Raw genomic sequence first — 55,905 nt, forward strand, 5'->3', positions numbered from 1 at the left:
GGCCTGAGCTGGCGAAGCAGGTCCATGATTGCCTTGGCCGGGCGTTGGCACAGTTCGTGATTGACGCTGCCCATCTGGAGCCGGCCCAGCAGCAAAATTGAGGTCTAGCGTTAATGAGTTCTCTCCGCCCTTTTTGCCTGACGTCATGGCTGGCCGTGCCTGCAACAGCAGTGCTGTTGTTGCTGACGCCCGCCGCGCATGCGCAGACGCCGGCCGCTCAGCCGGCGACCCCCGCACCCTCCCAGTCGCCTGATCCCGCGCCCGCTGCGCCGTCCCAGACCACCGTCGCCGCGAGGTCGCCCGAGCAGCGCGGCGTCACCTCGCGCGCCATCGACAAGGTGAAGGAGGTCGCGAAGTCCGCCGCCGACATCTTCAGCCGGGTGCCCTGCCTGCCGCCGAAGGGCGGCTCCAAGGCGATGGGCTCGCTGCCGCATGTCGCGAGCAAGCTGGCCGCCGGCCAGCCCGTCGTCATCGTCGCGTTCGGCTCCTCGTCGACTCAAGGGTTCGGCGCGAGCTCGCCGGAGTTCAATTACCCCAATCGTCTCGCCGCGCAGCTGCGCCGGCACTATCCGACTGCCGACATCAGCGTCATCAATGCCGGCGTCGGCGGCGAGGACGCCCCCGAGATGATGAAGCGTCTGCAGACGCAGGTGATCGACAGGCATCCGGATCTCGTGATCTGGCAGGTCGGCACCAACGCGGTGCTGCGCAATCTCGATCCTGCCGATACGGCCAAGCTGGTCGAGGACGGCATCAGCCGCATTCAGGCCGCCGGCGGCACCGACATCGTGCTGGTCGATCCGCAATATTCGCCGGCCGTCAACCAGCGCAAGGAGAGCGCCGGCAAGATGATCAAGCTGCTCGGCAACGTCGCCGAGCTCCGCAAGGTCGGCATTTTCCCGCGCTTCGAGGTGATGCGCGACTGGCACGAGAACCAGTCGATCCCGGTCGAGGGCTTCGTCATCGCCGACGGCCTGCACATGAACGATTGGGGCTATGCCTGCTTCGCCCAGCTGCTCGGCGACGACATCATCCGCTCCGTCGGCCAGATCAAGCTCGGTGTGAGCGTGCCCGCCGACGTGAGAACGTACCGGCCGATGTGAGAGGGTGCGTAGGGTGGGTTAGGCGAAGCCGTAACCCACCACTGTCTATCTCCGCGGATGCAGCAGAGGTGGATTACGCCTTCGGCTAATCCACCCTACGAGACCTCGCTTCCCTCACGCCTTCTCCAGCGCCGCGGTGAGATCCTCGATCAGGTCATCCGCGTGCTCGAGCCCCGCCGAGAAGCGGATAAATCCCTCGCTGATGCCGAGCGCGGCGCGGTCTTCCGGCTTGAGGCGCTGATGCGTCGTGGTCGCCGGATGCGTGACGAGGCTTTTGGCGTCGCCGAGATTGTTGGAGATCTTGGCGAGCTTCAATTCGTTGAGCACACGGAACGCCGCCGCCTTGCCGCCCTTCACCTCGAAGCCGACCAGCGTCGAGCCGCCGCGCATCTGCTTCTTCACCAGCGCCGCCTGCGGATGATCGGCGCGGCCGGGATAAACCAGCCGCGAAATCTTCGGATGGCTCGCCAGCACCTCGGCGACGCGCGCGGCCGTGTCGGTCTGCGCGCGCACGCGCACGCCCAGCGTCTCCAGGCCCTTGAGCAGGACCCAGGCATTGAATGGCGAAATCGACGGGCCGGTCTGGCGCATGAAATTGTGGATGTGCTCGGCGATGAAGGCTTCGGAGGACAGGATGATGCCCCCGAGACAGCGGCCCTGGCCGTCGATGTGCTTGGTTGCGGAGTAGACGACGACGTCGGCGCCGAGCGCGAGCGGGCTCTGCCAGATCGGGGTTGCAAACACGTTGTCGACGACGAGCCGCGCGCCGCCCTTGTGCGCGATCTCGGCAATCGAGGGAATGTCGAGCACGTCCAGCGTCGGGTTGGTCGGGCTCTCCAGGAAGAACGTCTTGGTGTTGGGCCTCAGCGCGCGTTGCCACTGGTCGAGATCGAGCCCGTCGACCAGCGTGGCCTCGATGCCGTAGCGCGGCAACAGGTCCTGGATGACGTAGAGGCAGGAGCCGAACAGCGCACGGGAGGCGACCACGTGATCGCCGGCCTTGAGCGGCGCCAGGATCGCAGTCGTCACCGCCGCCATGCCGGTTGCCGCCGAGCGCGCGGCCTCGGCGCCTTCGAGCTCGATCATGCGGCGCTCGAACATCGCAATCGTCGGGTTGGAATAGCGCGAATAGATGAAGCCGGGATCCTCGCCCTTGAACCGTGCCTCGCACTCCTCCGCGCTGGCGTAGACATAGCCTTGCGTCAGGAATAGCGCCTCCGAGGTCTCGCCATATTGCGAGCGCAGGGTGCCGGAATGGACCAGGCGGGTTTCGGGGCGATAGGCAGCAGACGACTTCGACATAGGACCCTCTCCGACATGACCGTCGAGGCGAAAACGGTCACAAAAAAACCGGCCTGGATATCTCCACGGGCCGGGATCACAGAGGTCCCCGGCCTGTTTAGCGACTTATTTAACGTGGCTGCAAGCCGGCCGGCTCAAATCACCACGGGATAAGTGATGCTCATATTCCGCAATGCCCTTTCCGTCAAGGCGTCCATCGGATAGCCGTAAAAGACTTGTATTTCCGGCATGTCCGGATGCACTCGACCCCTGATGAGGACCCCCGGTTGACGTTCACGGTCGCCGCCGACGCCAATGGTATCCTGCCCGACCGCATGATCGCGGCGATGGCGGAAGAAGGTCTCATCCTGCCCACCTACGACTTCGTCGAGAGCCAGATCCAGCCGGCGAGCCTCGATCTGCGCCTCGGCGACATCGCCTATCGGGTCCGCGCCAGCTTCCTCCCCGGGCCCGGTGCCACCGTGGCAGAGCGCATCGACGAGCTGAAGCTGCACGAGTTCAGCCTCGCCGACGGCGCGGTGCTCGAGACCAACTGCGTCTACATCGTGCCGCTGCTCGAGAGCCTCGCGCTGCCGCCGGAGATCGTCGCTGCCGCCAATCCGAAGAGCTCGACCGGCCGGCTCGACGTCTTCACCCGCGTCATCGCCGACGGCACCCGCCGCTTCGACATGATCGGCGCCGGCTATCACGGCCCGCTCTATGCCGAGATCAGCCCGAAGACGTTTCCTGTGCTGGTGCGCGAGGGCTCGCGTCTCAGCCAGGTGCGCTTCCGCACCGGCGATGCCATCCTCAATGCCGACGAGCTCGATGCGCTGCACGCCAGCGAGCGTCTCGTCGACATCGACGATGCCGATCTCTCGGGCGGCGTTGCCGTCTCGGTCGATCTCTCCGGCGAGAAGGCGAGCGGCTTCGTCGGCTATCGCGCCAAGCGCCACACCGGCGTCGTCGATGTCGACCGCCGCGCCGGCTACGCGGTGGAGGATTTCTGGGAGCCGATCTCGGCGCGCCCCGACGGCAGCCTGATCCTCGACCCCGGCGAGTTCTATATCCTCGCCTCCAAGGAAGCGGTGCAGGTGCCGCCCGACTACGCCGCTGAGATGGTGCCGTTCGATCCCCTGGTCGGCGAATTCCGCGTGCACTATGCCGGCTTTTTCGATCCCGGCTTCGGCTATGCCGGCGCTGGCGGGCTGGGATCGCGCGCCGTGCTGGAGGTGCGCTCGCGCGAGGTGCCGTTCATCCTCGAGCACGGCCAGATCGTCGGCCGCCTCGTCTACGAGAAGATGCTGGCCCGCCCCGACGCGATGTACGGCCAGCGCATCGGCTCGAATTACCAGGCGCAAGGCCTGAAGCTCAGCAAGCATTTCAGGGTGTAGTGCTAACCTCACCCACCGCTGTCATTCCCCGCGGAGGCGGGGAATCCAGTACGCCGCGGCCTCTCGATTCAAGCATGACCATCTCGGAGTACTGGATCGCCCGCCTTCGCGGGCGATAACACCGAGAGCGCGTCCGGTTGCGTCACCCGATCCGCGATGACACACTCCCGCAAAACAACAAGCCGGGAGCGAACATGACTATCGCACCAGACCTCGCGCAGCACGCGCAATGGAAGCGCTGGCGCGCCGTCGCCGATCTCTATCACGCTTACTTCACCGGGCTGATCCTCACCGTCGTCACGCGCCGCGGCACGGCGGATGCCGCAGAGTTCGTCTTCCGCGTGTTTCGTCGCCAGCAGCAGGAGCGTTTCCTGCCGGGGCTCAGCAAGCTCGGGATCGACCATCTGCCGCCGGCGGTCGCGGCTGCGCAATACCACTATCTCTCCAACTGGATCGGCGGCGTTCATGTCGAATACATGTACGAGAGCGACACCAAGGCCTGGATCCGCTATCCGCCGCCGCGCTGGATCTGGAAGGGTACCGCGATCTGTGGCGTGCCGGGCGAAGTCTCACGCGCCATGCTGCGCGGCTGGCACGCCAACAATGGCGCGGCCCTCGGCGACCTCAGGCTCGGCTTCGTCTGCACCAAGCAGAGCGTCGACGCCCAGGACGGGCTCGAAGGCTATTACCATCTCTACGACCATCCGCTCGAGCTCGACCAGCGCCTCGTGTTCGCGCGCCACCTCGAAGCACCTTTGTTCGATGCGAAGACGGCGCCCGCCTTGCCGGTCGCGAGCTGGCCAAGACCGCGGCTGGAAAAGGCCTATCGCAATTACGCGATGGAATATGTCCGCACCGCCGCGCCCGTGATGGTGCAGCTGTTCGGCCCGGAGGATGCCGGCTATCTGCTGCACCTCACCGGCAAGCTGATCGGCATGCAATTTTTCGACGAGGTCGCCGCGGCGCTGGCGACGACCCGCGGCGGAGCGCGAGAATTCGCATCGTTCCTGAACGCGCTGCTCGCCGCGCAGGATGATGCGGCCGAGATGACGCAATCGGAAGGCACGTTCGAGATCCGGCAGCAGAGCTGGAAGCTGATGGACGACGTCGCCGATTATCATCGCGCCTGCGCCAAGGTGCTGGAGGGATTGTTCGAAGGGCTCGCCGCAGGCTGCGGCCGGCACATCGGCGTGCAGATGCGCACCGCGGTAGGCGGGCGCCCACCGCTGGTGTGGACCATCGGTTAGGCGACGGCCGCAGCGGGCCTCACCTCGCCCCGCTTGCGGGGAGAGGTCGGATTGCATCGAAGATGCAATCCGGATGAGGGGGAGTCTCCGCGAGTCCAGCTCTCGCCGTCTTCGCGAATAGAGCCCCTCACCCCGACGCTCTTGGCGCGAGCAAGGCTCGTCGCGGCCCCGTAAGAACGGGGAGAGGGAGAAGAACGAATTCCACCGCTTGAAATGCGCTGCCGCAGGGCACGCCTGCATCGGGCGCAGGCAGAATCGGAGCACGCCGTGCTAACACGCCTCAGCCGCGCCATTCGCGCGAACGACGCCATTGGCACACCAAGTGATTGCTGCGCTGCAAACGGCGCCTGCGCCCGGGAGAGGACATGTCCGACATCGCCGAAATCCCGGTCGATGAGCAAGAGCGCCCACTGCCGCCGCCTTCGCCGCCGATCAGAAGCGCCCTGACCGAGGGGCCGATTCTGCGCACGCTGCTGTCGCTCGCCTGGCCGAACGCGATCGGTCTGTCGGCCGGCATTTGCGTGGTGATCGCCGAGACCTCCTATGTCGGCCGGCTCGGCGTCGAGGCGCTGGCGGCGATGGCGCTGGTGTTTCCGACGATCATTCTGACCATGACGATGTCCGGCGGCGCTATGGGCGGCGCGGTGGCTTCGGCCATTGCGCGTGCGCTCGGCGCCGGGAATCGCGAGCGCGCCGGCATATTGGCCGTGCACGCGATGCTGATCGGCATCAGCTTCGGCCTCGTCTTCATGCTGGGCATGTTGATCTTCGGGCCGAGGCTGCTCGAGATGCTCGGCGGCCGCGGCGATGTGCTGACGCATGCGATCGCCTACACGCAGGTGTTCTTCGGCGGCGCCGTGCTGCCTTGGCTGCTTAACACCATGGCGGGCATCTTGCGCGGTACCGGCAACATGAAGCTGCCGTCGTTCCTGATCCTCAACTCCGCGGCCTGGCAGATCGTGCTCGGCGGCACGCTCGGTCTCGGGCTCGGGCCAGTGCCGCAGTTCGGCATGCGCGGCGTCGCCGCTGGCGCGCTGATCGCCTACACTATGAACATCGGCATCATGAGCTGGTACCTGTTCTCCGGCCGCGCGCGGATCACGCTGAAGCTGCGCGGCCTGCGCATCCAATGGGCGATGTTCTTCGACATCCTCAAGGTCGGCGCCATCGCCTGCTTCTCGCCGCTGCAATCGGTGCTGACGATCTCCATCTTCACGCACATGCTGGCGCAGTTCGGCACTGCGATCCTCGCCGGCTACGGCGTCGGCGCGCGGCTCGAATTCCTGCTGACCTCGATCGCATTCTCGTTCGGCATTGCCTGCGTGCCGATGGTCGGGATGGCGATCGGTGCTGGCCGCATCGCGCGGGCCCGGCGCATCGCCTGGACCGCCAGCGTTGCTGCTTTCGTGGCGGTCGGCGTGCCGGCGTGCCTCGTTGCGATCTTCCCCGATCTCTGGGTCAACATGTTCACCGACAGTGTGGCGGTGCGCGCGGCGAGCCATCAATATCTTTCGACGGTCGGGCCGTTCTACGCCTTCTTCGGCCTGGCAACGACGATGTATTTCTCCTCGCAAGGCGCGGCCAAGGTGATCGGGCCCGTGCTGGCGCAGACCGCGCGGCTGATCTACATCGCCGGAATCGGCTGGTGGCTGTCGAGGCACGGCGCCAGCGCGCAGAGCTTCTTCTGGCTCGCCGCGAGCTCGATGGTCGTGCTCGGCCTCTTGTCGTGCTCCAGCGTCGTGCTGACACGCTGGGGACCGCGCGAGACGAAGCCTGCGATCAAGCCGGCGCTTTCGGCTGCGGACTAGCGACGCTTGTGGCGGCGATGGCCGCCGCCGGTATTGGCGAGACGCATCAATTGCGGGATCATCGCCATCATGTCGCTGCCGCCGCTGCCGCCGAGCATGCCCATGATGTCGCCGCCGCCCATGCTGCCGATCCCGACCGGCATGGTGCCGCCGCCCATCGGCGCGTAACCGCCGTAGCTCGGTGCACCGAATCCGCCGCCGAAATTGTCGCCGCCCATCATGCCGCCGAGCCCGCCGCCGCCGTTCTCCATCATGCGGCTCATCATCGGGCCCATGGTCTGCATCAGCATGGCGAAGCGGCGCTTGCCCATCTTCGCCTTCATCATCTCCAGCATCGGCGCCATCTGGGTCATCATGTCCTCGCCGCCGGCACCGCCGCCGCCGAGGAATTGCGCCTTTGCCGGCACGCTCGAGATCGAAAACAGCAGCAGCATCGCGGCCGCCTGGCAGATCACCTTGTCCGCACCTCTCATGGCATGCTCCTCGCGTGCGTGGCGCCGCCGGGAGAGCAGAGCCGACCGGACGCACGCGGGCATGGTTACGGCCGGCGAGGACGGGCTTCTGTGAGAAAACTCACAGTGAACGATCAGGCTGCCGCGGGCGGAAACGCCTTGTGCATGGCGGCCACCGCCTCCTTGGTTTGCCCCTGAACGTAGGGCGCGAGCTCGTTCGGCAGCATGTCGATGATCCAGACGAGGCGGCAGCTCGCCTCGCCCTCGGCAATGACCTGCACCGAGGCGCTGTAATGCCTCAGCCGCTCGTTGCTGATGGCATAGACGAGGCGCCGCCGCGTATCGTCGCAATCGACCAGCACCTCGCGCGCGACCGAGCCGTTGGCAAAGGTGACGATGCGCGCATCGCCGTCGAGCGTGCACGCGGTGACGAAGCCCGGCACCAGCCGCCGATGCAGCGCGCCGAAATCGCGCACCGCGTCCCAGACGTCGCGCGCGGAGGCGGGGAGGGAGATGTCGTTGTGGATGGAGGCCATGATCTCTCCTGGAATGCGTAGGGTGGGCAAAGGCGCGCTCTTCGCGCGCCGTGCCCACCATTCATCGGGCGTTGTCGCGAGCAATTGGTGGGCACGCTACGCTTTGCCCACCCTACGCGATCTCGCAATGACGGAGCGAGTGGCTAGCGCTCACACACAAACCGCCTCGACATTGTTGCCATCAGGGTCGATCAGGAACGCGGCGTAGTAGGTCGGGCTGTAATCCCTGCGTGGGCCGGCGCCGCCATTGTCGCGACCGCCGCTCTTCAGCCCTTCGCTATGGAACGCCTTGACTGCGTCGTGATCCTTGGCGCGAAACGCGATATGCGCACCATCTGCCTTGCGGCCCTTGTTCAGGTGCAGCCACAGCGCCGGCTCGCCCTTCGGCCCGAAACCGGCATAACCGTCGCCGCTCGAGCACAGGACAAAACCGAGCGGCGCCAGCACCGCGCTGTAGAAGCGCGTGGCGGCGTCGAGGTCGGCAACGCGCAATCCGATGTGGTCGTACATGTTCGTCTCCATTGCGAAGAAGCGTGCCGCGAAGGGCACGCGCCGGAGACGACCCTAGTCAGTTGAGGGCAAGCTGCTCTTGGAGAATCTTGCGCTCCCCCTTCGACGCCTGCCGGAACTTGGTCGGCGACACGCCGGCGGCGCGATGGAAGGTGCGGACGAAATTGGAGAGATCGCCGAAGCCGACGTCATAGGCGATATCGGTGACGGCGATGTCCTCGTCAGCGAGCAGCCGTGCCGCGTGGCGCAGCCGGGAGCGCACCAGATATTGATGCGGGGTGACACCGAGCACGGCCGAGAACAGCCGCAGGAAATGAAACGGGCTCAATCCCGCCTGCTTGGCTGCTTGCTCGAGGTCGAGCTCGGCATGCGAGTTATCGTCGATCCACAGCGCCGCCTCCACCGCGCGGCGGCGGTCGCGTGCGGTGGGAGTGGCCGGCTTGCGCGCTTTGCCCGAGACGGCGTCGACAAAACGGCCGGCCAGGATCTGGCCGATCTCGTCGAGGCCGAGATCGCTGTTGCCTTCTGCTGCCGTCTGGGCCAGCTCGCCCAGCACCATCAGCTCGGGCAGCGGCGGCGTTGCGCCGATCTGCCAGACCTCGCGCCGCCCGCCGAGGGCGTCGACCAGGTCCTCGCTGAAGAAGAAGCCGAGGCAGACGTCGCCGGACACGTGCTCATGCGTGCAGGTGTATTCCTCGCCGGGGGCGCCGATCAGCATCGAGCCCGCCACCAGCTCGAAGAAGCCGGCGCGGCAATGGCAGCCGAAGCTGCCGGAGCGGACATAGGCGATGGAATGGCCTGTGCGGCATTCCGCAAACGGCCTGTCGTCCGGTCCCGCATCGCAGCGAAACTCGGAAGCCGTGATCGAGGGCGTCGTCAGCAACGTGGTGGCGTGCATCCCGCGTATTTAGGTAGGCGCGCGGGGCGGAGCAACCGGCAGCAGCACCTCGAACAGCGTCTTGCTGGCGATGGGATGGGCCCCTTCCAGCGCCAGCAGCCGCCGCTTGGAGATCACGCCGCCATAGGGCGAGAGCCGGTCGGCGTAATTGCCAGCCTCCAGCACCCGGTGGCAGGGCACGATCAGCATGAAGGGATTTTTCGCAATCGCCTGCGCCACGGAATAGGACGCGCCGGAGGCGCCCAGCGCCCGGGCGACCTCGTGATAGGTGCGTGTCTCTCCGCGCGGAATGCTGCAGGTGTACTCGTAGACGCGCCGGTCGAAGCCGGGCACCCCGCCGGCGTCCAGGCTAACCTCGGAGAAGTCGGGATCGTGACCTTGCAGCAGGCCCGTGATGCCCTCGATCGCAAGCTCAGCGTTCTCGGACGGGCGCTGCTCCCGCGCCTCGGGATGGACCTGGAAAATCCGGCGGCGGGTGTCGATCTCCCGCGCCTCCGGCAATTGCAAGGCGACCACGCCGGTGCCGCTCCAGATGATGCCGCAACGGCCGATGGCCGTATCGAATATTGCGTAAGCCCGCCCCACCATGCACACGCCCCACTCAGTGCACGTTTCTCCCCGGAGAAGCGATCATAACACCGCCACAATCCGGCGCACCTGGAATCTTATCAGGACGTTAACAACCGCCCCGCTGGTCGCGCCAAACCGCTTGGCGGCAGGCGCCGTCTCGGCTAATCAAGAGGGGCGCAAAGCGCACATCGCGGGCGTAGTTCAATGGTAGAACGGCAGCTTCCCAAGCTGCATACGAGGGTTCGATTCCCTTCGCCCGCTCCAGCCCTTAGTTAGGCAGGCTTCTCAGAAACTGGACGATCGCCGCGTTCACCTCCGCCGGCCGCTCCTGCTGCGTCCAATGTCCGCAGCCGGGCAGCATCTTGATGTCGCGCAGCTGCGGCACCCATTGCTTCATGTTGGCGAGATGTTCGGCGGCACCGGGGAAGGCGATGACCATGTCATGGTCGCCGGCGATGAAGAGCGAGGGCACCACCACCTGCATGCCCTCGAATGCTGCCATCAGCTCCCAATTGCGATCGATGTTTCGGTAGTAATTGAGCGGCCCGCGAAAGCCGCTGCGCGCAAATTCGGCAGCGTAGTGGTCGAGCTCGGCGGCACTCAGCCACGACGGAAGCGGCACCGGCACCTTCGGCAGCATGCCGTCCTTTCGGGAGACCATGCCGGCGGCGACCGTCCGCCCTTGACGCTCGGCATTGGCGCGGATCGCGGTCGCCCCTTCGCCGGAACCGCCGAAGAGCATGGCGCCGAGCGTTGCGCGAGGATCCCGCTCGAACTCCGCTTCGGCGATACCTGGCTCCTGGAAGTACAGCTGATAGAACTGCGCATCCGCCGTCTGCGGCATGACGCTCGTCGGCCGCACGGGACTGCGCGGCCGATACGGTACGCTGAGGATAGCGGCGGCCCAGAAGCGATCGGGCCGCAGGCGCGCCGTGTGCCAAGCGATTGTCGCGCCCCAGTCATGTCCAACGATGACGGCGTCCTTTGCCTCGAACGCGTCGAGCACGCCGACGAGATCGCCGACCATATGGAGGATCGTGTATTGATCGATCGCTTCGGGCCGGTCGCTCTTTCCGTAGCCGCGCATATCCGGTGCGACCGCGTGGTAGCCAGCCGCCGCCAGCGCCTCGAGTTGATGCCGCCAGGAGTACCAGCCTTCCGGAAAGCCATGGCAGAGCAGCACCATAGGCCCGTCGCCCTGCTCGGCGACATTGAGGCTGATGCCGTTGGCTTTGATCCTCCGCTGCGTCGGGCCATCCATTCGTCGCCTCCGATTTTTTGTGGTTGGGGCGCATCCTAATCGGGCGTACGGCCTGCGCAAAATTTCTAATATATTGGACTGCCGCTCCCGGCGTGTGCCTCCGCGCGCGCTAAGCTTCTCTCACCCCGGCGGATGCGGTCCTCGTATCGGGCGATGTTCGGATGAAACCCATGGACCAGCAAAAACTCGATCGCGCCATCGGTCGGCGCCTGAAGACGCTGCGGACGCAGGCAGGCATGACGTTGAACGAGCTTGCAGGCCGCTCCGGCGTCAGCCGGGCCATGATCGGGCGGGTGGAGCGGGCGCAGAGCAGTGCGACGGCGGCGCTGCTAAACAAGCTCTGCGCGGCGCTCGACGTCACGCTCAGCGATGTCGTCGCGCTCGCCGAGAAGCCGCCGGAGCGCCTGGTGCGGCTGGCGGACCAGCCGCTCTGGCGCGACCCCGACAGCGGCTATCGCCGGCGGCACGCCTCGCCGCCGGATGCGGCCAGCGGCATCGAGATCATCGTGGTCGACCTTCCCGCCGGCGCGCGCGTCTCCTACAGCCCCTGGGGCCGCAACGCCTTCACCCAGCAGCTCCTGATGCTGGAGGGCGCGATCGCCGTGCATATCGACGCCAAGGCGGTGCGGCTGCGCGAGGGCGATTGTCTGGATTTCGACGTGATGCGCGCGGTGATCTTCGAGAACGAAACCAAGCAGGACGCGCGCTACGTCATCATCGTCAGACGCGGCGCGTCCTACGGCAAGATGTGAGGGCAGGACGTGGAGACGAGCACGATGCAGATCCGGACCGGCGACACCTATGATCCGCGCGTCGTCGCGCTGCTCGATCACCACGTTGCTGCTGCGCGGGCGCAGACGGCGCCGGGCAGTGCCCATGCGCTCGATCTCGCGGGCCTGCGTGCACCCGACGTCGCATTCTGGACCGGCTGGGACGGCGAGACGCTGGTCGCGACCGGCGCGCTGAAGACGCTTTCGGCTGGCCATGGCGAGGTCAAGTCGATGCACACGCTGCAGACCGCGCGCCGGCGCGGCTATGGCGGCCAGATGCTGCGCCACATCATCGCGGAAGCCCGCGCGCGCGACATGACGCGGCTCAGCCTCGAGACCGGCTCGTGGGACTATTTCAAGCCGGCACACGCACTCTATCTGGCGCACGGTTTCGTCGCATGCGGCCCGTTCGAAGGTTATGTCGAGGATCCCAACAGCCTGTACCTGACGCTCGACTTGTCGGCGCCAGAGCGCGAATAGCTTAAGAGCGCGTCTCCTCGATCTTGTCGAGCACGCGCTCGGGGGCGATGTCCCGGGCCGCCTCCTGCAGGTCGCGCTCCGCGTCCGGCTTGACGTCGAGCCGCTCGGCGACCTGAGTGAGCAGGCGGGCCACCTTGGTCAGCTCGTGCTCGGCGAGCAGGCTGATCTGGAGATCGAGATCGGCGCGCTTGTCGGCCGCCGCGGTCATGCGGTTCTGCGAGATCAGCACGAAGGTGGAGAGGAAGATCGCCTCCACCGAGGCGATCATCGCCAGCACGACGAAGCTCTCGTCCCAGGCCGGAATTCCCGGAATCCAATGCAGGTTGGCAATGATCCAGAACCCGAACAAGGCGAGGTGCAGGTAGACGAAGATCATGCTGCCGGTGAAGGCCGTGATCGCGTCCGCGACCTTGTCCTGCCCGCTTGCCGCCTGCTGCTCGCGGCGCCGCCGCGCCACCAGCGCCTGGATGTTGCGCTCGAGCGTCGGGCTCAGCCCCTCGCCGGAATCATGGGTGATGTCGTTACGCACGCCCCGGCAACGGCCCGCCGGGGAAGCCGTTCCTGGAAGGGGAAGCAAAAAGACCGATCCCCTCATCAAATGAGTTGCGTACCTCAAAACACCTCTGCTAGCCTTCAGCCATGGCCGAGACCCTCGCCCCGACTGTGCTGACGCTGAAGGACATCGCCCGCGAGGCCGGTGTCAGCCTCGCCACGGTCGATCGCGTGCTGCACAACCGGCCGGGGGTCCGCCCGGATACGGTCCGGCGCGTCAAGGACGCCATCGCGCGCAATTCGTTCCAGCCGCATGTGGCCGCCGCCGAGCTCGCGCGCGGCCGGGCCCGCCGCTTCGCCTTCGTGATGCCGTCGGGCTCGAACCCGTTCATGCAGCAGATCGAGGCCTATCTCGGCGAGATGGCGGGCTGGCTGTCGGCCCGCCGCCTCAATGTCGAGATGATCGCAACCGACGTGTTCGAGCCCGCCGCGCTCGCGGCCTCGCTCGAGGCGCTGTCCGGCGACTATGACGGCGTCGCCGTGGTGGCGCTGGACCATCCGAGCGTCCGCGCCGCCATCAATGACCTCGTCGATGCCGGCGCCAAGGTCGTGACGCTGGTCTCGGATGTGCCGTCCTCGCGCCGCCACCATTATGTCGGCATCGACAACATCGCCGCGGGCCGCACCGCCGGCGCGCTGGTCGGGCGCCTGGTCGGCCAGAGGTCCGGCAAGGTCGCGATCATCGCGGGCTCGCAGGGCCTGCGCGACCATGCCGAGCGCATCTTCGGCTTCAACCAGGTGATGGCGACGGAATTCCCCGATCTCAGCGTGCTGCCGGTGCTGGAAGGGCGCGATGAAGATGATCGTTCGGAGCAGCTGCTGGCGCGGCTGCTCGGCAAGCATGGCGACATCGTCGGTCTCTACAACGTCGGCGCCGGCACGCAGGGCGTCGCCAAAGCGCTGAACAGCAAGGCGTTGAACGACAAGGCCTCTGGCGCGGCCGGGCGTGACAAGCAGGTGGTGTTCGTCGGACACGACGTCACCGCGCTGACGCGCCGCTTGCTACTGCAGGGCGTGATGGATGCCGCGATCTCGCAGAACCCCGGACATGAAGCGCGCGCGGCCGTCCGCGTGCTGCTCGCGCTTGCCCGCGGCGAGCCGATCTTGAGTGAACAGGAGAAGATCCGGATCGACATCGTGATGCGGGACAATCTGCCCTAGCGGCAGCTGAACTTGGAAACGGGACCGCCAGCGGGGAAAAGCGACGCAAGATCGCTCTCCCGCGGCAGGCGAAAGGGAGGACGATTTGTATCTCGGGATCGACATCGGCACGTCCGGTGTGAAAGCGGTGCTCGTGAGCGAAGCCGGCGCGGTTGTCGCGACGGCGGCGCGCGAGCTTGCGCTGTCGCACCCGGCGCCGCTGTGGTCCGAGCAGGATCCCGACGCCTGGGTCGATGCGGCCGTCGGCGCCGTCGACGATCTCGCCGCGCGCCATCCGCGCGAGGTTGCGCAGGTGCGCGGCATCGGGCTGTCGGGTCAGATGCACGGTGCGACGCTGCTTGGCGAGGACGGCCGGCCGCTGCGTCCGGCCATCCTCTGGAACGACGGCCGCTCGCAGGCCGAATGCGCCGCGCTGGAGCGGCGCTGTCCCTCGCTGCACGCGATTGCCGGCAATCTCGCGATGCCGGGCTTCACCGCGCCGAAGCTACTCTGGGTGGCACGGCACGAGCCGAAGATCTTCGACCGCGTGGCAAAGGTGCTGCTGCCGAAAGCCTATGTCCGCTATCGCCTCACCGGCGAGATGGTCGAGGACATGTCGGACGCGTCAGGCACGCTGTGGCTCGACGTCGGCCTGCGGCGCTGGTCCGCGCTGCTGCTGCATGCCACCGGGCTCGATCTGCACCACATGCCGCGCCTCGTCGAGGGCAGTGCGGTGAGCGCGGTGCTCGCGCCTGAATACGCGCAGCGCTGGGGCATGGCGAAAAATGTCGTGGTCGCGGGCGGCGCCGGCGACAATGCGGCCAGCGCGATCGGGCTCGGCGCCATCGCGCCGGGCGATGCCTTCCTGTCGCTGGGAACGTCGGGTGTCCTGTTCCGCGTCACCGATCGCTTCGCCCCCGCGCCGGCTTCAGCGGTGCATGCCTTCTGCCACGCGCTGCCCGGCCTCTGGCACCAGATGGGCGTGATGCTGTCGGCCGCAGCTTCGCTCGCCTGGCTGGCCGGCGTGATGGAGACGCCGGCCGCAGCGCTCCTGGCGCCGCTCGGCGAGCGCGTCGATGCACCTGGCACGGTCCAGTTCCTGCCTTATCTCGACGGCGAGCGCACGCCGCACAACGATGCCGCGGCCAGCGGCGCTTTCGTCGGTCTGCGCGGCGCGACCGGGCGTTCAGAGATCGTGCAGGCCGTGCTCGAAGGCGTCGCCTTTGCCGCGCGCGACAATCTGGCGGCGCTGAGCGCAGCCAGCGGGCCGATCGCCGAGGTCGATCTCGTCGGCGGCGGCTCGCGCTCGCCGCTATGGGCGCAGATCTGCGCCGACGTGCTCGGCATGCCCGTCCACCGCGTCGAGGAAGGCGAGGTCGGCGCCGCGCTCGGCGCTGCGCGGCTCGGCCGGCTCGCCGCGACCGGCGAGAACCCCGCGGACGTCTGCACGCGCCCGCGCAGGCTCGCAAGCTTCACACCCCGCCCGTCCGTCGCTGCGGCCTATGACGAGGCCTATCGGCGATGGCGCGCGCTTTATCCCGCATTGAAGGAGCCTTAAGTGAACGCGCCAGCCAAATTCTTCGATGCAAGTGCACCCGTCGCCTTCGGCGGCAAGGAGGCCGAAGGTGCGCCCGCCTTCCGCTGGTACGACAAGGACCGCCTGGTGCATGGCCGCCGGCTCGAGGATCACTTGCGCTTTGCGGTCTGCTATTGGCATTCGTTCTGCTGGCCGGGTGGCGATCCCTTCGGCGGCGAGACCTTCCTGCGGCCTTGGCACCACGGCACCGACGCGATGACGATGGCGCGCGCCAAGGCCGATGCCGCCTTCGAGCTGTTCCGCCTGCTGGACGTCCCCTTCTTCACCTTCCACGACGTCGATGCGGCGCCGGAGGGCGCTTCGCTCGCCGAGTCCGTCGCCAACCTCAACGCCATCGCCGATCTGTTCGAGCAGAAGATGGCATCGAGCAAGGTCCGCCTGCTCTGGGGCACTGCGAACCTGTTCACGCACCGCCGCTACATGGCGGGCGCCGCGACCAATCCGGATCCCGACATCTTCACCTATGCCGCCGGCCAGGTCCGTGCCGCACTGGAGGTGACGCACCGGCTCGGTGGGCAGAACTACGTGCTGTGGGGCGGACGCGAGGGCTACGAGACGCTGCTCAACACCGATCTCAAGCGCGAGCTCGACCAGCTCGGCCGCTTCGTCTCGCTCGTCGTCGAGCACAAGCACAAAATAGGCTTCAAGGGCCCGCTGCTGATCGAGCCGAAGCCGAAGGAGCCGACCAAGCATCAATATGATTTCGACGTCGCCACCTGCTACGGCTTCCTCGAACGCTACGACCTGCTCAAGGACGTCAAGCTCAACATCGAGCAGAACCACGCCATCCTCGCCGGTCACTCCTTCCATCACGAGGTCGCGCTGGCCGAGGCGCTCGGCGTGTTCGGCTCGCTCGACATCAACCGGGGCGACGATCTGCTCGGCTGGGACACCGACCAGTTCGCGATGAACGTGCCGGAGCTGGCGCTGGTGTTCCACGAGATCCTGAACCGCGGCGGCTTCACCACGGGTGGACTCAATTTCGATGCCAAGATCCGCCGCCAGTCGATCGATCCCGATGATCTCATCCATGCCCATGTCGGCTCGATGGATGCCTGTGCGCGGGCCTTCCTCGCCGCCGCCGACATGCTCGACGCCGGCACGCTGAGTGCGCCGCTCGCAAAGCGCTACGAGGGCTGGGCCAGCCCGGAGGGCCGCGCCATTCTCGGCGGCCAGCGTTCGCTCGCCGATCTCGCCGACCGTGCGATGTCTCCCGGCTTCGATCCGCAGCCGCGCTCGGGCCGGCAGGAATATCTGGAAACCCTGGTCAACCGCTATGTCTGAGGAAACGCCGCTGATGACGAAGACTGACGCGACGCCGGTGCTCGAGCTCACCGGCATCGGCAAGGAGTTCGGCGCGATCCGCGCGCTGCACGACGTCGATATGCAGGTCTGGCCCGGCGAGGTGGTCGGCCTGATGGGCGACAACGGCGCCGGCAAGTCGACGCTGGTGAAGATCATCGCCGGCAATTTCCGTCCCACGCATGGCGAGATGCGCTTTGCCGGCAGCGCGGTGCATTTCAACCGGCCGGTCGATGCCCGCGCCGTAGGCATCGAGGTCGTCTACCAGGACCTCGCGCTGGCGGATAATCTCACGGCCGCCGCCAACGTCTTCCTCGGCCGCGAGTTGAAGCGCAGGTTCGGACCGATTGCCTTGCTCGACCACAAGGCGATGGCATCGCGCGCGCTGGAGCTGTTCGGCGAGCTGCGTTCGGAGACGCGCCCGGACGATCTCGTCAGACAGATGTCGGGCGGCCAGCGCCAGGCGGTCGCGATCGCGCGTACCCGGCTCTCCAATGCGCGGCTGGTAATGATGGATGAGCCGACCGCCGCGATCTCGGTGCGCCAGGTCGAGCAGGTGCTCGGCCTGATCCACCGGCTCAAGGAGCAGGGCGTCGCCGTGATGCTGATCTCGCACCGCATGCCCGACGTGTTCGCCGTATGCGACCGCGTCGTCGTCATGCGACGCGGCGAGAAGCGCGCCGACAAGTCGATTCACCAGACCTCCCCCGAGGAGGTCACCGCCCTCATCACCGGTGCGAAGGAGGCGGCGTGATGGCCATGCCCTTGGAATCCCCGATCAGCTTCACCAATGTCGGCAAGATCAGGTGGTGGCAGCGCGGCATCTTCGCCTCGCAGACCGGCTACGTCCTGCTCGCGCTGGCGGTGCTGCTGGTGATCATGCATTTCGCCAGCCCCTACTTCTTCACCCAGGGCAACATGCAGAACGTGGCGAAGAACTTTTCCTTCATCGCCATTGCGACGCTCGGCGTCACCTTCGTGATCATCACCGGCGGTATCGACCTGTCGGTGGGATCGATGATGTGCTTTTCCGCCATGATCACATCGATGGTGATGACCGAGCTGTCGGCGCCCGGATCGCCGCTGGTGCACATGGCCGCCGACGGCAAGACCGTGCTCGCCAATGTTCCGGGGCTGATCCTGCTTGTCTCGATCCTCGCCGGCCTCGGCGCCGCGCTGATTGCCGGCCTCGTCAACGGCTTCTGCATCGCCGTGCTCGGCCTGTCACCCTTCGTCACCACGCTCGGCATGCTCTCGATCGTGCGCGGGCTCGGCTATGTCGTCTCCAACGGACGCGGCAGCTTCCCGGGTGGGCCCGACGCCGATTATTTCTATGCGCTCACGTCCGGTGACGTGCTCGGCGTGCCGGCGCCGTTCATCTATCTCGTGATCCTGGCGCTGACCATGGCGGTGGTGCTGCACCACACCTCGTTCGGCCGCCACGTCTTTGCGCTCGGCGGCAACGAGAAGGCGGCCGAGCTCACCGGCATTCCGGTGGTGCGGGTGAAGATCGAGGTCTACGTGATCTGCGCGCTCGCCGCGGGCCTGCAGGGCATCATCATCTCCGGCTGGCTCGGATCGGCGCCGGCCAACATGGCGATGTCCTACGAGCTCAACGTGATCGCGGCGGCCGTGATCGGTGGTGCCAATCTCGCCGGCGGCATCGGCGGTCCGCTCGGGGCCATCGTCGGCTGCGTGCTGCTGGAGGTGATCCGCAACGGCCTCGTGCTGGCCCAGGTCTCCTCGTACTGGCAGCAGACGTTGGTCGGCGTGATCATCATTCTGGCTGTGCTGGTCGACCGCGTCCGCTCGCGGATGACCTGACATGACGACATCTCGGGAAGGCAAGGAAAACGTCGCCTATCCGCTTCCCGGGGGCTTTCGAGGGGATAGGCACCAACAAGAGTGGAGGAGACAATGAGGAAACTGCTTCTTGCCGGCATCGCGGTTGCGATGATGGCGACGCCGGCGTTTGCTGCGAACTACCGCTTCGTCATCGTGCCGAAGGCGATGAACAATCCGTTCTTCGATTTTTCGCGCGACGGCTGCCTGAAGCGCGCCAAGGAGCTCGGCAACATCGAGTGCATCTACAAGGGACCGGTCGAGCATGAGCCGGCGAACCAGGCCCAGATCATCCAGGACTTCATCACGCAGAAGGTCGACGGTCTCGCCATCTCGGTCGCGGACGTCGCGGCCATGACCAAGTCGATCGAGGCGGCGACCGCCGCCGGCATTCCGGTCATCACCTTCGATGCCGACGCGCCGGGCTCCAAGCGCATCGCCTATATCGGCACCAACAACAAGGAGTTCGGCCTGGCCCTGGGCAAGGAATTGCTGAAATTGCGGCCTGACGGCGGCAAATACGCGATGGTCTCCGGCGGTCCCGGCGCAAAGAACCTGGCCGAGCGTGTCGACGGCGTGCGCGAGGCGCTGAAGGGCTCGAAATGGACCGAGGTCGCGGGTTCGCCGAGCTTCTGCAACGACGATCCCGCGCTCGCGGTCCAGCAGATGACGGACATGCGCACCGCAACGCCGGATCTCGCCGCCATCGTTCCGATCGGCGGCTGGCCGATGTTCGCGCCCGAAGGTTTCAAGGCCTTCGCCAGCAGGAACAAGAAGGACATCGATTCCGGCAAGTTCACGCTGGTCGTCGCCGATACGCTGAAGATGCAGCTCGAGCTGCTGCGTGACGGCTATGCCAATGCGCTGGTCGGCCAGCGTCCGTTCGAGATGGGCGAGAAGGCGATGGACACGCTGCTCGCCATCAAGAAGGGCGAGAAGGTGCCGGAGATCGTCTACACCGGCCTCGATCTCGTCACCAAGGACAACGTCGCGAAGATGTTGAAGTAGGAGCGCTGCCCAGCCCCGCGCTTCTGCATGCCTCTCCCGCTTGCGGTTTCCGCAAGCGGGAGAGATGATTTGGAATGGACGACGACTGCTGGAAGGCGATGGGAATGAAAAGGTCGCGGCTCGGCGCTCTCGATGTCACCTCGATCGGCCTCGGTTCAGCCCCGCTCGGCGGATTGTTCTCGCCCGTCAGCGATGCCGATGCGCAAGCGACGATTGAACGCGCCTGGTCGCTCGGTGTCCGATTCTTCGACACCGCCCCGCTTTACGGCTTCGGCCTCGCGGAGCGGCGGCTGGGCGCCTTCCTGCGGCAACAGAGGCGCGACTCCTACGCCATCTCGACCAAGGTCGGCCGCCTGCTGCGCGCACCGGACAATGCTGCGCCGGAGGACGAGCACTACAAGGGCACGCCGCGCGAGCGGCCGGTGTTCGATTTCAGCTATGACGGCGTGATGCGGTCGGTGGAGGAGAGCCTGCAGCGCCTCGGCCTCGACCGCGTCGACGTCCTGCTCGTGCATGATCCCGACGATCACTATGACGATGCCGTCACCGGCGCCTTCCGCGCGCTCCAGCGCCTGCGCGAGGACGGCACGGTGAAGGCGATCGGCGCCGGCATGAACCAGTCGGGGATGCTGGCTCGCTTCGCCGAGGCCGTGCCGGTCGACTGCTTCCTGCTCGCCGGCCGCTACACGCTGCTCGACCAGGGCGCACTGGATGCGCTGTTTCCGCTGTGCCAGGCCAGCAATATCGGCATCCTGCTCGGCGGCATCTACAACAGCGGCATCCTGGCCAATCCGCGGGCCAGCGCGAAATTCAACTATCAGGATGCTGATGCTGCGCTCGTGGCACGCGCGCTGGAGCTCGACGAACTTTGCCGCGGGCACGGCACCGAGCTGAAAGCCGCCGCGCTGCAATTCTGCATGGCCCATCCGGCGGTGACGGTCGCCGTGATGGGCGCGCGCAATGCCGCCGAGGTCGCCGACAACATCGCGATGTCCGAGAAGGCGGTGCCGCCGGCATTCTGGCAGGAGCTGCGGGCACGAAAGCTGGTCGATACGCGCGCGCCGCTTCCTGGCGGAGGTTGAGGCATGATCGTCGATGCACACCAGCATTTCTGGGATCCGGCGCGCGCCGATTATCCCTGGATGGAAGGGGACGAGCTGGCGCCGATCCGCCGTGCCTTCGGCCCGGCCGATCTCGCGCCGCTGCTACAGGCGAACGGCATCGAGGCCAGTATCGTGGTGCAATGCCGCTCCGCGCTGGAGGAGACCGAGGAGTTTCTGCGTATCGCGGCTGCAACGCCCTCGGTGGTCGGCGTGGTCGGCTGGGCCGATCTCACCGATGCGGCGCTCGGCGAGACGCTCGACCGGCTGCGCGCTCTGCCTGGTGGCGACAAGCTGGTCGGCATCCGCCACCAGGTCCACGACGAGCTCGATGCGGATTGGCTGCTGCGCGAGGACGTCCAGCGCGGACTCACGGCCGTGTTCGCCCACGATCTCGCTTACGATTTCCTTGTCCGCAGCCGCGAGCTGCCCGCGGCGGTCGCAACCGCGCAGGCCTTTCCGCACGCGCGTTTCGTGCTGGATCACGCCGCCAAGCCGCCGATTGCCGCCGGCGGGAGCGCGGAATGGACCGAGCGCATCGCAGCGCTGGCTGCCTGCGGCAATGTCTGGTGCAAGATCTCGGGATTGGCGACCGAGGCGGTCTGGGACGACTGGAATGCAGAACGGCTGTTTCCGTTCGTGGAGCACGCCGCGAAATGTTTCGGCGAAGACCGGCTGATCTTCGGATCGGATTGGCCCGTATGCCTGCTCGCGGGAAGCTACGGCGAGATCAAGACCGCGCTGGAGACCTGCCTGGCGAGGCTCGGCCCGCGCGTGCGGGGCAAGGCTTTCGGCGTGAATGCCAAGGCTGTGTATCGCTTGGATTAATCTGCAGTGGATGTGCGCTCTTACCCTCTCCCCTTGTGGGAGAGGGTGGCTCGCCGCGAAGGGGCGAGACGGGTGAGGGGTCTCTCTCCGCGAGCTCGCGTGTGGATAGATACCCCTCATCCGGCGCTTCGCGCCACCTTCTCCCACAAGGGGAGAAGGAAAAGGCGACGGGGCCCGCCTCGCTACTCCGACATCGGCTTGTCGGAGATGTCCCAGTCTTTCCCGGTGAAGGTGGAGATGAACAGCGTCTTCATCGGTGTGTAGTCCTCGGGCGTGTAGCTGTAGGTGACGCCATCGAGGAAATACGGCGAGTGGAAACCTTGCAAGTTCGATGCCTGCTTCAGCACGTTGGCGCGGGTGAGCTCGTTGCCGCAGCGGCGCAGGATCTCGGCCATGGTGGCGGCCTGCCCATAGCCGGCGAAGGCGATGGTGTTGTCGGGATCGATCGCCGGCGTGTACTTCTTGCGCAGCTCCTCGAACGCCATCACGTCCGGGTCCTTCTCCCATTTCGGCAGGCCGACCTCCTTGTTGTAGCGGATCGCGACGATGCCGGTGGCGTTCTCGAGCCCCGCGGCATTGAGGATCGAGCGGCCCGTGGAGCCGGCGGACAGGAGGTGCAGCGGCTTCCAGCCGAGCTCGGCCACTTTCCGGATCGACTGCGACGAGGCCTTGCCGGTCGAGATGTTGTAGAAGACGTCGGCTCCGGACTTGGAGAGATTGATGAGCTGCGAATCGACGGTCGGCTCGGTGAGATCGTAGGTCTGCTCCATGATCACTTGCGCGGTGCCGCCGGCGTCAGCCAGCACCTTCTTGAAGGGACCGAGGAAGTCGCGGCCGAAATCGTCGTTCTGGTAGAGGATGCCGATCTTCGCGTTCGGCTTCACGCTGACGACGTGCCGCGCGAGGATGCGCGCCTCGGTCGGATAGAGCGGCAGGCCCGCCATCGTCCACTTGAACTCTTTCGGATTATTCCACTTCGACGCGCCGGTGTTCAGCAGGAGCTGCGGCACGCCCTTGGAGTTCAGGTATTTGTGCACGGCGGTCTGCGGCGCGGTGCCGAGCGAGCCGTACAATGCGAGCACTTCCTCCTGCTCGACCAGCCGGCGCGTGGCCTCGACGCATTTCGGCGCGCTGTAGGCGTCGTCCATGGTGAGGAACTTGACCTTGCGCCCGTTGATGCCGCCCTTCTCGTTCAGCATCTGGAAATAGGCTTCGCCGACGCGGCCGAGCACGCCGTAGAGCGAGCCGGGGCCGGAATGCGGCACGGTCTGACCGATCTTGATCTCGGTGTCGCTGGCACCCGCATCGTATTTCTTCTCCGCGGCCCAGACGTAGGGCGCGGGCAATGTCGATGCGGCGATGGTGGCGAGCGCGCCGGCGCTGAAATCGCGCCGCGATGGATTCTTGGTCATTGTTGTTTTCTCCCTGATGCGCGCATTGTGCTGACATCGCAGCTCGGCTCGCAAGTGGGAAGTCGCAGCTTTGCGACGCAATGACGCTCAAATCGCAAGGTGTTAGCGCCTAGACTCAAGTTTTCTCGGCGACGACGACGAGGCCACGCACCGGCTCGTTGTTCTCGGTGCGTGGCGAGGCCGGCTCCAGCGTCAGCAGCTTCATCCCCGCCTTCGCGATGGCGCTGCGCACATATTCCGCGGAATGGGCATAACGCAGGCCATCGCCGAGCACGATGCCGTCGCCCGCATGCGTCTCCAGCGTGAAGGCGAGCACGCCGCCTGAGACGAGCACGCGCCTTACTTCGCTCAGCACCGGCGCGAGATCGGAGAGATAGACGAACGCATCCGCGGCCACGATGAGGTTCGCGCTCGCGTCGGCCTTGCCGCGCAGGCCCTCGATCATGTCGGCGACTTCGAGTTCGGCATAGAGGTTCGTCGCCCGCGCCTCCTTGATCATGCCGGGCGACAGATCGATGCCGGTGAAATGATCGACCTGCTTGGCGAAGGCAGCTGCCGCGAGCCCGGTGCCGCAGCCGAGATCGATGGTGCGCTTGAAGTAGGCGGGCTTCTTGGCGGCGACGCGCGCCGCCAGCACCGCCTTGAAGATCAGCGTGGGCGCGCGATAGCCGAGATCGTTGATCAGCGCGTGCTCGAACCGCGGCGCGTACTGGTCGAACAGCGCCTGCACGTAGGCCTTGGGCATCTCCGCCATTTCGGTATCGCCGAGCCGCATCAGGTGCAGGCCGGCGCCGTGCTGATCCCCGGGGTCGCATCGCCGCGCTTCACGAAAGGCCGCGATGGCCTTGTCGCGCTGGCCGAGCTGCTGACGGATCTCGCCGAGCGTGAACCAGGCCGAGGTGAAGTTGGGCGCGAGCTCGATCGCCTGCTCCAGGAGGTCGGCCGCGGCGGGAAGGTCGCCCTTGAGCTGGAGATCGCGCGCGAACTCGAAACGGCGGTCGGCCATGAGATCGCCGGAGGTCAGGAACAGGCGGAGCGGCATTGAGGAACCGATTGTCATTGCCGGGCTTGACCCGGCAATCCATCAAAAAAGCAACCTTCTAAGGGGATGGATGCGCGGGTCAAGCCCGCGCATGACAGCTTAATTTGAAGCGCCCACTTCCTATATCATCACCATGCGCCCGCAAGACATCCTGCTGCCAAATGCTGCCGGCCTGTGCTGCAAGCCCGGCGGCTTCCATATCGACCCCGTCCGCCCCGTGGAGCGGGCCGTGATCACCCACGGCCATTCTGACCATGCCCGTGCGGGCCATGGCGCGGTGCTGGCGACGCAGGAAACGCTGGACATGATGCGGCTGCGTTACGGCGAGAACTTCGCCGGTTCGACCCAGGCCATCCGCTATGGCGAGGAGATCCGGCTCGGCGACGTCAAGATCAAGTTTCACCCGGCCGGCCACGTGCTGGGCTCCGCGCAGATCGCCGTCTCGTGCAAGGACACCTGCATCGTCGCCTCCGGCGACTACAAGGACGCGCCGGACCCGACCTGCACGCCGTTCGAGCTGGTGCCCTGCGACGTCTTCATCACCGAGGCGACGTTCGGCCTGCCGGTCTTCAGGCATGGCGATGCGAGCGACGAGGTCAAGAAGCTGCTGGCTTCGGTCGCGCTGTTTCCGGAGCGCGCGCATCTCGTCGGCGCCTACTCGCTCGGCAAGGCGCAGCGCGTGATCAAGCTGCTGCGTCTGGCCGGCTATGACGCGCCGATCTACCTGCATGGCGCGATGGAGACGATCACGCATTACTATCAGAGCCGCGGGATCGACCTCGGCGAGCTCAAACCAGTGAAGGGCATGAAGAAGGCGGCGCTCGCCGGCACCATCACGCTGGCGCCGCCCTCGGCCACCTCCGATCTCTGGACGCGGCGCTTTCCCGATCCGGTCACCGCCTTCGCCTCGGGCTGGATGCGCGTGCGCGCCCGGGCGCGGCAGCGCGGCGTCGAGCTGCCGCTGGTGATCTCCGATCACGCCGATTGGGATGGCCTCACCGCAACCATCGCGGCGACCGGCGCCGGCGAGATCTGGGTCACCCACGGCCAGGAAGATGCGCTGGTGCATTGGTGCCGGAGCAAAGGCCTGAAGGCACGGCCGCTCGACCTCGTCGGCTATGGCGACGAGGAGGAGAGCGAGACGCCGATTCAAGCCGAGGCCGAAGCATGAACCGCTTCGCCGAGCTGCTCGACCGCCTCGCCTATGAGCCCGGCCGCAACAACAAGCTGCGGCTGATCACCGGCTATTTTCGCGAGGTTGGCGACCCCGACCGCGGCTATGCGCTGGCTGCGCTGACCGGCGCGCTCAGCTTCAAGCACGCCAAGCCGGCGCTGATCCGCGACCTCATCGCGGCACGCACCGATGAGGTGCTGTTCGGGCTGAGCTACGACTATGTCGGCGATCTCTCGGAGACGGTTGCGCTGATGTGGCCGAAAGCCGCGCTCGCCGCCCACAACAACCCGCCGCCACCGAGCCTCACCGAGGTCGTCACCACGCTGCGCACGCTGGGCAAGACCGAGCTGCCCAAGCAGCTCGAGCGCTGGCTCGACGAGTTAGATGAGACCGGGCGCTGGGCGCTGCTGAAGCTCGTCACCGGGAGCTTGCGCATCGGCATCTCCGCGCGTCTTGCCAAGACTGCGGCGGCAGCGCTCGGCGACAAGGACCCGCACGAGATCGAGCTGATCTGGCCGGGGCTCGTCCCGCCCTATCTCGACCTGTTCGCCTGGCTGGAAGGCCGCGGCGACAAGCCCGTCAACCGCGATCCCGCGCCGTTCCGGCCGGTGATGCTGGCGCATGCCATCGAGGATGCGGATTTCGCCGCGCTCGATCCCGCCGACTACATCGCCGAATGGAAATGGGACGGCATCCGCGTGCAGGCGGTGGCCGGGCGCGACGAGCGCGGCCATATCACCGCGCGGCTCTATTCGCGCACCGGCGAGGACATCACGGGAAGCTTTCCGGATCTCGTGCCGTCGCTGCGCCTGCCGGGCGCGATCGACGGCGAGCTCCTGATCCTGCGCGAAGGCCGCGTCCAGAGCTTCAACGTGTTGCAGCAGCGCCTCAACCGCAAGGTCGTCTCGCCGAAGCTGATCAAGGAGTTTCCGATTCACCTGCGCGCCTACGATCTGCTCGGCGACGACGAGAACGATCTGCGCGAGCTGCCTTTTGCCGAGCGGCGCGAGCGGCTGGAGCGATTCATCGCAAAGCTCGACGATCCCCGCATCGATCTCTCGCCCACCGTGCCCTTCGATAGCTGGGAAGCACTGACCGCCGCGCGGGCCGATCCCGCGAGCGCCGGCGCCGGCGAGGATGCGGACGCCGTCGAAGGCGTCATGCTGAAGCGGCGCGATGCGCCCTACTTGCCGGGGCGGCCGAAGGGGCAATGGTGGAAGTGGAAGCGCGACCCGCACATCATCGACGCCGTCCTGATGTATGCGCAGCGCGGCCACGGCAAGCGCTCGTCCTATTATTCCGACTACACCTTCGGCGTCTGGACCGAGACCGAGAATGGCGAGGAGCTGGTGCCGGTCGGGAAAGCCTATTTCGGCTTCACCGACGAGGAGCTCTTGCAGATCGACCGCTTCGTCCGCCGCAACACCACGGAGAAATTCGGCCCCGTCCGCCACGTCGTGCACGAAGCGGACAAGGGGCTGGTGCTGGAGGTCGCTTTCGAAGGATTGCAGCGCTCGCCCCGGCACAAATCCGGCGTCGCCATGCGTTTCCCCCGCATCAGCCGCCTGCGCTGGGACAAGCCGCCGCGAGAGGCCGACCGGCTGGAGACGCTGGAGAAGATGCTGAAGGCCGAGGCGGCGGAGATCGAGGTGTGAACTGTTGCCACGAGGACGGTGCGCTCCCTCTTCCGCCCGAATTAAACTCCCGTAACCCGATTGACGGCCCCTTGCGGGTTCCCCATGTCCCCCGCCGTGCCTATAATGGGTTCGAATCCGCTTCAGGAGTTTGCGATGGTCCAAGACGTCAGAGATTTGCCGGCCGGCCGCAGCGACGGCCTGCACCGCTTTCTCGGCGGCTCGCCGCTGGCGGTCGCGTTCCGCCTGGTGCTGCTCTCGATCCTGGTCGGCGTCGTGCTGGCGACGATCGGCTTCGATCCCTGGAACATCATCCACAGCATTCGCCTGTTGTTCCAGCGGCTGTGGGACCTCGGCTTCGATGCGGTGAACTGGCTGTGGCGCTACTTCCTGCTCGGTGCGGTCATCGTGATTCCGATCTGGCTGCTGTCGCGCGTGTTCGGCGCGCCGCGCGGCAGGTAAGTCATATTTTTGAGCATGATCTTGTCGGAAAACCGCTTCACACTTTTCCGGATCATGCTCTGAGGGAGTGCGCAGCCGATGCAATTGCGGTTCGTCGGCTGCGGTGATGCCTTCGGCTCCGGCGGCAGGCTCAACACCTGCTTCCACGTCTCGGGGCGCAAAGCGAACTTCCTGATCGACTGCGGTGCGTCGGCGCTGCCGGCGCTGAAGCGGCTCGAGATCGATCGGGGCGACATCGACCTGATCCTGATCACGCATTTCCACGGCGACCATTTTGCCGGTCTGCCGTTCTTTCTGCTCGACGCGCAATTCTCGCGGCGAACGCGGCCGCTGACGATCGCGGGCCCGCAAGGCATCGAGAGGCGGCTGCGCGAGGTGATGGAGGCGCTGTTCGAGCATTCCTCGAACACCAAGCCGCGCTTCGAGCTGAACGTGGTCGAGCTCGCGCCCGGGCAAAGCCAGCGCTTCGGCGCGGTGAATGTGACGCCCTATCCGGTCGTGCACGGCGAATCAGGCGGACCGTTCCTCGCCTATCGCATCGCGGCCGAGGGCCGCACGCTCGCCTACACCGCCGATACCGAATGGACGGAGACGCTCATTCCGCTGGCGCATGGCGCGGACCTTTTCATCGCCGAAGCCTATATGTACGAGAAGGTGGTCAAGAATCACCTCAGCCTGAAGACCTTGGAACAGCATCTGCCCGACATCGGCGCCAAGCGGCTCGTCCTCACCCATATGAGCGACGACATGCTGTCGCGCCTGGGCGAGGTCGAGCACCTCGCCGCCGAAGACGGCATGGTGCTCGTGTTCTGAAAGATGCACGCACCCGTCCATCACCGCGTCGGTAGCCGGCAGGTCTTCGCCATTGCAGGTCCCGCGATGGTCGCGAACCTCACGACGCCGCTGATCGGCGTGGTCTCGACCACCGCGATCGGGCGGCTCGACGATGCCGCGCTGCTCGGCGGCGTCGCGATGGCCTCCGTCATCTTCGACTGCCTGTTCTGGTTGTTCGGCTTCCTGCGCATGAGCACGCTCGCCTTCACCGCGCAGGCGCTCGGCGCGGGCGAGACGCGCGAGCAGACCGTGATCCTGGTGCGCGGTTTCATCGTCGCCGGCCTGATCGGTGCGGCGCTGATCGTGCTGCAGCTGCCGCTGGCAGGCGCACTGTTCGACCTGATGGGCGGCAGCGAGGGCGTGACGCAGGCCGCAAAGACCTATTTCATGATCAGGATCTGGTCCTCGCCCTTCGCCTTCGCCAATTACGTCATCCTCGGCTGGCTGGTGGGGCAGGCCCGCGCCAATCCGGCCCTTGCGCTCCAGGTCGTCATCAACCTCATCAATATGGTGGCGACCATCCTGCTGGTGCTGGTCTACGACACCGGCATTGCCGGCGCGGCGATCGCCGCGCTTCTGTCCGAGACGATCGGCTTCATGCTCGGCGTGATCGTGTGCAGGCGCCATGCGCTCGGCGGTTTTGCCATACCTCGCGCAACGCTGTTCGATCGCGACAAGCTGATGCGGCTCCTGGCGGTGAATACCGACATCCTGATCCGCACCGCGGCGCTGATCGCCGTGTTCCTGTTCTTCACCGCCAAGGGCGCGCGGGCCGGCGACGTCACGCTGGCCGCGAACTCCGTGCTCAACAATTTCCTCCTGGTCAGCGCCTTCTTCCTCGACGGCCTTGCCAATGCGGCCCAGCAGCTCTGCGGCCGCGCCTTTGGCGGCCGCGACGCCAAGGGATTTGCGGATTCGACCAGGCTGGTGCTGCTCTGGGGGCTCGGCTTCGCAATTGTCGTCGCCGTGCTGTTCGCAGCCTTCGGCCCTGACATCATCAACGTCATGACGGCGAGCGAGGACGTCCGCCGCGCGGCGCGCGAGTTCCTGCCCTTCATCGTGCTGGCGCCGCTCCCCGGCGTGTTCGCCTTCGGTTTCGACGGCATCTATGTCGGCGCGACCTGGGCGCGGGAGATGCGCAATCTGATGCTGCTCTCGCTCGCGATCTTCTTCGCCGCCTGGCTGGCGCTGCAATCGTTCGGCAATGCCGGCCTGTGGAGTGCGCTGATCGCGTTCTACGTCGCGCGCGGCGGCTTGCAGGGCGCGAGGTATCCGGCGCTGTATCGCGCGACGTTCGTGAAGCCGTAGAAGAACCGTAGCCCGGATGGGGCGCAGCGTAATCCGGGGGCTTTGTCCATGCCGATAGCTTCCCGGATTGCGCTGCGCTCCATCCGGGCTACGAAGTCTGCGCAGGCGGGGAGAGGCGAAGGACGCCTCACATCCCCGGCCAGTCTTCCGCCGTCAGCGTCGCCGCGTCGGCGCCGACGATCTCCGACAGCGAATCCCGCCCTGTCCGCAGCAATGTCGACGTCAGGTCGCGCTTGATCTCGTCGACCAGGCCGAGGCCCTTGTAGACCAGCGACGAATAGAGTTGGATCAAGCTGGCGCCGGCGCGGATCTTGGTCAGCGCGGCGCCGCCCGAATCCACGCCGCCGACGCCGATCAGCGGGAATGCGCCCTCGACGCGCACATAGGTTTCCGCGACCATGCGCGTCGACAGACGGAACAGCGGCCGGCCGGACAGGCCGCCTTGTTCCTTCGCCCGCGTCTCTTCACGCAACGTGCTCGGCCGCGCGACCGTGGTGTTCGACACGATCATGCCGTCGACCCGGCGCGAGCGCGCGACCTGCACGACGTCGTCGAGCTGAGCGAGGCTCAAATCCGGCGCGATCTTGAGCAGCACCGGCGTGTCGCCGGCCTTCTGCCTGACACGCTCGCGGGCCTCGATCACGCGCGCGAGCAGATCGTCGAGCAGCGCGCCTTCCTGAAGGTTGCGCAGGCCCGGCGTGTTCGGCGAGGAGACGTTGACGGTGAAATAGCTCGCCACCGGCGCGAAGGTCTCGATCAGCTTGACGTAGTCGCCGACGCGGTCCGGCGAATCCTTGTTGGCGCCGACATTGACGCCGACGATGCCGCCGTGCTGCGCGCGCGCGGCAAGCCGGCGCAGAGCCGCCTCCGCGCCGTCATTGTTGAAGCCCATGCGGTTGATGATCGCCTCGTCGCGCTCGAGACGGAAGAGCCGCGGCCGCGGATTGCCGGCTTGCGGCTTCGGCGTCACCGAGCCGATCTCTACGAAACCGAAGCCGAGCCGCAGCAGCGCGTCCGGCACCTCGGCGCTCTTGTCGAAGCCCGCAGCCATGCCGATCGGATTGGGAAAGTTCAGCCCGAAGGCGCGCACCGCGAGCTTGGGATCATCGGCGCGCGGCTTGACCGGCGGCAGGAAGCGCAGGCCTTGGATCGCGAGGCGATGCGCGTCCTCGGGATCGAGCCAGCGCAGCACCGGCAGCGAAAAGGCGTCGAACGCGCGGATCACGGCAACAGCTCCGGAACATCGTGACTGCCGTCGGAGCGCATGTTGAGGTTCATCACCGCAAGGACCGCGCCGAGATCGAGCTCGCCATAGAGATGCGGGAAGAGCTCGTCATTGCGCGAGCGTTCCCAGCGCAACTCGCTGCCGAGCGCGTCGCCGTCGACCTCGACCAGGAACAGCGCGCGCTGCCCGAAATAGTGCTTGCGCAGGGTCTCGGGAACCTGGGCCGCGGTCGAGAAATGGATGAAGCCGTCGCGCGCGTCATCTGCGCTGCCCCGGTAGACACCCTGCCGTTCCGCCTCGCGCCAGGCCGAGGCCGGACAGATTTTGTAGATCTTGACCACCGCTACCGCAGCCTTGTTTGTTCTTTGAGTCTCTTGAGTTTTTTCGCTTTTCGCGGGTCCTCGAAACCCGGGCGCGACCGTAAAGGCCGCCCCTTCCGAACTCAAGGCTTAGAGCCTTTTCCGCGCCGATGAAATCGGCACGGGGCTCCGGATTTCCGTTTTGCGCGCTTTCCTGACGCGAACGGGTACCCGTTTCGTTTGAAAGCACCGCCCTCCGCGCCTCTTGCGTGAAAAACGGAAAACCTGTTGATTTGAGGACAGTTTTCCTGAGTTGCGACGGGCTGGACCTTCCATGGTCAGACAGGCCAAAGCGCAGAGGATGCTGACTCACGACCAGATCTGGGCCGCGCTGGACCGGCTGGCGGCGCGCGCCGGATTGTCGCCGTCCGGCCTTGCCAAGCGTGCCGGGCTCGACCCCACGACGTTCAACAGGTCCAAGCGCGTCACCGCCGACGGCCGCGAGCGCTGGCCCTCGACCGAATCGATCGCAAAGGCGCTGGCCGCGGCCGACGCCTCGATCGACAGCTTTGCGAAGCTGATTGATGACGACGGTGGAAGCGGCCGCGGCTCGGTGCCGCTGCTCGGCTTTGCACAGGCCGGAATGAGCGGCGCCTTCGATGAAGCCGGTCTTCCAACCGGCAGGGGCTGGACCGAGATCGCGCTTCCGATCGGAGAGGACGGTCAAGTCTTTGCGCTGGAGATTTCCGGCGCTGCGCTACTGCCTGCCTATCGCGACGGTGACATCATCCTGGTCTCGCCTGCGGCGCCGATCCGCAAGGGTGATCGCGTGGTGGTCAAGATCAAGACGGACGAGATCACGATTGCGACCCTGAAGCGCCGCACGGCAAAGACCCTGGACTTGGCGCCCCTCGATGCGTCACAGGAGGCGCGAACGGTCGCGGCGAGCGATGTCGCCTGGGTTGCGCGGATCCTCTGGGCGAGCCAGTGATGGCGCCGCTCACGCACTCCTCGCCAGGGCGCCGTCGATCATGTTGACCGCGTTCTGCACGCCGTAGACCGCGACGAAGGAGCCGAAGCGCGGGCCCTTCTCCTGGCCGAGCAGGACCTGGTAGAGCATGTTGAACCAGTCCAGCGTCACGCCGGGGCGGCCGTCCTTGCCCTTCTTGACCTGGTCGAGGAACGGCTCGCGGCGGCCGATCTCGTAGACGACGTTCTGGATGTCCTCGGCGGATGCGTCCTGCGCCAGCTGCGACAGCGCATCGCGCAAATCCTGCAGCGCGGCGCGCTCGCTGTCCGTGGGTACGCGGAACTGCTTCGTCGGCGCGACGAAGTCGCGATAATAGTTGATGGCATAGCCGACCATCGCATCCAGCTTCGGATGCGTCTGCGGACTCACGCCGGGCCGATAGCGGCCGATGAAGCCCCACAGCGTCTCGGCGTTCTCCGCGTTCGACGACGACACCAGCGTCAGGAGCAGCTGGAAGGTGACGGGCATGTCGCCCGTCGGCGGCTTGCCGTTGTGGATGTGCCAGACCGGATTGCCGAGCTGCTGCTTGCCGTCCTGCTTCGGAAAGCCGTCGAGGAATTGCTGGTAGTCGTCGACGTTACGCGGGATGACGTCGAAATACAGCCGCTTGGCCGCCTTCGGCTCGCGGTACATGAACAACGAGAGCGATTCCGGTGAGGCGTAGCGCAGCCATTCGTCGATGGTCAGGCCGTTGCCCTTCGACTTCGAGATCTTCTGGCCCTTCTCGTCGAGGAAGAGCTCGTAGTTGAAGCCTTCGGGCGGCGTGGCGCCGAGCGCTCTGGCGATCGCGCCGGACAGCTTCACGGAATCGATCAGGTCCTTGCCCGCCATCTCGTAGTCGACGCCGAGCGCGACCCAGCGCATCGCCCAGTCGGCCTTCCACTGGCACTTGACGTTGCCGCCGGTGACGGGCGTTTCAACTTCCTGGTTGGTATCGGGATCGACGTAGGTCACCGTGCCCGCCGCGACGTCGCGGCGGATCATCGGCACCTGCAGCACGACGCCCGTGGTCTTGCTGATGGGCAGGAACGGCGAATAGGTCGCGCGGCGATCCGGGCCCAGCGTCGGCAGGATGATCGCCATGATCTTGTCGTAGGCGGCGAGCATCTTCAGCAGCGTCGCATCGAAGCGGCCCGACGTATAATAGTCCGTCGAGCTCGCGAACTCGTAGTCGAAGCCGAAATGATCCAGAAACGCGCGCAAGCGCGCGTTATTGTGCGCGCCGAACGACGGGTACTCGTTGGAGAACGGATCCGGCACCCGCGTCAGCGGCTTGCCGATATGAGCGGCCAGCATCTCCTTGTTCGGAACGTTGTCGGGCACCTTGCGGAAGCCGTCCATATCGTCGGAGAACGCCAAAAGGCGCGTCTTGACCTTGTCCTGGGTGAGCACGCGGAAGGCGTGGCGCACCATCGAGGTGCGCGCCACCTCGCCGAACGTGCCGATATGCGGCAGGCCGGACGGACCATAGCCGGTCTCGAACAGCACCTCGTCCTTCGGGCTTTTCTTCAGCCGCGCGACAATGGCCTTCGCCTGCTCGAACGGCCAGGCGTTGGATTGTTCGGCGAGCGCACGCAACTCGCTCGGGTTTGCGGCTAGATCAATAACGGACATCAGGGGCCTCCGGGCCGCGGAAAATAGCGATTTCCCGGCAGAATGCAAAAGCTGCGAGGTAATACCCCCAGCCGTCTCCCGGTTGCGCAGGGCTATCGCATTTGGGAGCTTTTTCCTGCGGCCATCCTTCGAGACGCCCGCTTTGGGCGGGCTCCTCAGGATGAGGGCGGAGTGCGCGGCAGCGGTTTCAACGAGCACTGATGCTGATTAGCCTCATCCTGAGGAGGCGCGTCAGCGCCGTCTCGAAGGACGAGGCGTGCGCGCAGCCCGCCGCCACAAGTCATATGCGCTAGCCATGCGCTTGCGGGGGAGGGTTGGGAGTGTCTCCGCGTCGGATCGAATGCGATGCGGCTCAATGCGCCGCTGAGGCCGAGCGTTTCGTCGCCACTTGCTTGGGGGCCGGCTTCGCGCTGGCCTGCGGTGCGCTGTCCCAGCCGCCGTTCGGGGTCGCAACGTTGACGGCATCGTCGGGCTGCGGCTCGGCGCTGAAGGTCTGGATCGCGAGCTTGGCGGCCGCCAGCGATTGCGGGTCGAGGCGCTTGGCGACATCGTCGCGCTTGCCGGCGGCATCCGCATCGCCCTGGGCGGCAGCTAAGCTGAACCATTTGTAGGATTCGGCGAGGTTCTGCTCGACGCCGATGCCGCGGGCATAGAGGATGCCGAGGTTGAACTGGCTGTCGGCGACGCCGCGATCGGCCGCTTTCCGGAACCACTGCGCCGCGCTCTTGTAATTGGCGCCGCGACCGCCGCCGTCGGCATCGAGCACGGCGAGATTGTGCATCGCCTTGGCGTTGCCGCGCTCGGCGGCCTGGGTGTAGTAGCGGCGCGCGATGTCGGCGTCCTTCTTCACCCCTAGGCCCTTTTCGTAGAGCGTGCCGAGGCGGAAGATTGCGGGCACGCCCCCGGCCTGCGCCGCGCGGTCGTACCACTTCGCCGCTTCGTCGTAATTGGTGGCGACGCCCTTGCCTTCGGCAAAGCGCACGCCGATCTCGTAGGCCGCGGTGGCATCGCCCTTCATCGCCGCGGTGCGCAAGGCCGGGCCGCCGATGCCGTCAGGCAGCTTCTCGCTCGGCGGCACCTGGACAGTGCCGAGCCTGGCGCGGCTCGTGCCCGACAGCGCGCCGGTGACGTCGCTTGAGGCCGGCGGCATCGCCGCGGCGGGCGCTTGCGGGATTTCAACCGAGGCCGAGCTGCCGGAACCGGGAGCGGACGCCGGCGCGGCATTGTTCTGCGATTGTCGTCCGATCGGTGTCGGCGACGTCATCGACGGGGTGATCTGCTCGGGCGCGGCTGGCTTGGTCTCGACCGGCGGCGCCGCTGGCTGCGGCGCCGGCTCGCTCGGGATGTTTTGCATCGCCTGCGGCGTCGGTGACGAGCTGCCGCCTTCGAGCAGGTTCATCGCCATCTTGAAGGTGCCGAGCACGATCACGACCACGCTCGCGCCGACCAGCAGCGAGCGGATTTTTGAGGTGATGGTCGAGCCGCCCTCTTGGCCCTTCTCCTTGGCGCGGGCGATCGCGGCCTTGGCGCCGCGGGCCGGCTTCTCGGGCGGCTGTGCGGCGGCAGCTTGCGCCGCGCGGCGGGCGGCCGCGATGAAGCTCGACGACGACACCGGCTCCTTCGGTGCGGCGGCAATTCCGCTGATCGCGCTTTCGGAGGCGGCGATGCGTTCCGACGGCGTGGCGACGCGCCCGCCCGGCCGTGTGCCCGGCTCGAGCGGGTGATCCGGCGGCAGTTCCGGCGCGAGTGCAGCGCGCGCCGTGTGCGGCTCCAGGATCTCGCTGACCGCGCGCGGCGGGACCGGCGGCGCCGCCGGCACGGGCGGCGGCGCGGCGGGGGTGGCGGCGTGGAACTCGCGCGGTGCGGCGACGAAGGCAGCCGGCGGCGCCTGCGCGGCAGCTGGATTGGGCAGCTCGGGCTTCGGATCGTATTTCGGCGGCTGTGCTGGCGGTTGCGGCCGCGGCTCGCGCGCCATCGGCGCCGGCTCCATCGCCGCCGCCATCGGCATCGACATCGTCTGTGGGGCGGGGGGAGGCGGCGCGGTGCGCACCGCGCGCAGATCGCCCTCGATCATCGAGAGGCGATCGACGACGTGACCGAGCGCGCTGTGGACGGCCTCGAGCGAGTCCTGGGTGTGCCGGTTGGTCTCGGCCTGACTGAAGCGGATGTCGGAGAGCTCGCGCTTGACGAGGTCGACCATGCCGGAATCGGGCGGCGGCGCGGAGCTGCGGCTCTCGGCGAGGGCCGCATAGGTCGCCTGCTGCCGTTCCAGGTGCCTGAGGATGTCGTGCAGCCCGTCCTCGACGCGGCTCAAATTGCCGTTGCGCGGATCGGCGGCGGCCTCGATCCGCTCCAGGAGATAGGAAACACGCTGCTCGAGATGGGCGAAGGTCGAGGCGGAATCGTTGCCGACCTGCATGCGGTCGAAACGGTCCGACAGCGCGCGGATCGCAGCTTCGAGATGCTCGGTGCTCTCGGACGGCTGCGGCCGCTCGCGGGTTTCCAGCGCCGCCGTGAGCGCCGCGATGCGCTGCTCCAGCGCCGCGAAGCTGTCGCCATGGCCGGAGGCGCGGGTGATCTGGTCGACCTTGGACGACAGCAGCTGTACGTCTTCGGATAGCCGTGCCAGCGCCTCGTTGGAGGCGACGTTGGAGACGATGGCGCGCAGCGCCGCGATCGCGCCTTCGAGCTGCTGCACGGTTGAGGGATCGTCATTGGCGCGCAGGATCAGGTCGAGCTTGGCGCCGAGATTGCGGATCGCCTCGTCGTAGCCGGTGAGCTGCTCGGCCGGCGTCAGTGTGCGCAGCACCTGCTTGATGTCGGACAGTGCGCGCTCGATGCCGGCAAGAACCTGCCCGTCGGTGCCGTTGGAGCGGGTCTCGTCGATCCGGCGATGCAGCGAGCGGATCTCGTTCTCGATCGATTCGATCGCGCGCCGCGGCATCGCCTCGGTGATGGCGGCGCGGATTTCGGCCAGCTCGCTGCGGAAGGCGTTGATGGCCTGCTCGGTATTGTCAGGCCGCTGCAGCGATTCGATCTGGCTCGTGATCTTGAGCAGATGGCGCTCGAGCGCGGAGAAATCCGGCCCCGGCTGCGGTGGCGGCGGCGCATAGTTAGGGGCGGGCGGCGCCATCGGCGGCGCGCAAGGAGCCGTTGGCGCAAGCGGCGGCGCGGCACGCGGCGGCATCTGCCGCGGCGCAAAGCCGTCGAGCTCGCTCTGGCGCGCGGTGATCTCGGCGACCGCGACGTCGAACGAAGCCGGGCTCAGGGGTGGTGAGCCGCGATAGACCTGCGCGGCGGCGCGCTCGACGGCATCGGCCTGGCGCTGGCGCGTCTCGGCCGGGGTGGGGCGAGGGGCCTGCGGCTGCGGCGCTTGCCGCTGTGGACGGGAGATCTGCGACAGGCGCGCGTCGAGCCGCGAGATCGCATCGTTGAGCTGGCGCGCGACGCCCTGCTCACGCGAGACGTCTGGTCGTGAGGAGTCTTGTCTTGAGACGTCTTGTCTTGAGGAGTCTTGGCGCGGCGCGGGTTTCGAGATCCGCTCGATCTGCTGGGTGATCGCGTCGAGCCGCTGGTGGATGTCGGCGACTTCGCGGCTCTCCTGACTCGGTCCTTGGCTCGGCACGTGCTGCGGACGCTGATCGTAGGATCCGCGGAAGTTGGGCGGGGCAGTATCGCCGAGCGTGGAGTTCAGCCAATCGTTGAGCGACATGCCGGCACGGCGCGCAGCAGCCTCGGCCCGCTCCCGGACGGATGGATCGATGCCGTCGACACTCCACGATACGCGCGAATTCATGACTCTGTCCGGTTCCGACTTCGGCACCCCACCCCGGCGCCTCCAGCTTCCCCACGCGTGCCGGTTGCAAAGACAATCGAATTTGGCGCGGGTCGTCTGCCTCGAAAACCGACTTTTTCCTGTTACGGTAAATAACGAGTTAAGGAATGCGGAGCCGCTGTCTTAAAGTTGGGCGGCGGGAACTGGGGGGCGGTGTTGTGTCGCTCATCCGGTCCCGAAACAAACCGGTGTCATGCCCCGCGAAGGCGGGGCATCCAGTACGCAGCGGCTCCTCGGCTCTAGCCGCGCCGTCTCTGGAATACTGGATCGCCCGCCTTCGCGGGCGATGACAGCGAGGAGGCGGAAAGGGCTCGCGTAACGTCGGCGCCCTCAGCCCTTCTCGCGCTTGCCATCCTCCAGCGGTACCACCGTCGCCTTGCCGCTCATCGCCGACAGCGCTTCCAGCGCCTCCTCGCAGAAGTCGGCCACCATCTGCTCGTGGCGGGCGCCGAGCTGGAGCAGCAGCAGATTGCCGAGATCGAGCCGTCCCTCCGCCGTGCCGTCGGGAAAGCGCTTCTTCAGGATGCGCTCGTAATTGGCGTGGCGGTCGCGGTGGTGCTCCAGGCGGGCCATCAGGTCGGTGCGCATGGGCTCGATGTCGATGCTGTCGAGCGCATGCAGCCGCACCAGGAGGTCGTCCTTGATCGAGGGCGGCGTGCTTGGCCGCGCGGCCCAGTGCCGCAGTGCTGTTCGGCCCTCGGGAGTCAGCGTATAGATCAGTTTATTGGGCTTGCCCGACTGCACCACCTCGCGGCCCTGGATGTAGCCGCGGTCGCGCAGCTTGGAGAGCTCGCGGTAGATCTGCTGATGGTCGGCCTTCCAGAAGAAGCCGATCGAGGAATCGAACGTCTTGGCGAGTTCGTAGCCCGTCATCGGGCGTTCCGTCAGGCATGCGAGGATTGCGTCGCCCAGTGCCATGACTGGCCCCCTTCTTTAGGTTTGACCAAGCTGCTTGACTTTATGCGCATCGGCGCATATGCGTCAATGTGCATATGAGGCAGCGTGCAGGCGGGCCAGAGGCCCGACTGAATAATCAAGTGAAATCAATCTCCTCGCTACTGTGCATGGGGTTGTTTTCGCACTTTTGCCCTGGCCTTGAGGGAGGCACCCGACAATGACCGGCCTCGATTCCTGGTACGCCTACATGAAGTCTCACGACCGCGCCGCGCTCTGGGACCTCCTGCATCCCGACGCCGTGTTCGAAAGCCCGGTCGTGCATACGCCGCAGCGCGGCCGCGACATCACCTTCAAATACCTCTCCAGCGCCGAGAAAGTGCTCGGCGGCCCCGGCTTCACCTATGTCGGCGAGTGGCGCAGCGACAATGGCGCGGTGCTCGAATTCAAGAATGTCATCGACGGCATCGAGATCAATGGCGTCGACATCATCAGCTTCGATAGCGAGGGGCGCATCACCCACTTCAAGGTGATGGTGCGTCCGCTCAAGGCGATCAACATGCTGCACCGCCTGATGGCGGAGCAGCTTGCCGCCGCCCAATCATAAGCCCAACATCCTCCTCAAGCCCCATGCCGGGAGACCACCATGCCGATCTATAAAGCCCCCGTCGAAGACGTGAACTTCCTGCTCAACGACGTCTTCCAGATCGATCGCTACGACAATCTCGCCGGCTTCTCCGATGCGTCCAGCGACGTGCGCGAGGCCATCCTCGGCGAAGCCGCCAAGCTCGCCGAAGAGGTGCTGCAGCCGCTCAACCGCGTCGGCGATCTCGAAGGCTGCAAGCGCGCGGATGATGGCAGCGTCGCCACGCCGAAGGGGTTCAAGGAGGCGTTCAAGCAGGTCGCCGAGGGCGGCTGGCTCGGCCTGTCGGCGCCGACCGAATATGGCGGCCAGGGCCTGCCGGTGACGCTGAGCCAGGCGGTCAATGAATTCCAGATCTCCGCCAACATGGCGTTCTCGATGTATGGCGGCCTCACCATGGGCGCGACCGCGGCGCTCTTGGTGCACGGCACGCCCGAGCAGAAGAAGACCTACGTGCCGAAGATGGTGGCCGGCGAATGGACCGGCACCATGAACCTCACCGAGCCGCATTGCGGCACCGATCTCGGCATGCTCCGCACCAAGGCAGTGCGGCAGGCGGATGGCAGCTTCAAGATCACGGGCACCAAGATCTTCATCTCGGCCGGTGAGCATGATCTCGCCGACAACATCATCCACCTCGTGCTCGCCCGCATCGAGGGCGCGCCAGCCGGCATCAAGGGCGTGTCGCTGTTCGTGGTGCCGAAGTTCCTCGTCAACGCCGACGGTTCGGTGGGCGCGCGCAACGGCGTCGTCTGCGGCTCGATCGAGCACAAGATGGGCATCCACGGCAATTCGACCTGCGTGATGAACTACGACAACGCCGCCGGCTGGCTGATCGGCGAAGAGAACAAGGGCATGCAGGGCATGTTCGTGATGATGAACGAGGCCCGGCTCGGCGTCGCCGTGCAGGGCCTCGCGCAGTCCGAGGTCGCCTATCAGAACGCGGTCGCCTATGCCCGCGAGCGCATCCAGGGCCGCGCGCTGTCAGGCGTCAAGGCGCCGGACAAGCCGGCCGACCCGATCATCGTGCATCCCGACGTGCGCCGCACGCTGCTCTCGATCCGCGCGTTCAACGAGGCCGCGCGCGCTTTCGTGATGTGGACCGCGCTGAAGAGCGACGTCGCCCACCGCTCCGAAGACCCCAAGGACCGCCAGGCCGCCGACGACCACATGGGCCTGATGACCCCGGTGCTGAAGGGCTTCCTCACTGACTATGGCTTCGCCAACGCGGTGCAGGCGCAGCAGATGTATGGCGGCCACGGCTACATCGCCGAGCAGGGCATGGAGCAGTTCGTGCGCGATGCGCGCATCGCCATGATCTATGAAGGCGCCAACGGCATCCAGGCGCTCGACCTCGTCGGCCGCAAGCTGCCGCGCGACGGCGGCCGCGCCATCATGGCCTTCTTCGGCGAGGTCATGGCGTTCGCCAAGGAGAACGGCGGCGACGAGGCGCTGAAGCCCTTCATCACGCCGCTCTCGACCTCGCTCGGCCATCTGCAGCAGGCGACGACCTGGCTGATGCAGAACGCGATGGCTAAGCCCGACAATGCCGGTGCCGCCGCAACCGATTACCTGCATCTCTTCGGCTTCGTCGCGCTCGGCTACATGTGGGCGCGGATGGCCAAGGTGACGAATGCCAAGATTGCCGAGAGCGGGGCGACGCCCTATCTCTCCACAAAACTCGTCACCGGCCGCTTCTTCATGGAGCGGATGCTGCCGGAGACCGCCGCCAATCTCGCGCGCATCCAGGCCGGCTGCGCCACCATCATGGAACTGCCGGCGGAAGCTTTCTGAGCCTGCTTCCGCTGCCTGCTCCCAATCGTACCGAACATCACATCAGGAGGGCGTCATGCCTGAGGCATTCATCTACGACCACGTTCGCACCCCGCGCGGCCGCGGCAAGGCGGACGGCGCGCTGCACGAAGTCACCGCGCTCGCGCTTGCGACCGTGCCGCTGAAGGCGCTGAAGGACCGCAACAACCTGCCCGAGGATTCGGTCGATGACGTCGTGCTCGGCGTGGTCGATCCGGTTGGCGAAGCCGGCTCCGACATCGCGCGCTTCGCGGCGCTGAAGGCCGGTCTCGGCGAAGCCGTGCCCGGCGTGCAGATCAGCCGCTTCTGCGCTTCCGGCCTCGATGCCGTGAACTTCGCAGCGGCGCAGATCATGAGCGGCCAGCATGAGCTCGTGATCGGCGGCGGCGCCGAGTCGATGAGCCGCGTCGGCATCGGCGCCTCCGGCGGGGCCTGGCCGATGGATCCTTCGATGGCGGTGCCGGCCTACTTCATGCCGCAGGGCGTGTCGGCCGACCTGATCGCCACCAAGTACGGCTTCTCGCGCGACGACGTCGACGCCTACGCCGTGCAGAGCCAGCAGCGCGCCGGCAAGGCCTGGGACGAAGGCCGCTTCAACAAATCCGTGGTGCCGGTGAAGGACATCAACGGCCTCACCATTCTCGCCAAGGACGAGCACATGCGCCCCTCGACCACGATGCAGTCGCTGGCGCAGCTGCAGCCGTCGTTCACGATGATGGCGCAGATGGGCGGCTTCGACGGCGTCGCGATCCAGTCGCACCCGGAGATCGAGCGCGTCAACTACGTGCACCATGCCGGCAATTCCTCGGGCATCGTCGACGGCGCCGGCGCCGTGCTGCTCGGCAGCAAGGAAGCTGGCAGCAAGTACGGCCTGAAGCCGCGCGCCAAGATCCGCGCATTCGCCAACATCGGCTCGGAGCCGGCGATGATGCTGACCGGTCCGGTCGACGTCACCGAGAAGCTGTTCGCGCGCTCCGGCATGAAGAAGTCGGACATCGACCTGTTCGAACTCAACGAGGCTTTCGCCTCGGTCGTGCTGCGCTACATCCAGGCCTTCGACATCGACAATGCCAAGATCAACGTAAATGGCGGCGCGATCGCGCTCGGTCACCCGCTGGGGGCCACCGGCGCAATGATCCTCGGCACCGTGCTCGACGAGCTCGAGCGCACCAACAAGTCCACCGCCCTGGTCACGCTGTGCATTGGCGGCGGCATGGGCACCGCGACCATCATCGAGCGCGTCTAAGGGTTGAGGAGCAACCAACATGTCGTACAAGAACTTCAAGGTTGAGACCGATTCCGACGGTATTGCGCTCGTCACCTGGGACATCCCAGGCCGCTCCATGAACGTGCTCGACGAGACCTCGACCAACGAGCTCGAGGCGATCGTCAAGGCGACCACGGCGGATGCCGCGGTGAAGGGCGTCGTCATCACCTCGGCCAAGGAAGCGTTCTGCGCCGGCGCCGACCTGTCCATGCTCGAAGGCATGAACCAGGCCTATGCGAAGGTTTTCAAGGAGCAGGGCGAGACCGCGGCGAACCAGATGCTGTTCGACCAGAGCCGCCGCTTCTCGCAGGTGCTGCGCGGAATCGAAACCTCCGGCAAGCCGTGGGCGGCGGCGATCAACGGGCTCGCGCTCGGCGGCGGCTTCGAGATCACGCTGTGCTGCCATTATCGCGTCGCGGCGGAGAATCCCAAGACGCGCCTCGGCCTGCCCGAGGTCAAGGTCGGCCTATTCCCCGGCGCCGGCGGCACGCAGCGCGTGCCGCGCCTGGTGCCGCCGCAGGACGCCATGACCATCCTGCTCAAGGGCGACCCCGTCACCGTCGACAAGGCCAAGGCGCTGAATTTGATTCACGCCATCGTGCCCGCAGCCGACCTCATCAAAGCCGCCAAGGACTGGATCAAGGGCGGCGGCAAGGCCGTCGCGCCGTGGGACGAGAAGGGCTTCAAGCTGCCCGGCGGCCCGGTGTTCTCCAAGGCCGGCATGATGATGTTCCCGGCCGGCAACGCGATCTATCGCCGCGAGACCTACGACAATTACCCGGCCGCACGGGCGATCATGAGCTGCGTCTATGAGGGCCTGCAGCTGCCGATCGACGCCGCGCTGCGGGTGGAGTCGCGCTACTTCACCTCGGTGCTGCGCTCCAAGGAAGCGGCTGCGATGATCCGCAGCCTGTTCCTGTCGATGCAGGAGCTCAACAAGGGCGCGCGCCGTCCCAAGGATGTGCCCGCGACCAAGGTGAAGAAGATCGCCGTGATCGGCGCCGGCTTCATGGGCGCGAGCGTCGGCTATGTCTCGGCCCGCGCCGGCCTCGACGTCGTCCTGATCGATCGCGACCAGGAGAGCGCGGACAAGGGCAAGGCGCATGCCCAGAAGGTGATCGAGGAGCAGATCAAGAAGGGCCGCGCCAAGCCTGCGGACGCCGAAGCGCTGCTCGCGCGCATCACGCCGACCGCAGACTACGCCGCGCTGAAGGACGTCGACCTCGTCATCGAGGCCGTGTTCGAGGACCGCAAGGTCAAGGCGGAGACCTTTGACAAGGCGCAGCAATATCTGAAGCCTGATGTGATCTTCGCCTCGAACACTTCGACGCTGCCGATCACCTCGCTGGCCGAGAGTTTTAAAGATCAGGGCAAGTTCATCGGCATTCACTTCTTCTCGCCGGTCGAGAAGATGATGCTGGTCGAGATCATCCTCGGCAAGAACACCGGCGACGTCGCGCTCGCGACCGCGCTCGACTACGTCCGCCAGATCGGCAAGACGCCGATCGTGGTCAACGACTCCAGAGGCTTCTTCGCCAATCGCTGCGTCGGCCGCTACGTCGCCGAAGGCAACGAGATGTTCCTGGAGGGCGTGCCGCCCGCCATGATTGAGAACTGCGCCAAGATGGCCGGCATGCCGGTCGGCCCGCTCTCGCTCTCGGACGAGGTCGCGCTCGATCTCGGTCTCAAGATCATGAAGGCGACCGAAGCCGATCTCGGCCCCAACGCGATCAATCCCGAGCAGAAGAAGCTGATGGTGGAGATGGTCGAGAAGCAGGGCCGGCTCGGCCGCAAGAACAGCAAGGGCTTCTACGACTACCCCGAGAAAGGCAAGGGCCAGAAGAGCCTGTGGCCGGGCCTCTCCGCGTTGCAGCCGAAGCAGCTCGACCCCGACACGCTCGATATCGAGGAGCTGAAGCAGCGCTTCCTGGTGGTGCAGGCGGTGGAAGCCGCGCGCACGGTCGAGGACCACGTCATCACCGATCCGCGCGAAGCGGACGTCGGCTCGATCCTCGGCTTCGGCTTCGCGCCGTTCACCGGCGGCACCCTGTCCTACATCGACTTCATGGGCACGAAGAAGTTCGTCGAGCTCTGCCACAAGCTGGAGGCCAAGTACGGCTCGCGCTTCACCCCGCCGAAGCTCTTGGAAGAGATGGCCGCGAAGGGCGAGACCTTCTACGGCCGCTTCGCGCCGAAGAAGGCGGCGGCCTGACGGAAGAGGTTACGCAGAAACAAAGGGCCGGATCATCGATCCGGCCTTTTTCATTTTCCGTCGCCGAACGGCGAGAAGGCGCGCCCTCCGACGACATCGTCGTCGAGACGGGCCTTCCAGCTGCCCTCGTCGCCGCGGCCGATGCGCACCTTGAAACGCCAACCACTCTGGTTGGTAAAGGCGACGTCCGCGCCGCTCTTCGTCCTGGCGTAGCGGCAGGGATATTCGGTCGGCCGGTCCGGAAAGACGATCTTGCCTTCCTTGCTCTCGAACACAGCCGAGGTGATCTGCGGATGGATCATGAAGATGCAATTGCGCTGCGACGCGACTGGCGTCGAGAGCCCGAGCATCGCGAGCGGCGCGCCGGCGGCGGTCATGAGGACGATCATGTTCATGGAGGCAATTGTCTCCTGGAGATGCTCCTTCGACGTCGCCGCGGATCAGATGGTTCACAAAAGGAAGGGCTGGATCATCGCTTGGGCGCTCTGCCTTGAGCCTTGTCACATCGATTGATGCGCTTTCGTCTCACCCCAGCACCCAATCCTCCACCCCGGCCACGCTCGCTTCGCCCTGGCACCGCTCTTGCTGATGATCCGCCGGATGGCCCATCGACATTGAAGGTGTCCCGCAATGATCCCCACGGTGTCTCAAGACAGCGCAGCCGGCGTTGCGGTAAGATACGCCCCCTTGTTGCTGCTGGATCGGCCGTGGCGCCGCCGCAGGCTCCTCCGGTGGCGCAGAAAAATTCCTTCGTGGTTTGGCCTGGTCTTACTCGTCCTCGTCTTTGATGTTGCGCTGGCCGTGCTTGCCTGGTTCGCCGTCGATCTCGTCCTGCACTGAAAGCTCACCTCTGTGCACGTAGAACGTCGCCGCCAAATAGGCGACCTGGCCGGCGATCAGGCAGCCGACGACGATTGGAACGCCCGTCCAGAATCCAAAGCCCGAGGTCTGAAGCACCGTCGCGGCAAGGATCGCAGTCGCCGGCGAGACCAGCAATAGAGTCCAGACTCGGAAGAATAGACCCGTCGCCAAGCCGGTGATTGCGCTCGCGAGCAGGAGGAGGATTACAGTCGTCACAATAGCTTTCCGGTCCGACGGTTAGCGTCCTGTCCCGCGCTGAAGTTGAGGCACAGGAGGATTGCTCTCACAAGGATGGCGACGTCCGCGGAGCGCAAAAGGCGGAGTTATTGTTAACCCGGACAATGCTCGTAAAATCCCCGTCAGCGCATCGCGAATCATCGGATTAGCGAATGACGCAAGCAAAGAGCCGAATCATCGGTTCGGCTCTTCGTCGACCCCGCCCGTTACGCTTCGCGAACGGCGGACCAGAGCTGATCGGAGATCATCTGGACAATCACTTGGCCTTCAGTCACGATCTGATTGCCGTCGAGGCCCAGCGCAGGGACTTGGCCCGAAGGAGGCCCCACCTTCAGATAATCCTCACCATTTCGGGCTTCTTTGCGCCGCTACCGACCTCGACCAGGCCACAGAGCGGGCTGGCCTCCAGGAGCACGAGGCGGGGACGGCGGGCACACACCGGGGAAACCATCCGGTTTCGAGGAATTTCCTTCCCCTGACGCTTGGCTCGGCCGAAAGAACGACTACATGCACCTGCTTGAAATAGTCAAGATTGATGCAGGTGCATCGAATGGAGTAAGAGACGGGCGACGAGCTTGAGCGGGACCATGAAACGCAAACCATCGACCGAGGCAACCGCCGCCTGGATCCGCCTGATGCGGGTGCAGAGCCGCGTGCTCGATTGCGTCGAGCAGGACTTGAAGAAGGCCGGCTTCCCACCGCTGGCCTGGTATGACGCGCTGCTCGAACTGTCGCGGGCGCCCTCGGGCGAGCTGCGGCCGGTCGAGCTCGAGCGGCAGATGCTGATCCCGCAATATTCGACCTCACGCCTGATCGACCGCCTGGTCGACGAGGGCCTCGCCTCGCGGCGCGAATGCAAGATCGACAAGCGCGGCCAGTTCGTCGAGATCACCGAAGCCGGCCGCGAGCTGCAGAAGCGAATGTGGGGCGCCTATTCGGCCGCGATCGAGAAATATGTCGGCTCGAAACTGTCGGACGCCGACGCCGTCAAGCTCAGCAATCTGCTCGATCGCCTGGGCTGCTCGTGCGGCGAGATGAAACTGCCGCCCGCGGCCGCCAACGAAACCATGCCATCGCGATGATCGCGCGGCAAACCCGCTCGCCCGTGCAACCGGTGGGTTGGCGGGCCGTCCCTGTCACCCGCGCGCGTTCGGTCGAAGCGCTTTTGATTAGAGTTTGATATGGCGCGAGACCAGATCGACATGACGCCGCTGCAATCACGCGACGAGCTCGTCGCGTGGTTCGAGGCCGGCTGCAAGGACCCGTCCGAGTTCCGCATGGGCACCGAGCACGAGAAAACGCCGTTCACGCTCGACGACCATCGTCCGGTGCCTTACGAGGGCGCGCGCGGCATCGGCGCGCTGCTCGAAGGCATGAAGCTCCTGCTCGGCTGGGAGCCGATCATGGAGCAGGGCAACATCATCGGCCTCTACGACGTCACCGGCGGCGGCGCGATCTCGCTCGAGCCCGGCGGACAGTTCGAGCTGTCCGGCGCGCCGGTCGAGAACGTGCACCAGACCCAGAGCGAGCTGATGGCGCACTTGGCGCAGGTGCGCGAGATCGCAACGCCGCTCGGCATCGGCTTCCTCGGCCTCGGCATGACGCCGTCCTGGTCGCGCGCCGATATCCCGGTGATGCCCAAGGGCCGCTACAAGATCATGACCAATTACATGCCGAAGGTCGGTCAATACGGCCTCGACATGATGTACCGGACCTGCACGGTGCAGACCAATCTCGACTTCTCCTCCGAAGCCGACATGGTCAAGAAGCTGCGCGTCTCGCTCGCGCTTCAGCCGGTCGCAACTGCACTGTTCGCTAATTCACCGTTCACCGAGGGCAGGCCGAACGGCTTCCTCTCGTTCCGGTCCGAGATCTGGCGCGACACCGACAATGCGCGCGCGGGCATGATGCCGTGGGCGTTCGAGGACGGCATGGGGTTCGAGCGCTATGTCGATTATGCGCTGGACGTGCCCATGTATTTCGTCAAGCGCGGCGAGGAGTACATTGACGTCTCGGGCTCCTCGTTCCGCGCCTTCTTCGACGGCCGCAACAACAACCTTCCCGGCGAGCGTCCGACCTTGTCGGACTGGGCCAACCACCTCTCGACGATCTTCCCGGAAGTGCGGCTCAAGCGCTATCTCGAGATGCGCGGCTCGGACGGCGGCCCGTGGGGCCGCTTGCCGGCGCTGCCGGCGTTCTGGGTCGGGCTGCTCTACGACGATGCCTCGCTCGATGCCGCCTGGGAGATCGTCAAGCACTGGAGCGCGCATGAACGCCAGGCCCTGCGCGACGACGTGCCGCGCATGGGCTTCAAGGCGCGGATCAAGGACCGCTATCTGTTCGAGATCGCCAAGGAATGCCTCGTTCTTGCCCATGCCGGCCTGCGCCGGCGCGGCCGGATCGACCAGCTCGGCCGCGACGAAACCCGGCATCTCGAGCCGCTCGATCGCATCGTCGATTCCGGCCGGACGCCGGCCGAGGAGATGCTGGATAAATTCAACGGACCCTGGAAGGGTTCGGTGGAACCGGCCTACGCGGAATACGCGTTCTAGACCTCTGAAGCCGGGCACCCAGGATTCAGTCGTTCATCGCCCATACAGGTTTGCGGCCATCAAATGACCGGCTGAAAAACCTGAGCGTCGTCAATAACTCGAAAGCTGTTCCGATGTGGAAGGGCCGCCTGTCCGGGGCCATCATGGCCAGCGCCGCGGCATGTGTCACGCTGCTTTCGCTTGCGTTTGCGAGCGCGCCGGCGCTTGCCCAGACGGCGTTCGACCGGCCCGGCGGCGACTATTTCAGTACGCCCGTCACCTCCGGCGATCCCGAGGATTGCGCGCTGCTGTGCGAGCGCGATCGCCGTTGCCGCTCCTGGAGCTTCAACTATCCCGATGTCGAAGGCGGCTCGGCCGTGTGCTGGCTGAAGAACACCGTGCCGGCCCGCGTGCCGGGTAGCTGCTGTATCTCCGGGGTGCGCGGCGCCGGCGTGATCGAGCCGCGCGTCGAAGGCGTCGAGACGTCGATCGACCGTCCCGGCGGCGACTTGCGCAATTTCGAGCTCAAGGACGGCGAAAGCGTCGAGGCCTGCAAGGCCGCCTGCACCGCCGACAACAAATGCCGCGCCTTCACCTATGCCCGCCCCGGCTACACCGGGCGCGAGGCGCGCTGCTTCCTGAAGAAGGAAATCAAGCCGCCGCGAAGGAAGGCGGGGTTCACGTCGGGCGTGGTGCGGTAGCATCCATACTCGTGCCCCGGACGCCATCAGCGCGTTTACGCGCGTCTTCGACGCGCTATGGCGGCGCTTCTTCAGCGCCGCACTGCAGAGACGGGACACGTGAGGCACCTCACTCCGCCGCGATCACCGTGATCTCCGGCCACAGCGCTTTCCAGCGCTTAGCCTTCGCTTCGTAGTTCGCCGCGGAAAAATTCGGTCCTGGATTTGGCCGCGCGATCAGTGCCGCAATGTCGTCAAACCCGCGCGGTGCGTAGACTTCGTGGCCATCGCTTGCGCGCCTGACGCCGACCTGCGTGTTCTGCGTGAGGAAGCGGTCGATGCCTTCCCTCGAGCTTCTCAGCGGCGGATACGGCAGGCCGTGCTTGGCCGGGTACCACATGTGCACGCGGGCCTGGTTGCGGACCTCGATCTTGGCGCCGAGATGCGCGAGGCGCGCATGGAGGGTGCGGATCACCGCGTCCTCGGCCTCCCACGATGTGTCGGCGCCGAAATAGAACACGTCGTAATCGGCGATGCCGTGGTCGATCGGGCGCCCCGTGAGCACGTTCCATACCGTCTGCACCAGGCATCCCGACACCAGCCATGCATCCGGTAATGCAAGTCGATGCAGCTCGTCGGCGATCGCGGCGTTGACCGGATTGCGTAAGGCGAGCGCGAGGAATTCGTCCTTGCTCACCTGCGACCGGTCAGTGCACGGCGGTGAAGAACCGCGACAGCCTGAATCCGGACAGCCAGGTCCATACCGGCTGGCTGCGCATGCCGAGGTCCCAGGAGCCGACCACGGCGTCCGCACGGCCGATCAGATTGTCGATCGGCAGCAGGCCGACGCCGCCGGAGCGCAGCGGCACGCGGCTGTCGGCGGAATTGTCGCGGTTGTCGCCGAGCACGAACAGATGCCCGGTCGGGACCGTCACCTCGGGCGTGTTGTCGAGCGGACCGCTGTCGCGCATCTTGAAGATCAGATGCGAGACGCCGTTCGGCAGCGTCTCGACATAGCGATAGGCGGGCTCGCTGCCGCCGCTGTCGTTCTCGGCGGCGCCGACGCCGTCCGGCTTCAGCTCGGCCGGACGGTCGTTGATGAAGAGCTGGCCCTGCCGCATCTGGATGCGGTCGCCGGGCAGGCCCACGACGCGCTTGACCCAGGCCTGCGAACGATCGCCGGGCCAGCGGAAGACGACGACGTCGCCGAGCTTCGGCGTCTCCGCGAACACGCGGCCGCTTTCCGGCAGGCTGATCTGGATCGGCAGCGACGAGGTGCCGTAGCCATAGGGGAATTTCGAGGCGAGCAGCGCATCACCGATCAGGAGCGTCGGCTCCATCGAGCCCGACGGCACGTAGAACGGCTCGGCGAGCGCACCCTTGGCGATGAAGACCGCGGCGACGATGCCGGCGAGCTGAGCGATCTGTCCGCCCCAGCCGCTGCTTTTGCGCTTGGGGCTGACCGTGACCTTGTCTTCAACGCTCATGCGCCGGTTCCACCCACGGTGATGCGTTCCATCAGCAGCGACGGCTGGCCGACGCCGACAGGCACGCCCTGGCCGTTCTTGCCGCAGGTGCCGATGCCGGTGTCGAGTGCGAGGTCGTTGCCGATCATGCGGATGCGATGCAGGTCGGTCGGTCCGTTGCCGATCAGCATGGCGCCCTTGAGCGGCGCCCCGATCTTGCCGTTCTCGATCTTGTAGGCCTCGGTGCACTGGAACACGTATTTGCCCGAGGTGATGTCGACCTGTCCGCCGCCGAAATTCGCGGCGAACACGCCGTTCTTCACCGAGGCGATGATCTCGGCCGGATCGCGGTCGCCGGCGAGCATGTAGGTGTTGGTCATGCGCGGCATCGGCACATGGGCATAACCCTGGCGACGGCCGTTGCCGGTCGGCTTCATGTTCATAAGCCGTGCGTTCTGGCGGTCCTGCATGTAGCCGACCAGGATGCCGTCCTCGATCAGCACGGTGCGATTGGTCGGCGTGCCCTCGTCGTCGATCGACAGCGAGCCGCGGCGCGAGGCGATGGTGCCGTCGTCGACCACGGTGACGCCCTTGGCCGCGACCTGCTGGCCCATCAGGCCCGCAAAAGCAGATGTCTTCTTGCGATTGAAGTCGCCCTCGAGGCCGTGGCCGACCGCTTCATGCAGCATCACGCCGGGCCAGCCGGCGCCGAGCACGACGTCCATCTCGCCGGCGGGCGCCGGAATCGACTCCAGATTGACCAGCGCCTCGCGCAGCGCGCCGTCGGCGGCCTCGCGCCAATTCCTGCTCTCGATGAACTCGGCATAGCCGGCGCGGCCGCCATAGCCCTTGCTGCCGCTCTCCTGGCGGTCGCCCTGGCCGGCGACGACGGAGATGTTGACGCGCACCAGCGGACGGATGTCGCGATAGCTCTCACCGTCGGGCCGCAGGATCTCGACGACCTGCCAGGTCGCGCCGAGACTCACGCTGACCTGCCGCACCCGCGGATCCTTGTCGCGCAGGTAAGCGTCGATCTCGGCGAGCAGCTTGACCTTGGTCTCGAAGCCCGGCGCATCCAGCGGATTGTCGTCGCCATAGAGGCGGACATTGGTATGCGGGGGCGGCGCCGAGAAGCTGCCGGAATAGCCGCCGCGCACGGCAGCAACCGCGTCCGCCGCGCGAATCAGCGCCGGCAGCGACACGTCGGAGGAATGCGCATAGCCGACCGCATCATCCTTGACGGCGCGCAAACCAAAACCCTGCGAGGTGTCGTAGGTCGCCTGCTTGAGCCGCCCATTGTCGAACATGAGAGCTTCGGTCTGGCTGTATTCCAGGAACAGCTCGCCGTCGTCAGCGCCGGAAAGCCCGCGCGCGACCTCGCTGCGAACCTGGTCGCGGTCGAGATTGGCACGGTCGAGCAGGGAGGTCGTGGCAGGATTGGTCATGCGTCCGTCCATTAGCCGGGGATGTGGGGCAAGATAATGGTTTCGGACCAGTTCCGCGAGAGCGCGAAGCCTCACATTACGGAAACAAAAGGATTGCCAAGGTTAGCCGCTGCTACGGCAGCTTGTCATAGCCCTCGCCGAGCCCGTTCAGGCTGAGCGGGAAGCCGATGCCTTCTTCCGGGGTCTCGAAGATGATGAAGGTCGCGGTCTTGGCGCTGCGGAGCTGACCGAGCAGCTTGTCCTCCAGGACGACCTCGGCGACGCAGCCGTTGGGCAGGCAGCGGACGAAGCCGGCGCGGCCGACGTCCTGGTTGTCGAGCTTGAGCCCGAGGCCGGAGGGCAACAGGACCCCGAGCGGAGCGACCACGCGCATCAGCCGGCTCTTCTGGTCGGCGGTCTTGAGCACGATCACGGTCAGGCCGGCATTGGAGCGGTCTTCCGCCACCACGCTCTGGATCAGGGCGCATTGCTCGGTCTGGGCGCCCGGCGGGGTGTCGCAGCGGATCTGCCAGTCGCCATGGACGGAGCGCACCGCGCCCTGCGCATGGGCGAGCCCCGGCAGCGCCAGCAGGACCATCGCAGCCACGAGGCCGGCGAGCGCCGGGAGGCCGTTCGCCGGCCTTGCCATCGATCTCGAAAGCCCCATCGGGTCGGTCCCTCTGCTCGCCTGGGTTGCTCGCGCTTGGCGGACTGATCTGGCGGACTGATACGGAATGACGGCGTCTTGAAGGCGATTCCCAAGCAAATTCCGCGCCGCCCACACCGCCATTGCCCGCACGAATCAGGCTGCCGCGTGGCAGTCTTCCAGTGCCTACCGCGGGCAATTCCGCTGTCAAGCCGCAGCGTCCCGGGAAACGGTATTTTTGTCTGATCTTGCTGGGAGATATCTTGCCGGTGATGGCTGGCAGGCGGGGCTCAAGACTGCATTGCGATAGATCAAGAATTATGGTTTGAGAGGCTTGATTTCGCGTTCTAGCGATCTGGCCCCAATTCCTCTTAGAGGTATTCTTGCGTGGCGGTTTGTCGGACTGGCGGATCGAATAAGCGTTTCCCGCAAGCAGGGGAATGCACGTGGGGTGATCTCGGAAGGGGAGCGCGAACGACATGAGGATGTCGATGGGTCGGGTGGGCCGGCAATTGCTGGGATTGGCCACCATCGCCTTGGTGGCGACTGGAGTCACGCTGGCGACGGGTGGTGCGGCCTTGGCCGAGCTCGGGCAGCCGGCGCCGTGGGAGTGGACGCTTCAGCAGTCCGGTTCCCCGGTGATGGACAACATCGTCTGGTTCCATAACTTCCTCTTCGTGCTGATCACTCTGATCACGCTGTTCGTCCTGGCGCTGCTCGTGATCGTGGTCGTCAAGTTCAACGCGAAGGCCAATCCGGTGCCGTCGCGGACCACCCACAACACGCTGATCGAGGTGGCTTGGACGCTCGTCCCGGTGCTGATCCTGGTCGGCATTTCGGTGCCGTCGTTCCGGCTGCTGTTCCTGGAGCTCGACATTCCGAAAGCGGACCTGACCGTGAAGGCGACCGGCAAGCAGTGGTACTGGTCCTATGCCTATCCGGATAACGGCAAGTTCGAATTCGATTCGCTGATGGCGCAGGACAAGCAGCCCCGTCTGCTCGGCGTCGACAACGAGATGGTGGTGCCGGTCAACAAGGTGATTCGCGTCCAGACCACGGGTGCGGACGTCATCCATGCGTTCGCGCTGCCGGCTTTCGGCGTCAAGATCGACGCCATTCCCGGCCGTCTGAACGAGACCTGGTTCAAGGCTACCAAGACCGGCATGTACTACGGTCAGTGCTCGGAACTGTGCGGCAAGGATCACGCCTTCATGCCGATTGCGATCCGCGTGGTGAGCGACCAGGAGTTCGCCTCCTGGGTCGAGACGGCGAAGAAGAAATTTGCGAGCGGCGGCACCAGCACCTACGCCTCCGCGGCCGGCCCGACGCAGTAAGCGCCGGGGGCGGCCTGAGGGACTGAAAGCGATAAGGGTGGGACCTCCAAAGGTCCGAATGGGACGCAAGGCAGGATTTGAAAATGGCAACGAGCGCAGCGGCACACGGCGATCACGCGCATCATGACGAGCATGCCCATCCGACCGGATGGCGGCGCTACGTCTATTCGACCAATCACAAGGACATCGGCACGATGTACCTGATCTTCGCGGTCGTCGCCGGCATCATCGGTGCGGCGATGTCGATCGCGATCCGGGCCGAGTTGATGTATCCGGGCGTGCAGGTCTTCCACGAGGCCCATACCTACAACGTGTTCGTGACCTCGCACGGCCTAATCATGATCTTCTTCATGGTCATGCCCGCGATGATCGGCGGCTTCGGCAACTGGTTCGTGCCGCTGATGATCGGCGCGCCAGACATGGCGTTCCCGCGCATGAACAACATCTCGTTCTGGCTGCTGCCGGCATCGTTCGCGCTGCTCTTGATGTCGACCTTCGTCGAGGGCGAGCCGGGCTCCAACGGCGTCGGGGCGGGTTGGACCATCTACGCGCCGCTGTCGACCTCGGGCCATCCCGGCCCGGCGGTTGACTTCGCGATCCTGTCGCTGCACCTCGCCGGTGCTTCCTCGATCCTGGGCGCGATCAACTTCATCACCACCATCTTCAACATGCGCGCGCCGGGCATGACCCTGCACAAGATGCCGCTGTTCGTGTGGTCGATCCTGGTGACGGTGTTCCTGCTGCTGTTGTCACTGCCGGTGCTCGCCGGTGCGATCACCATGCTGCTCACCGACCGCAATTTCGGCACGACGTTCTTCGCCCCCGACGGCGGCGGCGACCCCGTGCTGTTCCAGCATCTGTTCTGGTTCTTCGGTCACCCCGAGGTCTACATCCTGATCCTGCCCGGCTTCGGCATGATCAGCCAGATCGTCTCGACCTTCTCGCGCAAGCCCGTGTTCGGCTATCTCGGCATGGCCTATGCCATGGTCGCGATCGGCGGCATCGGCTTCGTGGTGTGGGCGCACCACATGTACACGGTCGGCATGTCCTCGGCGACGCAGGCCTATTTCGTCGCCGCCACGATGGTCATCGCGGTTCCGACCGGCGTGAAGATCTTCTCCTGGATCGCCACGATGTGGGGCGGCTCGATCGAATTCCGCGCGCCGATGATCTGGGCGGTGGGCTTCATCTTCCTGTTCACGGTCGGCGGCGTGACCGGCGTCGTGCTGGCGAACGCGGGTGTCGATCGGGTGCTCCAGGAGACGTACTACGTCGTCGCCCACTTCCACTACGTGCTGTCGCTCGGCGCGGTATTCGCGATCTTCGCCGGCTGGTACTACTGGTTCCCGAAGATGTCGGGCTACATGTACAATGAGGGCCTTGCCAAGCTGCACTTCTGGGTCACCTTCGTCGGCGTCAACCTGGTGTTCTTCCCGCAGCACTTCCTCGGCCTGTCCGGCATGCCGCGCCGCTACATCGACTATCCCGATGCGTTCGCGGGCTGGAACCTGGTCTCGTCGGTCGGCTCATACATCTCCGGCTTCGGCGTGCTGATCTTCCTCTACTGCGTGCTGGACGCCTTCATGAAGAGGGTGCCGGCAGGCGACAATCCCTGGGGTGCCGGCGCGACCACGCTGGAGTGGACGCTGTCCTCGCCGCCGCCCTTCCACCAGTTCGAAGTGCTGCCCCGCGTGCAGTAACCAATCCCCCGCGGCGCCCGTGACGGGCGCCGCGGCGCTGTAACGAAGCGAGTAGATCTAAGTGTCCGTCCTCGACCACAACGCCATCGACATCAATCCCCACATCTCCGAAGCGGAGGTTGGCGATTATCTCGCATTGCTCAAGCCGCGGGTGATGTCGTTGGTGATCTTCACTGCGCTGGTCGGGATGGCGATGGCCCCGGGGCATTTCCACCCGGTGCTGGCGATCACCTCGCTGCTCTGCATTGCCGTCGGCGCCGGTGCCTCCGGGGCGCTCAACATGGCGCTCGAAGGCGACATCGACGCCAAGATGTCGCGCACGGCGAACCGGCCGATCCCGCGCGGCCGCATCACCCGCCCCGAGGCGATGGCGTTCGGCATGACGCTCGCCTTCTTCTCGGTGATGACGCTCGGCATCCTCGTCAACTGGATCGCGGGTGCGCTGCTCGCCTTCACCATCTTCTTCTACGTCGTGATCTACACGATGTGGCTGAAGCGCTGGACCGCGCAGAACATCGTGATCGGCGGCGCCGCCGGTGCGCTGCCGCCGGTGGTGGCCTGGGCCTCGGTGACGGGCACGATCGATGTTGAGCCGCTGCTGCTGTTCGCCATCATCTTCTTCTGGACCCCGCCGCATTTCTGGGCGCTGG

52 protein-coding genes, 1 tRNA gene and 1 riboswitch (2 of these 54 cut by a window edge) are annotated in these 55,905 nt (G+C 66.0%); of the genes, 32 read left to right on the top strand and 21 right to left on the bottom strand.

All coding sequences use genetic code 11. The features are described from left to right. Nucleotides 1–101: the final stretch of an SGNH/GDSL hydrolase family protein gene (locus I6F20_RS26180; RefSeq protein ID WP_036020422.1), read on the top strand. Its footprint begins 679 nt before the window's first position; only the last 101 of its 780 coding nucleotides appear in the window; the start codon falls outside the window, past its left edge; its stop codon occupies nucleotides 99–101. A gap of 12 nt (nucleotides 102–113) precedes the next feature. Continuing rightward, nucleotides 114–1,103, top strand: coding sequence for an SGNH/GDSL hydrolase family protein (locus I6F20_RS26185; protein WP_225128477.1), 990 nt, complete (start codon nucleotides 114–116; stop codon nucleotides 1,101–1,103). Nucleotides 1,104–1,217: 114 nt separating this feature from the next. Here I6F20_RS26185 and I6F20_RS26190 read toward each other — a convergent pair whose 3' ends face one another. Then, the gene (locus tag I6F20_RS26190) at nucleotides 1,218–2,405 is read right to left on the bottom strand and encodes an O-succinylhomoserine sulfhydrylase (protein ID WP_225128479.1); all 1,188 of its coding nucleotides are present in this window, start codon (nucleotides 2,403–2,405) and stop codon (nucleotides 1,218–1,220) included. A gap of 76 nt (nucleotides 2,406–2,481) precedes the next feature. Then, a riboswitch (SAM riboswitch) is annotated at nucleotides 2,482–2,561 on the bottom strand. 80 nt (nucleotides 2,562–2,641) lie between these two features. Here I6F20_RS26190 and I6F20_RS26195 point away from each other — a divergent pair. The 3 genes from I6F20_RS26195 to I6F20_RS26205 all read left to right on the top strand — a co-directional run bounded on the left by I6F20_RS26195 (nucleotide 2,642) and on the right by I6F20_RS26205 (nucleotide 6,833). Next, complete coding sequence (locus tag I6F20_RS26195) at nucleotides 2,642–3,778, top strand: 2'-deoxycytidine 5'-triphosphate deaminase (RefSeq protein WP_518513071.1); 1,137 nt, start codon at nucleotides 2,642–2,644, stop codon at nucleotides 3,776–3,778. Between the two features lie 194 nt (nucleotides 3,779–3,972). Further along, the gene (locus I6F20_RS26200; RefSeq protein ID WP_225128483.1) at nucleotides 3,973–5,025 is read left to right on the top strand and encodes a hypothetical protein; all 1,053 of its coding nucleotides are present in this window, start codon (nucleotides 3,973–3,975) and stop codon (nucleotides 5,023–5,025) included. A 365-nt stretch (nucleotides 5,026–5,390) separates the two neighbouring features. After that, nucleotides 5,391–6,833, top strand: coding sequence for an MATE family efflux transporter (locus I6F20_RS26205; RefSeq protein ID WP_225128484.1), 1,443 nt, complete (start codon nucleotides 5,391–5,393; stop codon nucleotides 6,831–6,833). Here the strand turns inward: I6F20_RS26205 and I6F20_RS26210 are convergent. The 5 genes from I6F20_RS26210 to I6F20_RS26230 all read right to left on the bottom strand — a co-directional run bounded on the left by I6F20_RS26210 (nucleotide 6,830) and on the right by I6F20_RS26230 (nucleotide 9,817). Continuing rightward, entirely contained in the window at nucleotides 6,830–7,306 is a 477-nt protein-coding gene (locus tag I6F20_RS26210; protein ID WP_225128486.1) for a hypothetical protein, read from the bottom strand. The genes I6F20_RS26205 and I6F20_RS26210 overlap by 4 nt on opposite strands. A 113-nt stretch (nucleotides 7,307–7,419) precedes the next feature. Then, nucleotides 7,420–7,821, bottom strand: coding sequence for an SRPBCC family protein (locus I6F20_RS26215; RefSeq protein ID WP_225128488.1), 402 nt, complete (start codon nucleotides 7,819–7,821; stop codon nucleotides 7,420–7,422). A gap of 150 nt (nucleotides 7,822–7,971) precedes the next feature. Beyond that, a complete protein-coding gene (locus I6F20_RS26220; protein WP_035996395.1) occupies nucleotides 7,972–8,331 on the bottom strand; it encodes a VOC family protein in 360 nt (119 codons plus the stop codon). 58 nt (nucleotides 8,332–8,389) lie between these two features. Beyond that, nucleotides 8,390–9,229 (bottom strand): helix-turn-helix domain-containing protein, encoded by an 840-nt coding sequence (locus I6F20_RS26225; protein WP_036020435.1) that lies wholly within the window; start codon nucleotides 9,227–9,229, stop codon nucleotides 8,390–8,392. 9 nt (nucleotides 9,230–9,238) lie between these two features. Continuing rightward, a complete protein-coding gene (locus I6F20_RS26230) occupies nucleotides 9,239–9,817 on the bottom strand; it encodes a methylated-DNA--[protein]-cysteine S-methyltransferase (protein WP_225128491.1) in 579 nt (192 codons plus the stop codon). 172 nt (nucleotides 9,818–9,989) lie between these two features. On the opposite strand from I6F20_RS26230, the gene I6F20_RS26235 reads away from it, so the two are divergent. Next, nucleotides 9,990–10,063, top strand: a tRNA-Gly gene (locus tag I6F20_RS26235). 4 nt (nucleotides 10,064–10,067) lie between these two features. Here the strand turns inward: I6F20_RS26235 and I6F20_RS26240 are convergent. Then, nucleotides 10,068–11,060 (bottom strand): alpha/beta fold hydrolase, encoded by a 993-nt coding sequence (locus I6F20_RS26240; protein ID WP_225128492.1) that lies wholly within the window; start codon nucleotides 11,058–11,060, stop codon nucleotides 10,068–10,070. A gap of 170 nt (nucleotides 11,061–11,230) precedes the next feature. On the opposite strand from I6F20_RS26240, the gene I6F20_RS26245 reads away from it, so the two are divergent. Together I6F20_RS26245 and I6F20_RS26250 are read left to right on the top strand one after the other, a co-directional pair. Then, nucleotides 11,231–11,812 carry a helix-turn-helix domain-containing protein gene (locus I6F20_RS26245; RefSeq protein ID WP_074447667.1) on the top strand — a complete coding sequence of 194 codons (582 nt, stop codon included), beginning with the start codon at nucleotides 11,231–11,233 and terminating at the stop codon, nucleotides 11,810–11,812. A gap of 24 nt (nucleotides 11,813–11,836) precedes the next feature. Next, a complete protein-coding gene (locus I6F20_RS26250) occupies nucleotides 11,837–12,310 on the top strand; it encodes a GNAT family N-acetyltransferase (protein WP_225128494.1) in 474 nt (157 codons plus the stop codon). Between the two features lies 1 nt (nucleotide 12,311). Here I6F20_RS26250 and I6F20_RS26255 read toward each other — a convergent pair whose 3' ends face one another. Next, on the bottom strand, nucleotides 12,312–12,839 hold the full coding sequence (locus I6F20_RS26255) for a DUF1003 domain-containing protein (RefSeq protein ID WP_225128496.1): 528 nt from the start codon (nucleotides 12,837–12,839) through the stop codon (nucleotides 12,312–12,314). A gap of 110 nt (nucleotides 12,840–12,949) precedes the next feature. Here I6F20_RS26255 and I6F20_RS26260 point away from each other — a divergent pair, with 110 nt between their 5' ends. The 8 genes from I6F20_RS26260 (at nucleotide 12,950) to I6F20_RS26295 (ending at nucleotide 21,679) form a co-directional block, all read left to right on the top strand. Beyond that, on the top strand, nucleotides 12,950–14,023 hold the full coding sequence (locus tag I6F20_RS26260) for a LacI family DNA-binding transcriptional regulator (protein ID WP_225128498.1): 1,074 nt from the start codon (nucleotides 12,950–12,952) through the stop codon (nucleotides 14,021–14,023). A gap of 85 nt (nucleotides 14,024–14,108) precedes the next feature. Next, on the top strand, nucleotides 14,109–15,560 hold the full coding sequence (xylB, locus tag I6F20_RS26265) for a xylulokinase (protein WP_225128500.1): 1,452 nt from the start codon (nucleotides 14,109–14,111) through the stop codon (nucleotides 15,558–15,560). Next, nucleotides 15,561–16,883 (top strand): xylose isomerase, encoded by a 1,323-nt coding sequence (gene xylA, locus I6F20_RS26270; protein WP_225128501.1) that lies wholly within the window; start codon nucleotides 15,561–15,563, stop codon nucleotides 16,881–16,883. Nucleotides 16,884–16,896: 13 nt separating this feature from the next. Next, a complete protein-coding gene (locus tag I6F20_RS26275) occupies nucleotides 16,897–17,655 on the top strand; it encodes an ATP-binding cassette domain-containing protein (protein ID WP_109145592.1) in 759 nt (252 codons plus the stop codon). Continuing rightward, entirely contained in the window at nucleotides 17,655–18,725 is a 1,071-nt protein-coding gene (locus tag I6F20_RS26280; RefSeq protein ID WP_192893049.1) for an ABC transporter permease, read from the top strand. Before I6F20_RS26275 ends, I6F20_RS26280 begins: the two co-directional genes overlap by 1 nt. 93 nt (nucleotides 18,726–18,818) lie before the next feature. Next, nucleotides 18,819–19,751 carry a sugar-binding protein gene (locus tag I6F20_RS26285; RefSeq protein WP_057028437.1) on the top strand — a complete coding sequence of 311 codons (933 nt, stop codon included), beginning with the start codon at nucleotides 18,819–18,821 and terminating at the stop codon, nucleotides 19,749–19,751. 104 nt (nucleotides 19,752–19,855) lie between these two features. Next, nucleotides 19,856–20,833 carry an aldo/keto reductase gene (locus I6F20_RS26290; RefSeq protein ID WP_225113049.1) on the top strand — a complete coding sequence of 326 codons (978 nt, stop codon included), beginning with the start codon at nucleotides 19,856–19,858 and terminating at the stop codon, nucleotides 20,831–20,833. Between the two features lie 3 nt (nucleotides 20,834–20,836). Continuing rightward, nucleotides 20,837–21,679 (top strand): amidohydrolase family protein, encoded by an 843-nt coding sequence (locus I6F20_RS26295; protein ID WP_225128503.1) that lies wholly within the window; start codon nucleotides 20,837–20,839, stop codon nucleotides 21,677–21,679. Between the two features lie 182 nt (nucleotides 21,680–21,861). Here the strand turns inward: I6F20_RS26295 and I6F20_RS26300 are convergent, their stop codons facing one another. Together I6F20_RS26300 and I6F20_RS26305 are read right to left on the bottom strand one after the other, a co-directional pair. Next, complete coding sequence (locus I6F20_RS26300) at nucleotides 21,862–23,091, bottom strand: ABC transporter substrate-binding protein (RefSeq protein WP_109142196.1); 1,230 nt, start codon at nucleotides 23,089–23,091, stop codon at nucleotides 21,862–21,864. A 115-nt stretch (nucleotides 23,092–23,206) separates the two neighbouring features. Then, entirely contained in the window at nucleotides 23,207–24,133 is a 927-nt protein-coding gene (locus tag I6F20_RS26305; protein ID WP_225128590.1) for a class I SAM-dependent DNA methyltransferase, read from the bottom strand. A gap of 133 nt (nucleotides 24,134–24,266) precedes the next feature. Between I6F20_RS26305 and I6F20_RS26310 the strand changes: the two genes are divergently transcribed. The 5 genes from I6F20_RS26310 (at nucleotide 24,267) to I6F20_RS26330 (ending at nucleotide 29,545) form a co-directional block, all read left to right on the top strand. Further along, nucleotides 24,267–25,304, top strand: a complete 1,038-nt coding sequence (locus I6F20_RS26310; protein ID WP_225128505.1) for a ligase-associated DNA damage response exonuclease — start codon at nucleotides 24,267–24,269, stop codon at nucleotides 25,302–25,304. Next, nucleotides 25,301–26,962: an ATP-dependent DNA ligase gene (locus tag I6F20_RS26315; RefSeq protein WP_035996466.1), complete on the top strand. Its 1,662-nt coding sequence runs from the start codon at nucleotides 25,301–25,303 to the stop codon at nucleotides 26,960–26,962. Before I6F20_RS26310 ends, I6F20_RS26315 begins: the two co-directional genes overlap by 4 nt. Before the next feature lie 135 nt (nucleotides 26,963–27,097). Beyond that, nucleotides 27,098–27,403, top strand: coding sequence for a DUF6460 domain-containing protein (locus I6F20_RS26320; RefSeq protein ID WP_035996474.1), 306 nt, complete (start codon nucleotides 27,098–27,100; stop codon nucleotides 27,401–27,403). 78 nt (nucleotides 27,404–27,481) lie between these two features. Further along, entirely contained in the window at nucleotides 27,482–28,216 is a 735-nt protein-coding gene (locus tag I6F20_RS26325) for an MBL fold metallo-hydrolase (RefSeq protein ID WP_035996469.1), read from the top strand. 3 nt (nucleotides 28,217–28,219) lie between these two features. Next, nucleotides 28,220–29,545, top strand: a complete 1,326-nt coding sequence (locus I6F20_RS26330; protein ID WP_074447647.1) for an MATE family efflux transporter — start codon at nucleotides 28,220–28,222, stop codon at nucleotides 29,543–29,545. Between the two features lie 127 nt (nucleotides 29,546–29,672). Here the strand turns inward: I6F20_RS26330 and I6F20_RS26335 are convergent, their stop codons facing one another. Both I6F20_RS26335 and I6F20_RS26340 read right to left on the bottom strand, forming a co-directional pair. Further along, complete coding sequence (locus tag I6F20_RS26335) at nucleotides 29,673–30,770, bottom strand: quinone-dependent dihydroorotate dehydrogenase (RefSeq protein ID WP_035996478.1); 1,098 nt, start codon at nucleotides 30,768–30,770, stop codon at nucleotides 29,673–29,675. After that, a complete protein-coding gene (locus I6F20_RS26340) occupies nucleotides 30,767–31,111 on the bottom strand; it encodes a DUF952 domain-containing protein (RefSeq protein ID WP_035996479.1) in 345 nt (114 codons plus the stop codon). The genes I6F20_RS26335 and I6F20_RS26340 overlap by 4 nt, the downstream gene beginning before the upstream one ends. 292 nt (nucleotides 31,112–31,403) lie before the next feature. Between I6F20_RS26340 and I6F20_RS26345 the strand changes: the two genes are divergently transcribed. Further along, on the top strand, nucleotides 31,404–32,060 hold the full coding sequence (locus tag I6F20_RS26345; protein ID WP_081492859.1) for a S24 family peptidase: 657 nt from the start codon (nucleotides 31,404–31,406) through the stop codon (nucleotides 32,058–32,060). Between the two features lie 9 nt (nucleotides 32,061–32,069). On the opposite strand, the gene I6F20_RS26350 is transcribed toward I6F20_RS26345, so the two are convergent. From I6F20_RS26350 to I6F20_RS26360, 3 genes are all read right to left on the bottom strand, one after another. After that, on the bottom strand, nucleotides 32,070–33,713 hold the full coding sequence (locus tag I6F20_RS26350; protein ID WP_035996480.1) for a lysine--tRNA ligase: 1,644 nt from the start codon (nucleotides 33,711–33,713) through the stop codon (nucleotides 32,070–32,072). Between the two features lie 352 nt (nucleotides 33,714–34,065). Then, complete coding sequence (locus tag I6F20_RS26355; RefSeq protein ID WP_225128507.1) at nucleotides 34,066–37,509, bottom strand: tetratricopeptide repeat protein; 3,444 nt, start codon at nucleotides 37,507–37,509, stop codon at nucleotides 34,066–34,068. A gap of 369 nt (nucleotides 37,510–37,878) precedes the next feature. Further along, entirely contained in the window at nucleotides 37,879–38,466 is a 588-nt protein-coding gene (locus I6F20_RS26360; RefSeq protein ID WP_035996500.1) for a PadR family transcriptional regulator, read from the bottom strand. A gap of 196 nt (nucleotides 38,467–38,662) precedes the next feature. Here I6F20_RS26360 and I6F20_RS26365 point away from each other — a divergent pair, with 196 nt between their 5' ends. From I6F20_RS26365 to I6F20_RS26380, 4 genes are read left to right on the top strand one after another with little or no spacing between them, the layout of a single operon-like run. After that, nucleotides 38,663–39,049 (top strand): nuclear transport factor 2 family protein, encoded by a 387-nt coding sequence (locus I6F20_RS26365; RefSeq protein ID WP_035996505.1) that lies wholly within the window; start codon nucleotides 38,663–38,665, stop codon nucleotides 39,047–39,049. Between the two features lie 39 nt (nucleotides 39,050–39,088). Further along, nucleotides 39,089–40,879: an acyl-CoA dehydrogenase C-terminal domain-containing protein gene (locus I6F20_RS26370; RefSeq protein WP_035996507.1), complete on the top strand. Its 1,791-nt coding sequence runs from the start codon at nucleotides 39,089–39,091 to the stop codon at nucleotides 40,877–40,879. Between the two features lie 55 nt (nucleotides 40,880–40,934). Continuing rightward, nucleotides 40,935–42,143: an acetyl-CoA C-acetyltransferase gene (locus tag I6F20_RS26375; RefSeq protein WP_036042686.1), complete on the top strand. Its 1,209-nt coding sequence runs from the start codon at nucleotides 40,935–40,937 to the stop codon at nucleotides 42,141–42,143. A 19-nt stretch (nucleotides 42,144–42,162) separates the two neighbouring features. Beyond that, complete coding sequence (locus tag I6F20_RS26380) at nucleotides 42,163–44,376, top strand: FAD-dependent oxidoreductase (RefSeq protein ID WP_225128509.1); 2,214 nt, start codon at nucleotides 42,163–42,165, stop codon at nucleotides 44,374–44,376. Nucleotides 44,377–44,426: 50 nt separating this feature from the next. Here I6F20_RS26380 and I6F20_RS26385 read toward each other — a convergent pair whose 3' ends face one another. Continuing rightward, nucleotides 44,427–44,771, bottom strand: a complete 345-nt coding sequence (locus I6F20_RS26385) for a hypothetical protein (protein WP_225128511.1) — start codon at nucleotides 44,769–44,771, stop codon at nucleotides 44,427–44,429. A gap of 373 nt (nucleotides 44,772–45,144) precedes the next feature. Further along, nucleotides 45,145–45,453: a hypothetical protein gene (locus I6F20_RS26390; protein ID WP_225113003.1), complete on the bottom strand. Its 309-nt coding sequence runs from the start codon at nucleotides 45,451–45,453 to the stop codon at nucleotides 45,145–45,147. Nucleotides 45,454–46,061: 608 nt separating this feature from the next. Here I6F20_RS26390 and I6F20_RS26395 point away from each other — a divergent pair. The 3 genes from I6F20_RS26395 (at nucleotide 46,062) to I6F20_RS26405 (ending at nucleotide 48,706) form a co-directional block, all read left to right on the top strand. Then, the gene (locus tag I6F20_RS26395) at nucleotides 46,062–46,556 is read left to right on the top strand and encodes a MarR family winged helix-turn-helix transcriptional regulator (protein WP_035996519.1); all 495 of its coding nucleotides are present in this window, start codon (nucleotides 46,062–46,064) and stop codon (nucleotides 46,554–46,556) included. Nucleotides 46,557–46,655: 99 nt separating this feature from the next. After that, complete coding sequence (locus I6F20_RS26400) at nucleotides 46,656–48,026, top strand: glutamate--cysteine ligase (RefSeq protein ID WP_225128512.1); 1,371 nt, start codon at nucleotides 46,656–46,658, stop codon at nucleotides 48,024–48,026. A 113-nt stretch (nucleotides 48,027–48,139) separates the two neighbouring features. Next, entirely contained in the window at nucleotides 48,140–48,706 is a 567-nt protein-coding gene (locus I6F20_RS26405; protein WP_035996547.1) for a PAN domain-containing protein, read from the top strand. A gap of 109 nt (nucleotides 48,707–48,815) precedes the next feature. Here the strand turns inward: I6F20_RS26405 and I6F20_RS26410 are convergent, their stop codons facing one another. The 4 genes from I6F20_RS26410 to I6F20_RS26425 all read right to left on the bottom strand — a co-directional run bounded on the left by I6F20_RS26410 (nucleotide 48,816) and on the right by I6F20_RS26425 (nucleotide 52,242). After that, nucleotides 48,816–49,382, bottom strand: coding sequence for a nucleotidyltransferase family protein (locus I6F20_RS26410; protein ID WP_035996550.1), 567 nt, complete (start codon nucleotides 49,380–49,382; stop codon nucleotides 48,816–48,818). A gap of 10 nt (nucleotides 49,383–49,392) precedes the next feature. Continuing rightward, nucleotides 49,393–50,172, bottom strand: a complete 780-nt coding sequence (gene lepB, locus I6F20_RS26415; RefSeq protein WP_225128513.1) for a signal peptidase I — start codon at nucleotides 50,170–50,172, stop codon at nucleotides 49,393–49,395. Continuing rightward, nucleotides 50,169–51,596, bottom strand: coding sequence for a metalloprotease TldD (gene tldD, locus I6F20_RS26420; RefSeq protein ID WP_109145594.1), 1,428 nt, complete (start codon nucleotides 51,594–51,596; stop codon nucleotides 50,169–50,171). Before tldD ends, lepB begins: the two co-directional genes overlap by 4 nt. 112 nt (nucleotides 51,597–51,708) lie before the next feature. Continuing rightward, on the bottom strand, nucleotides 51,709–52,242 hold the full coding sequence (locus I6F20_RS26425) for an invasion associated locus B family protein (RefSeq protein ID WP_035996576.1): 534 nt from the start codon (nucleotides 52,240–52,242) through the stop codon (nucleotides 51,709–51,711). Nucleotides 52,243–52,700: 458 nt separating this feature from the next. On the opposite strand from I6F20_RS26425, the gene coxB reads away from it, so the two are divergent. The 3 genes from coxB to I6F20_RS26440 form a co-directional block, all read left to right on the top strand. Next, entirely contained in the window at nucleotides 52,701–53,555 is an 855-nt protein-coding gene (gene coxB, locus I6F20_RS26430) for a cytochrome c oxidase subunit II (protein WP_035996579.1), read from the top strand. A gap of 83 nt (nucleotides 53,556–53,638) precedes the next feature. Continuing rightward, entirely contained in the window at nucleotides 53,639–55,255 is a 1,617-nt protein-coding gene (gene ctaD / locus I6F20_RS26435) for a cytochrome c oxidase subunit I (RefSeq protein WP_035996582.1), read from the top strand. A gap of 61 nt (nucleotides 55,256–55,316) precedes the next feature. Then, on the top strand, nucleotides 55,317–55,905 hold the 5' portion of the coding sequence (locus I6F20_RS26440; protein WP_225128514.1) for a heme o synthase. It continues 356 nt past the right edge of the window; the window shows 589 of its 945 coding nt (coding positions 1–589); its start codon is at nucleotides 55,317–55,319; its stop codon lies off the right edge, out of view.

This window comes from Bradyrhizobium sp. IC3123 (genome assembly GCF_020193625.1).
GTDB lineage: Bacteria > Pseudomonadota > Alphaproteobacteria > Rhizobiales > Xanthobacteraceae > Bradyrhizobium > Bradyrhizobium yuanmingense.

What these genes read in the sequence shown, in the direction of transcription:
- I6F20_RS26275 (WP_109145592.1), top strand. Translation starts at nt 16,897, where the DNA reads ATGACGAAGACTGACGCGACGCCGGTGCTCGAGCTCACCGGCATCGGC.
- coxB (WP_035996579.1), top strand. Translation starts at nt 52,701, where the DNA reads ATGAGGATGTCGATGGGTCGGGTGGGCCGGCAATTGCTGGGATTGGCC.
- I6F20_RS26325 (WP_035996469.1), top strand. Translation starts at nt 27,482, where the DNA reads ATGCAATTGCGGTTCGTCGGCTGCGGTGATGCCTTCGGCTCCGGCGGC.
- I6F20_RS26240 (WP_225128492.1), bottom strand. Translation starts at nt 11,060, where the DNA reads ATGGATGGCCCGACGCAGCGGAGGATCAAAGCCAACGGCATCAGCCTC.
- I6F20_RS26365 (WP_035996505.1), top strand. Translation starts at nt 38,663, where the DNA reads ATGACCGGCCTCGATTCCTGGTACGCCTACATGAAGTCTCACGACCGC.
- I6F20_RS26395 (WP_035996519.1), top strand. Translation starts at nt 46,062, where the DNA reads ATGAAACGCAAACCATCGACCGAGGCAACCGCCGCCTGGATCCGCCTG.
- I6F20_RS26300 (WP_109142196.1), bottom strand. Translation starts at nt 23,091, where the DNA reads ATGACCAAGAATCCATCGCGGCGCGATTTCAGCGCCGGCGCGCTCGCC.
- I6F20_RS26320 (WP_035996474.1), top strand. Translation starts at nt 27,098, where the DNA reads ATGGTCCAAGACGTCAGAGATTTGCCGGCCGGCCGCAGCGACGGCCTG.
- I6F20_RS26425 (WP_035996576.1), bottom strand. Translation starts at nt 52,242, where the DNA reads ATGGGGCTTTCGAGATCGATGGCAAGGCCGGCGAACGGCCTCCCGGCG.
- I6F20_RS26260 (WP_225128498.1), top strand. Translation starts at nt 12,950, where the DNA reads ATGGCCGAGACCCTCGCCCCGACTGTGCTGACGCTGAAGGACATCGCC.
- I6F20_RS26345 (WP_081492859.1), top strand. Translation starts at nt 31,404, where the DNA reads ATGGTCAGACAGGCCAAAGCGCAGAGGATGCTGACTCACGACCAGATC.
- I6F20_RS26350 (WP_035996480.1), bottom strand. Translation starts at nt 33,713, where the DNA reads ATGTCCGTTATTGATCTAGCCGCAAACCCGAGCGAGTTGCGTGCGCTC.
- I6F20_RS26250 (WP_225128494.1), top strand. Translation starts at nt 11,837, where the DNA reads ATGCAGATCCGGACCGGCGACACCTATGATCCGCGCGTCGTCGCGCTG.
- I6F20_RS26230 (WP_225128491.1), bottom strand. Translation starts at nt 9,817, where the DNA reads ATGGTGGGGCGGGCTTACGCAATATTCGATACGGCCATCGGCCGTTGC.
- I6F20_RS26370 (WP_035996507.1), top strand. Translation starts at nt 39,089, where the DNA reads ATGCCGATCTATAAAGCCCCCGTCGAAGACGTGAACTTCCTGCTCAAC.
- I6F20_RS26200 (WP_225128483.1), top strand. Translation starts at nt 3,973, where the DNA reads ATGACTATCGCACCAGACCTCGCGCAGCACGCGCAATGGAAGCGCTGG.
- I6F20_RS26215 (WP_225128488.1), bottom strand. Translation starts at nt 7,821, where the DNA reads ATGGCCTCCATCCACAACGACATCTCCCTCCCCGCCTCCGCGCGCGAC.
- I6F20_RS26330 (WP_074447647.1), top strand. Translation starts at nt 28,220, where the DNA reads ATGCACGCACCCGTCCATCACCGCGTCGGTAGCCGGCAGGTCTTCGCC.
- I6F20_RS26210 (WP_225128486.1), bottom strand. Translation starts at nt 7,306, where the DNA reads ATGAGAGGTGCGGACAAGGTGATCTGCCAGGCGGCCGCGATGCTGCTG.
- I6F20_RS26205 (WP_225128484.1), top strand. Translation starts at nt 5,391, where the DNA reads ATGTCCGACATCGCCGAAATCCCGGTCGATGAGCAAGAGCGCCCACTG.
- I6F20_RS26295 (WP_225128503.1), top strand. Translation starts at nt 20,837, where the DNA reads ATGATCGTCGATGCACACCAGCATTTCTGGGATCCGGCGCGCGCCGAT.
- lepB (WP_225128513.1), bottom strand. Translation starts at nt 50,172, where the DNA reads ATGAGCGTTGAAGACAAGGTCACGGTCAGCCCCAAGCGCAAAAGCAGC.
- I6F20_RS26185 (WP_225128477.1), top strand. Translation starts at nt 114, where the DNA reads ATGAGTTCTCTCCGCCCTTTTTGCCTGACGTCATGGCTGGCCGTGCCT.
- I6F20_RS26400 (WP_225128512.1), top strand. Translation starts at nt 46,656, where the DNA reads ATGGCGCGAGACCAGATCGACATGACGCCGCTGCAATCACGCGACGAG.
- I6F20_RS26360 (WP_035996500.1), bottom strand. Translation starts at nt 38,466, where the DNA reads ATGGCACTGGGCGACGCAATCCTCGCATGCCTGACGGAACGCCCGATG.
- I6F20_RS26380 (WP_225128509.1), top strand. Translation starts at nt 42,163, where the DNA reads ATGTCGTACAAGAACTTCAAGGTTGAGACCGATTCCGACGGTATTGCG.
- tldD (WP_109145594.1), bottom strand. Translation starts at nt 51,596, where the DNA reads ATGACCAATCCTGCCACGACCTCCCTGCTCGACCGTGCCAATCTCGAC.
- I6F20_RS26315 (WP_035996466.1), top strand. Translation starts at nt 25,301, where the DNA reads ATGAACCGCTTCGCCGAGCTGCTCGACCGCCTCGCCTATGAGCCCGGC.
- I6F20_RS26355 (WP_225128507.1), bottom strand. Translation starts at nt 37,509, where the DNA reads ATGAATTCGCGCGTATCGTGGAGTGTCGACGGCATCGATCCATCCGTC.
- I6F20_RS26220 (WP_035996395.1), bottom strand. Translation starts at nt 8,331, where the DNA reads ATGTACGACCACATCGGATTGCGCGTTGCCGACCTCGACGCCGCCACG.
- I6F20_RS26245 (WP_074447667.1), top strand. Translation starts at nt 11,231, where the DNA reads ATGGACCAGCAAAAACTCGATCGCGCCATCGGTCGGCGCCTGAAGACG.
- I6F20_RS26405 (WP_035996547.1), top strand. Translation starts at nt 48,140, where the DNA reads ATGTGGAAGGGCCGCCTGTCCGGGGCCATCATGGCCAGCGCCGCGGCA.
- I6F20_RS26285 (WP_057028437.1), top strand. Translation starts at nt 18,819, where the DNA reads ATGAGGAAACTGCTTCTTGCCGGCATCGCGGTTGCGATGATGGCGACG.
- I6F20_RS26375 (WP_036042686.1), top strand. Translation starts at nt 40,935, where the DNA reads ATGCCTGAGGCATTCATCTACGACCACGTTCGCACCCCGCGCGGCCGC.
- I6F20_RS26195 (WP_518513071.1), top strand. Translation starts at nt 2,642, where the DNA reads ATGCACTCGACCCCTGATGAGGACCCCCGGTTGACGTTCACGGTCGCC.
- I6F20_RS26385 (WP_225128511.1), bottom strand. Translation starts at nt 44,771, where the DNA reads ATGAACATGATCGTCCTCATGACCGCCGCCGGCGCGCCGCTCGCGATG.
- I6F20_RS26310 (WP_225128505.1), top strand. Translation starts at nt 24,267, where the DNA reads ATGCGCCCGCAAGACATCCTGCTGCCAAATGCTGCCGGCCTGTGCTGC.
- I6F20_RS26190 (WP_225128479.1), bottom strand. Translation starts at nt 2,405, where the DNA reads ATGTCGAAGTCGTCTGCTGCCTATCGCCCCGAAACCCGCCTGGTCCAT.
- I6F20_RS26305 (WP_225128590.1), bottom strand. Translation starts at nt 24,133, where the DNA reads ATGCCGCTCCGCCTGTTCCTGACCTCCGGCGATCTCATGGCCGACCGC.
- ctaD (WP_035996582.1), top strand. Translation starts at nt 53,639, where the DNA reads ATGGCAACGAGCGCAGCGGCACACGGCGATCACGCGCATCATGACGAG.
- I6F20_RS26290 (WP_225113049.1), top strand. Translation starts at nt 19,856, where the DNA reads ATGAAAAGGTCGCGGCTCGGCGCTCTCGATGTCACCTCGATCGGCCTC.
- I6F20_RS26280 (WP_192893049.1), top strand. Translation starts at nt 17,655, where the DNA reads ATGGCCATGCCCTTGGAATCCCCGATCAGCTTCACCAATGTCGGCAAG.
- I6F20_RS26225 (WP_036020435.1), bottom strand. Translation starts at nt 9,229, where the DNA reads ATGCACGCCACCACGTTGCTGACGACGCCCTCGATCACGGCTTCCGAG.